General features: G+C 67.5%; 56 protein-coding genes and 1 tRNA gene (1 of these 57 running past the window's edge). 36 read left to right on the forward strand and 21 right to left on the reverse strand.

The window, feature by feature from the left end; genetic code table 11:
- The coding region (locus RU01_RS16760; RefSeq protein WP_042575722.1) for a GatB/YqeY domain-containing protein at positions 1-264 on the forward strand (264 nt) is incomplete at its 5' end.
- Between the two features lie 12 nt (positions 265-276).
- On the opposite strand, the gene RU01_RS16765 is transcribed toward RU01_RS16760, so the two are convergent.
- A complete protein-coding gene (locus RU01_RS16765) occupies positions 277-2,646 on the reverse strand; it encodes a penicillin-binding protein (RefSeq protein ID WP_197074799.1) in 2,370 nt (789 codons plus the stop codon).
- Between the two features lie 296 nt (positions 2,647-2,942).
- Between RU01_RS16765 and RU01_RS16770 the strand changes: the two genes are divergently transcribed.
- The 3 genes from RU01_RS16770 to RU01_RS16785 all read left to right on the forward strand — a co-directional run bounded on the left by RU01_RS16770 (position 2,943) and on the right by RU01_RS16785 (position 5,194).
- Positions 2,943-3,266, forward strand: coding sequence for a WhiB family transcriptional regulator (locus RU01_RS16770; RefSeq protein WP_042575723.1), 324 nt, complete (start codon positions 2,943-2,945; stop codon positions 3,264-3,266).
- Positions 3,267-3,852: 586 nt separating this feature from the next.
- Complete coding sequence (locus RU01_RS16780; RefSeq protein ID WP_042575725.1) at positions 3,853-4,521, forward strand: hypothetical protein; 669 nt, start codon at positions 3,853-3,855, stop codon at positions 4,519-4,521.
- A 7-nt stretch (positions 4,522-4,528) separates the two neighbouring features.
- On the forward strand, positions 4,529-5,194 hold the full coding sequence (locus RU01_RS16785) for a hypothetical protein (RefSeq protein ID WP_042575726.1): 666 nt from the start codon (positions 4,529-4,531) through the stop codon (positions 5,192-5,194).
- Between the two features lie 7 nt (positions 5,195-5,201).
- Here RU01_RS16785 and RU01_RS16790 read toward each other — a convergent pair whose 3' ends face one another.
- Positions 5,202-6,326, reverse strand: a complete 1,125-nt coding sequence (locus RU01_RS16790; protein ID WP_042575727.1) for an ArsA family ATPase — start codon at positions 6,324-6,326, stop codon at positions 5,202-5,204.
- Positions 6,323-7,345, reverse strand: a complete 1,023-nt coding sequence (locus tag RU01_RS16795) for an ArsA-related P-loop ATPase (RefSeq protein WP_042575728.1) — start codon at positions 7,343-7,345, stop codon at positions 6,323-6,325. Before RU01_RS16795 ends, RU01_RS16790 begins: the two co-directional genes overlap by 4 nt.
- 48 nt (positions 7,346-7,393) lie before the next feature.
- Here RU01_RS16795 and RU01_RS23230 point away from each other — a divergent pair, with 48 nt between their 5' ends.
- Together RU01_RS23230 and RU01_RS16800 are read left to right on the forward strand one after the other, a co-directional pair.
- Positions 7,394-7,558, forward strand: a complete 165-nt coding sequence (locus tag RU01_RS23230) for a hypothetical protein (RefSeq protein WP_197027831.1) — start codon at positions 7,394-7,396, stop codon at positions 7,556-7,558.
- 1 nt (position 7,559) lies between these two features.
- Positions 7,560-8,018, forward strand: a complete 459-nt coding sequence (locus RU01_RS16800) for a RidA family protein (protein WP_042575729.1) — start codon at positions 7,560-7,562, stop codon at positions 8,016-8,018.
- Here RU01_RS16800 and RU01_RS16805 read toward each other — a convergent pair.
- Positions 8,008-8,877 carry a Gfo/Idh/MocA family protein gene (locus RU01_RS16805; RefSeq protein ID WP_042575730.1) on the reverse strand — a complete coding sequence of 290 codons (870 nt, stop codon included), beginning with the start codon at positions 8,875-8,877 and terminating at the stop codon, positions 8,008-8,010. The genes RU01_RS16800 and RU01_RS16805 overlap by 11 nt on opposite strands.
- Before the next feature lie 59 nt (positions 8,878-8,936).
- Between RU01_RS16805 and RU01_RS16810 the strand changes: the two genes are divergently transcribed.
- Entirely contained in the window at positions 8,937-9,719 is a 783-nt protein-coding gene (locus RU01_RS16810) for an MBL fold metallo-hydrolase (protein ID WP_042575731.1), read from the forward strand.
- On the opposite strand, the gene RU01_RS16815 is transcribed toward RU01_RS16810, so the two are convergent.
- Both RU01_RS16815 and RU01_RS16820 read right to left on the reverse strand, forming a co-directional pair.
- Positions 9,716-10,390: a Crp/Fnr family transcriptional regulator gene (locus tag RU01_RS16815; RefSeq protein WP_042575732.1), complete on the reverse strand. Its 675-nt coding sequence runs from the start codon at positions 10,388-10,390 to the stop codon at positions 9,716-9,718. The two genes, RU01_RS16810 and RU01_RS16815, sit on opposite strands and share 4 nt — an antisense overlap.
- A gap of 124 nt (positions 10,391-10,514) precedes the next feature.
- The gene (locus tag RU01_RS16820) at positions 10,515-10,787 is read right to left on the reverse strand and encodes a hypothetical protein (RefSeq protein WP_042575733.1); all 273 of its coding nucleotides are present in this window, start codon (positions 10,785-10,787) and stop codon (positions 10,515-10,517) included.
- 184 nt (positions 10,788-10,971) lie between these two features.
- Between RU01_RS16820 and nth the strand changes: the two genes are divergently transcribed.
- The 6 genes from nth to RU01_RS16850 all read left to right on the forward strand — a co-directional run bounded on the left by nth (position 10,972) and on the right by RU01_RS16850 (position 16,604).
- Positions 10,972-11,658, forward strand: a complete 687-nt coding sequence (nth, locus tag RU01_RS16825; RefSeq protein WP_082043199.1) for an endonuclease III — start codon at positions 10,972-10,974, stop codon at positions 11,656-11,658.
- A complete protein-coding gene (locus tag RU01_RS16830) occupies positions 11,655-12,320 on the forward strand; it encodes a TlpA family protein disulfide reductase (protein WP_042575735.1) in 666 nt (221 codons plus the stop codon). Before nth ends, RU01_RS16830 begins: the two co-directional genes overlap by 4 nt.
- Entirely contained in the window at positions 12,317-13,000 is a 684-nt protein-coding gene (locus tag RU01_RS16835; protein WP_052493328.1) for an NUDIX hydrolase, read from the forward strand. Before RU01_RS16830 ends, RU01_RS16835 begins: the two co-directional genes overlap by 4 nt.
- Entirely contained in the window at positions 12,997-14,187 is a 1,191-nt protein-coding gene (locus tag RU01_RS16840; RefSeq protein ID WP_042575736.1) for a MarP family serine protease, read from the forward strand. The genes RU01_RS16835 and RU01_RS16840 overlap by 4 nt, the downstream gene beginning before the upstream one ends.
- 265 nt (positions 14,188-14,452) lie before the next feature.
- Entirely contained in the window at positions 14,453-15,565 is a 1,113-nt protein-coding gene (locus RU01_RS16845) for a GGDEF domain-containing protein (protein WP_042575737.1), read from the forward strand.
- Between the two features lie 22 nt (positions 15,566-15,587).
- Complete coding sequence (locus RU01_RS16850) at positions 15,588-16,604, forward strand: Rv1355c family protein (RefSeq protein ID WP_082043200.1); 1,017 nt, start codon at positions 15,588-15,590, stop codon at positions 16,602-16,604.
- Positions 16,605-16,606: 2 nt separating this feature from the next.
- Here RU01_RS16850 and RU01_RS16855 read toward each other — a convergent pair whose 3' ends face one another.
- Both RU01_RS16855 and RU01_RS16860 read right to left on the reverse strand, forming a co-directional pair.
- Positions 16,607-17,542, reverse strand: coding sequence for an alpha/beta fold hydrolase (locus tag RU01_RS16855; protein ID WP_042575738.1), 936 nt, complete (start codon positions 17,540-17,542; stop codon positions 16,607-16,609).
- Positions 17,543-17,553: 11 nt separating this feature from the next.
- The gene (locus RU01_RS16860; protein WP_042575739.1) at positions 17,554-18,078 is read right to left on the reverse strand and encodes a phage holin family protein; all 525 of its coding nucleotides are present in this window, start codon (positions 18,076-18,078) and stop codon (positions 17,554-17,556) included.
- A 287-nt stretch (positions 18,079-18,365) separates the two neighbouring features.
- Here RU01_RS16860 and RU01_RS16865 point away from each other — a divergent pair, with 287 nt between their 5' ends.
- Positions 18,366-19,745: an MFS transporter gene (locus RU01_RS16865; protein ID WP_042575740.1), complete on the forward strand. Its 1,380-nt coding sequence runs from the start codon at positions 18,366-18,368 to the stop codon at positions 19,743-19,745.
- Between the two features lie 71 nt (positions 19,746-19,816).
- On the opposite strand, the gene acs is transcribed toward RU01_RS16865, so the two are convergent.
- On the reverse strand, positions 19,817-21,757 hold the full coding sequence (gene acs, locus RU01_RS16870) for an acetate--CoA ligase (protein ID WP_042575741.1): 1,941 nt from the start codon (positions 21,755-21,757) through the stop codon (positions 19,817-19,819).
- A 443-nt stretch (positions 21,758-22,200) separates the two neighbouring features.
- On the opposite strand from acs, the gene RU01_RS16875 reads away from it, so the two are divergent.
- From RU01_RS16875 to RU01_RS16895, 5 genes are all read left to right on the forward strand, one after another.
- A complete protein-coding gene (locus RU01_RS16875) occupies positions 22,201-23,805 on the forward strand; it encodes an ABC transporter substrate-binding protein (protein WP_156148964.1) in 1,605 nt (534 codons plus the stop codon).
- Between the two features lie 83 nt (positions 23,806-23,888).
- Positions 23,889-24,815: an ABC transporter permease gene (locus RU01_RS16880; RefSeq protein ID WP_042575743.1), complete on the forward strand. Its 927-nt coding sequence runs from the start codon at positions 23,889-23,891 to the stop codon at positions 24,813-24,815.
- Positions 24,808-25,764 (forward strand): ABC transporter permease, encoded by a 957-nt coding sequence (locus tag RU01_RS16885; protein ID WP_042575744.1) that lies wholly within the window; start codon positions 24,808-24,810, stop codon positions 25,762-25,764. The genes RU01_RS16880 and RU01_RS16885 overlap by 8 nt, the downstream gene beginning before the upstream one ends.
- A complete protein-coding gene (locus RU01_RS16890) occupies positions 25,761-27,464 on the forward strand; it encodes a dipeptide ABC transporter ATP-binding protein (RefSeq protein ID WP_042575745.1) in 1,704 nt (567 codons plus the stop codon). The genes RU01_RS16885 and RU01_RS16890 overlap by 4 nt, the downstream gene beginning before the upstream one ends.
- 24 nt (positions 27,465-27,488) lie before the next feature.
- Positions 27,489-28,238: a hypothetical protein gene (locus RU01_RS16895; protein ID WP_042575746.1), complete on the forward strand. Its 750-nt coding sequence runs from the start codon at positions 27,489-27,491 to the stop codon at positions 28,236-28,238.
- A gap of 394 nt (positions 28,239-28,632) precedes the next feature.
- Here the strand turns inward: RU01_RS16895 and RU01_RS16900 are convergent, their stop codons facing one another.
- Positions 28,633-29,457, reverse strand: a complete 825-nt coding sequence (locus RU01_RS16900) for an HAD-IB family hydrolase (RefSeq protein WP_042575802.1) — start codon at positions 29,455-29,457, stop codon at positions 28,633-28,635.
- A gap of 308 nt (positions 29,458-29,765) precedes the next feature.
- Here RU01_RS16900 and ssd point away from each other — a divergent pair, with 308 nt between their 5' ends.
- The 7 genes from ssd (at position 29,766) to RU01_RS16935 (ending at position 34,268) form a co-directional block, all read left to right on the forward strand.
- Positions 29,766-30,836, forward strand: a complete 1,071-nt coding sequence (gene ssd / locus RU01_RS16905) for a septum site-determining protein Ssd (protein ID WP_197074801.1) — start codon at positions 29,766-29,768, stop codon at positions 30,834-30,836.
- Positions 30,833-32,014 carry a TadA family conjugal transfer-associated ATPase gene (locus RU01_RS16910; protein WP_042575748.1) on the forward strand — a complete coding sequence of 394 codons (1,182 nt, stop codon included), beginning with the start codon at positions 30,833-30,835 and terminating at the stop codon, positions 32,012-32,014. Before ssd ends, RU01_RS16910 begins: the two co-directional genes overlap by 4 nt.
- Positions 32,011-32,787 (forward strand): type II secretion system F family protein, encoded by a 777-nt coding sequence (locus tag RU01_RS16915; protein ID WP_042575749.1) that lies wholly within the window; start codon positions 32,011-32,013, stop codon positions 32,785-32,787. Before RU01_RS16910 ends, RU01_RS16915 begins: the two co-directional genes overlap by 4 nt.
- Positions 32,784-33,350 carry a type II secretion system F family protein gene (locus tag RU01_RS16920; RefSeq protein ID WP_052493330.1) on the forward strand — a complete coding sequence of 189 codons (567 nt, stop codon included), beginning with the start codon at positions 32,784-32,786 and terminating at the stop codon, positions 33,348-33,350. Before RU01_RS16915 ends, RU01_RS16920 begins: the two co-directional genes overlap by 4 nt.
- A 66-nt stretch (positions 33,351-33,416) precedes the next feature.
- Positions 33,417-33,608: a DUF4244 domain-containing protein gene (locus RU01_RS16925; protein WP_042575750.1), complete on the forward strand. Its 192-nt coding sequence runs from the start codon at positions 33,417-33,419 to the stop codon at positions 33,606-33,608.
- On the forward strand, positions 33,605-33,931 hold the full coding sequence (locus RU01_RS16930) for a TadE family type IV pilus minor pilin (RefSeq protein WP_042575751.1): 327 nt from the start codon (positions 33,605-33,607) through the stop codon (positions 33,929-33,931). The genes RU01_RS16925 and RU01_RS16930 overlap by 4 nt, the downstream gene beginning before the upstream one ends.
- On the forward strand, positions 33,924-34,268 hold the full coding sequence (locus RU01_RS16935) for an Rv3654c family TadE-like protein (RefSeq protein ID WP_042575752.1): 345 nt from the start codon (positions 33,924-33,926) through the stop codon (positions 34,266-34,268). The genes RU01_RS16930 and RU01_RS16935 overlap by 8 nt, the downstream gene beginning before the upstream one ends.
- A gap of 238 nt (positions 34,269-34,506) precedes the next feature.
- Here the strand turns inward: RU01_RS16935 and RU01_RS22235 are convergent, their stop codons facing one another.
- A complete protein-coding gene (locus tag RU01_RS22235) occupies positions 34,507-35,118 on the reverse strand; it encodes a DUF998 domain-containing protein (protein WP_082043191.1) in 612 nt (203 codons plus the stop codon).
- A gap of 108 nt (positions 35,119-35,226) precedes the next feature.
- On the opposite strand from RU01_RS22235, the gene RU01_RS16945 reads away from it, so the two are divergent.
- A complete protein-coding gene (locus RU01_RS16945; protein ID WP_042575753.1) occupies positions 35,227-36,564 on the forward strand; it encodes a cytochrome P450 in 1,338 nt (445 codons plus the stop codon).
- On the opposite strand, the gene RU01_RS16950 is transcribed toward RU01_RS16945, so the two are convergent.
- Positions 36,561-38,855: a DEAD/DEAH box helicase gene (locus RU01_RS16950; protein ID WP_042575754.1), complete on the reverse strand. Its 2,295-nt coding sequence runs from the start codon at positions 38,853-38,855 to the stop codon at positions 36,561-36,563. The genes RU01_RS16945 and RU01_RS16950 overlap by 4 nt on opposite strands.
- Positions 38,856-39,168: 313 nt before the next feature.
- On the opposite strand from RU01_RS16950, the gene RU01_RS16955 reads away from it, so the two are divergent.
- From RU01_RS16955 to RU01_RS16985, 7 genes are all read left to right on the forward strand, one after another.
- Positions 39,169-39,372, forward strand: a complete 204-nt coding sequence (locus tag RU01_RS16955) for a cold-shock protein (RefSeq protein WP_005248460.1) — start codon at positions 39,169-39,171, stop codon at positions 39,370-39,372.
- 129 nt (positions 39,373-39,501) lie between these two features.
- On the forward strand, positions 39,502-40,089 hold the full coding sequence (locus RU01_RS16960; protein WP_042575755.1) for a hypothetical protein: 588 nt from the start codon (positions 39,502-39,504) through the stop codon (positions 40,087-40,089).
- A 144-nt stretch (positions 40,090-40,233) separates the two neighbouring features.
- Positions 40,234-43,182 carry a type I DNA topoisomerase gene (gene topA / locus RU01_RS16965; RefSeq protein WP_042575756.1) on the forward strand — a complete coding sequence of 983 codons (2,949 nt, stop codon included), beginning with the start codon at positions 40,234-40,236 and terminating at the stop codon, positions 43,180-43,182.
- A 62-nt stretch (positions 43,183-43,244) separates the two neighbouring features.
- The gene (locus RU01_RS16970; RefSeq protein ID WP_042575757.1) at positions 43,245-43,796 is read left to right on the forward strand and encodes a mycothiol transferase; all 552 of its coding nucleotides are present in this window, start codon (positions 43,245-43,247) and stop codon (positions 43,794-43,796) included.
- Between the two features lie 189 nt (positions 43,797-43,985).
- Positions 43,986-44,939 carry a DUF808 domain-containing protein gene (locus RU01_RS16975; protein WP_042575758.1) on the forward strand — a complete coding sequence of 318 codons (954 nt, stop codon included), beginning with the start codon at positions 43,986-43,988 and terminating at the stop codon, positions 44,937-44,939.
- A gap of 10 nt (positions 44,940-44,949) precedes the next feature.
- Positions 44,950-46,137 carry a DNA polymerase III subunit delta' gene (locus RU01_RS16980; protein ID WP_042575759.1) on the forward strand — a complete coding sequence of 396 codons (1,188 nt, stop codon included), beginning with the start codon at positions 44,950-44,952 and terminating at the stop codon, positions 46,135-46,137.
- A gap of 62 nt (positions 46,138-46,199) precedes the next feature.
- Positions 46,200-46,272, forward strand: a tRNA-Thr gene (locus RU01_RS16985).
- 147 nt (positions 46,273-46,419) lie between these two features.
- Here the strand turns inward: RU01_RS16985 and RU01_RS16990 are convergent.
- From RU01_RS16990 to RU01_RS17000, 3 genes are read right to left on the reverse strand one after another with little or no spacing between them, the layout of a single operon-like run.
- On the reverse strand, positions 46,420-47,742 hold the full coding sequence (locus RU01_RS16990; protein WP_042575760.1) for an FAD-binding protein: 1,323 nt from the start codon (positions 47,740-47,742) through the stop codon (positions 46,420-46,422).
- 37 nt (positions 47,743-47,779) lie between these two features.
- On the reverse strand, positions 47,780-48,778 hold the full coding sequence (locus RU01_RS16995) for a phosphotransferase family protein (RefSeq protein ID WP_042575805.1): 999 nt from the start codon (positions 48,776-48,778) through the stop codon (positions 47,780-47,782).
- Positions 48,779-48,795: 17 nt separating this feature from the next.
- Positions 48,796-50,004, reverse strand: coding sequence for an acyl-CoA dehydrogenase family protein (locus RU01_RS17000; RefSeq protein ID WP_042575761.1), 1,209 nt, complete (start codon positions 50,002-50,004; stop codon positions 48,796-48,798).
- Positions 50,005-50,072: 68 nt separating this feature from the next.
- Between RU01_RS17000 and RU01_RS17005 the strand changes: the two genes are divergently transcribed.
- Positions 50,073-50,417 carry a helix-turn-helix domain-containing protein gene (locus RU01_RS17005; protein ID WP_082043192.1) on the forward strand — a complete coding sequence of 115 codons (345 nt, stop codon included), beginning with the start codon at positions 50,073-50,075 and terminating at the stop codon, positions 50,415-50,417.
- Positions 50,414-51,448 (forward strand): MDR family NADP-dependent oxidoreductase, encoded by a 1,035-nt coding sequence (locus tag RU01_RS17010; RefSeq protein ID WP_052493333.1) that lies wholly within the window; start codon positions 50,414-50,416, stop codon positions 51,446-51,448. Before RU01_RS17005 ends, RU01_RS17010 begins: the two co-directional genes overlap by 4 nt.
- A gap of 24 nt (positions 51,449-51,472) precedes the next feature.
- Here RU01_RS17010 and RU01_RS17015 read toward each other — a convergent pair whose 3' ends face one another.
- The 6 genes in view from RU01_RS17015 to RU01_RS17040 are tightly spaced (at most 58 nt apart) and all read right to left on the reverse strand, a layout consistent with a single transcriptional unit that may run on beyond the window.
- Complete coding sequence (locus tag RU01_RS17015; protein WP_042575762.1) at positions 51,473-52,186, reverse strand: alpha/beta fold hydrolase; 714 nt, start codon at positions 52,184-52,186, stop codon at positions 51,473-51,475.
- 58 nt (positions 52,187-52,244) lie between these two features.
- Entirely contained in the window at positions 52,245-54,176 is a 1,932-nt protein-coding gene (locus RU01_RS17020; RefSeq protein WP_042575763.1) for an oxidoreductase, read from the reverse strand.
- Positions 54,173-55,774, reverse strand: coding sequence for an MFS transporter (locus RU01_RS17025; protein ID WP_197074802.1), 1,602 nt, complete (start codon positions 55,772-55,774; stop codon positions 54,173-54,175). Before RU01_RS17025 ends, RU01_RS17020 begins: the two co-directional genes overlap by 4 nt.
- Before the next feature lie 49 nt (positions 55,775-55,823).
- The gene (locus RU01_RS17030; protein ID WP_042575765.1) at positions 55,824-56,861 is read right to left on the reverse strand and encodes an ABC transporter substrate-binding protein; all 1,038 of its coding nucleotides are present in this window, start codon (positions 56,859-56,861) and stop codon (positions 55,824-55,826) included.
- Positions 56,862-56,892: 31 nt separating this feature from the next.
- Positions 56,893-57,264 (reverse strand): hypothetical protein, encoded by a 372-nt coding sequence (locus tag RU01_RS17035; RefSeq protein WP_082043193.1) that lies wholly within the window; start codon positions 57,262-57,264, stop codon positions 56,893-56,895.
- Between the two features lie 2 nt (positions 57,265-57,266).
- Positions 57,267-57,347, reverse strand: the final stretch of a protein-coding gene (locus tag RU01_RS17040) for a nuclear transport factor 2 family protein (protein WP_042575767.1). The gene runs 312 nt beyond the window's last position; only the last 81 of its 393 coding nucleotides appear in the window; its start codon lies beyond the right edge, outside the window — the gene reads right to left on this strand; its stop codon occupies positions 57,267-57,269.

Genomic DNA, 57,347 nt, shown 5'->3' on the forward strand with positions numbered 1-57,347 from the left:
GAGATCTACACCCAGAACGGACGCGGCGAACTCGCGGCGACCGAGCACGCCGAGGCGCAGATCATCGACGAGTACCTGCCCACTCCGCTGACCGACGCGGAACTGGCCGATGTCGCCGACACGGCGATCGCCCAGGTGGCCGAGGAACTCGGTGAACGCCCGGCGATGCGTCAGATGGGCCAGGTCATGAAAGCCGCCACGGCGATCGCCGCGGGCAAGGCCGACGGCTCCCGTATCTCGGCAGCCGTCAAGGCCCGTCTCTGACCTGATCTACCTCTAGCGCGGCGGCGCTGTCAGCCCGGGGATCGCCGGAATGGTGACCCCGGGTGGCAGTGCCGGCAGCTGGATACCGGGTGCGGGCGCAGCCGGTGCGGCGCGCACCGATCCGTCGCTGATGTACAGCGTGACCGTCGAGCCGGGAACGGCCGAACCCGACGGAGACGTACTGACCACCGTCCCGCGGCCGGCGGACGACGCGCTCGTCGCGATCTGCACCCGGAAGCCTGCGGCCTGGAGCTGCGACGTGGCCGAATTCTGGGTGAGTCCGGTGACGTCGGGAACTTGGCCGTTGGCGGACCCGCGGACGTACTTCTGATCCACCGCGGGCAGCGCGATGTCACCGAAGTTGGTCGCCACCGGATCCATCGCGTCGTACCAGGTCCGGGCAGGTTCGTTACCGCCGAAGAGGTTTCCCGACCCGCAGGGGCGGAGCGGGAAGGAGCAGATCTCGCTCGGAGTGGGGGAGTCGCCGTACGTGTAGGCGGCCGCCGCGTACCGGTTGGTGTACCCGAGGAAGCCGGACGAGCGGTGCGACTCGGTCGTCCCCGTCTTGCCGGACATCGGCAGCGACCATCCGACCGACGACGCAGCCGACGCCGACGTGCCGCCGGGCTGATCGTCCTTGCTCATCGCGTTGGCGAGCGTGTTCGCCAGGCCCGGCTCGACGACCTGCTCGCATCCCTGCTCGGTGATGGGAATCTGCTTGCCGCTGCGATCGAAGACGCTGTCGATGGGCGTCGGCGGGCACCACTTTCCGCCCGAGGCGAGGGTCGCGGCCACGTTCGAGAGCTCGAGCGGGTTCACGTACGTCGGTCCCAGCGTGAAGGAACCGAGGTTCGCTTCCTTCTGGTAGTCCGCGAGGCTCTGGTCGGTTCCCTGGCCCGCGGTGCCCGGGAGTGTGTAGGACCGCAGTCCCAAGCGGACGGCCATGTCGACCGTGGGGGTGACGCCGACGGATTCGATGAGCTTGACGAAGGCAGTGTTGGGGGACTGGGCGAGTGCGTCGGTCACCGACAACGACTGCGGGTAGTTACCGGCGTTGGTGACGCAGTAGGTGGACGGAGGGCAGCCACGAGCGCCGCCGTCTCCGAGTCCCTTGACCTCGACGCGGCTGGGAACCTGCAGCACTGCCGAGGTCCCGAGGCCCTGTTCCATCGCCGCGGCGGTGGTGAAGATCTTGAAGATCGAGCCCGCGCCGCTGCCGACCAGCGAATACGGCTGGGGTTGGACGGTCTCGTTCGCGTCACCGTTCAGTCCGTACCGACGCGAGGAGCCCATCGCGAGGATGCGGTGCGAGTCCTGTCCCGGCGCGATCACGTTCATGACCGTGGCGACACCGTCGAGGTTCGGGCTGCTGTTGCTGGTGAGCGAGGAGTTGGTGGAGTTCTGGACGGCCGGGTCCAGCGTGGTCTTGATCAGGTAGCCGCCCTTGTCCACCTGCTCCTTGCTGATGCCGGCGTCGGCCAGGTACTGCAACGCGTAGTCGCAGAAGAACCCGCGGTCACCGGCGGAGATGCACCCGCGGGGCAGCTGGTTCGGTTCGGGGAGAACGCCGAGAGGCTCGGCCTTGGCCGCCTGGATCTCGGAGGCGCGCTCGGGGATGTTCTGGATCATCGTGTCCAGAACCGTGTTCCGACGCTCGGTCACGCCCTCGACGTTCGTGTACGGGTTGAGCGCCGAGCTGGACTGCACCATGCCGGCGAGCATCGCGGCCTGCGTGAGGTTCAACTGGCTGGCATCGATGCCGAAGTACGTCTGCGCGGCGTCCTGGATGCCGTAGGAGGAATTACCGAACGGCACCAGGTTCAGGTAGCGCGTGAGGATCTCGTCCTTGGTCAGACGCTTGTCCAGCGTCAGGGCCATGCGGATCTCGCGGATCTTGCGGGCGGGCGTGGTCTCGATGGCCGCCCGACGCTCGGCGTCCGTCTTGGCGACGACGAGCAACTGGTAGTTCTTCACGTACTGCTGGTCCAGTGTCGATGCGCCCTGCTGGACCTGACCGCTGGTGGTGTTGGTGAGGAACGCGCGCACCGTGCCCTGCCAGTCGACGCCCTCGTGCTCGGCGAAGCGCCGGTCCTCGATGGAGACGATGGCGAGCTTCATCTCGTTGGAGATGCGGTCGCTGGGTACTTCGAAGCGACGCTGCTCGTACAACCACGCGATGGGGTTGCCTGCCGAGTCCACCATCGTCGAGACGGCCGGGACCGTTCCCTCGACCAGTTCGGCGGACACGTTGTCGACGGTGTCGGCTGCGCGGTTCGACGCGAAACCGAAGCCGCCGGCGAGCGGGAACATGACTCCGGCGAGCAAGGCACCGGCCAGGGCGGAGCATCCCGCGAGTTTTGCGACTGTCTTGGCGATCGGCACGGTCTACAGAGTACGTGGCGAGGACCGACATGCCCGCTTCCTTTACACGGTGCTCGCCGATGTGACCCACTGACCAGGGAATATGTGATCGACCGCACGGGCGTACCAGAAAAGTGATCCCCCACCTTGCTTCGCTCGTGGGCTTTCCCCTACATTGATGGACATGATGTGATTCAGATAACAATCACATCGGTTAGTGGGGTGCTCCTCAGTTCGTTGTGCAGCGGGAGCTGTCACACACGGGGACGCCCGGAACGCCAGAAACACCGGTGTTCTCCGACGGTAAGGGGTCAACAATGCACACAGGAACGTCGAATGCCGCGCTCGACATCGGGGAAGCCGAAGCGCGCATCGCATGGGTATCGCAGGCTCGATGCCGAGGAGTAGACCCTGACCAACTGTTCGTGCGCGGTGCCGCGCAACGCAAGGCAGCGACGATCTGCCGTCACTGCCCGGTCTTGATGCAGTGCGGTGCGGATGCGCTGGACAACCGCGTCGAGTTCGGCGTCTGGGGCGGCATGACGGAGCGTCAGCGTCGAGCCCTCATCAAGCAGCATCCCGAGGTCGATTCCTGGTCGGAGTTCTTCGAGACCCAGAGGCATCACCAGTCGGCAGTCTGACCCGGCCGTCAGTTCTTCTTCGTGATCTCCCACCGTGATGTCCGATTCGCGGTGGGAGATTTGCGTAGGTCCGGTGTGAACACTCGGTGAACCCCTGGCGTCGCGTCGAGGTCCGGACCCTCACAGCGGCGTGACGCTCGCTGTCAGCACGGCGGTGATCGCACCCGCCGGTGTCGACAGATTTCAGCTCGCTGCGATGTTGTTGTGAGGCAACAGGATCGGACCCTCCGGACATTCCGTGACGGCCGGTATTCTGCCTCCACGCTCCGCCCGGTCCTCTGACCTGGCCGAATGCCGACAGTCGCCGCTCCGACGCGCACTCTCCGCGACGATTTCCACACGACGACCCGACCGGTGCACGCGCTGTGGCTGCGGGCGCCGATGCGCTCCGATTCCGCCGCCGCCCGACCCTCGCTGTCGGCCTCCCGTTCGCCCGGGCGTCGATTGACACCGGTCACGGCTCACCGTTGAATCCTGCTCGGCACATCGGCTTTCGATCCTCGTTCCTCGATCGGGTCGATACGCCATGCCGTGAATCCGACGATCGGCGCGGATTCGCTCCCCCTGCGAAAAGGACTCGACGGCCATGAAGATGAACAAGATTGCGGTTGTCGCCGCGATGACGATCGCGTCGTTGGGCGCAGCGTCCGCGACCGCATACGCAGACCCCGCACCGCAGCCTGCTCCCGAGGTGCACTGGAACGCTGTCGCTGCCGGCTCCAGCCTGCTCGTGACCACCGATTCCGGCACGCTGAGCAACGAGAACAACCACCTCGTGATCCGCGACGCGTCGGGTGTCATCGTCGACTCCGTGCCGCTCGCCCTGGCCGTCGACGGCCTGGCACACCCGGTGTCCGCTCAGGTCGAGGGCAACACCGCCACCCTCGCCGTCGATGCGGCAGCCCCGACCACGCCGGTCTACGACATTCCCGGCCTGACCCGGGTGGACCTTCCCGCTGCAGTCGCCGGCGTCAAGGACAACCTGAGCCTGACAGCGTCGATCGGCGGATTCCTCGGCGGTGCAACCGGTCTCGTGGGCGGATGCCTCCTCGGTGCCGCTGCCGCCGGCGTCGTGTCGGCACCCGTCGCCCTGCTGTTCGGTGCCGGACCGATCGCCGGATGCATCGGCGGCGCGCTGCTGCTCGGTGCCGGTGGATCGCTCGCCGGAACCGCCATCGGCGGACTCGGCTCGGCAGTGGCCAACGCGCAGCAGTTCGTCACGCTGCTCGAAGCTCCGCCCGCAGTGAAGAAGTAGTCACCCCATGAGGCGACTGCTCACGACCACTCTCGCGGTCTCCGCTGTCCTCGCCTCGCTCGCGCTCGGCGGTGGAGGCCATGCCTCCGCCGCCGAGCGCGTGGTGCTGGGGGGTGGCTCGGGAATCGTTCTGACGCAGGGTGATCAGCAGACCCTGTGCAGTCTGACCGTCATCGGCAACGACAGCGAGAACCGGCTCGTCGGACTCACGGCGGGACACTGCGGCGACGTGGGAGACGCGGTCGCGGCGGAAGGCGATTCCGAATCCGTCGGCCGTATCGCCACGGTTCTGCCCACCTACGACACGGCGGTCATCGAGTTCGACGCGGCGCGTGTCGCACCCGTCTCGATGGTCGGAAGCACCACGATCGCCGGTATCGGTGATCCCGCACGTCTCGCGGACACCGTCTGCAAGCAGGGACGTACGACCGGGTCGAGCTGCGGGTTCTCCTACGGTGATCTGCTCCACTCGCATCAGATCTTCGCGCAGATGTGTGTGAACTCGGGGGACTCCGGCGCCCCCGTCGTCCTCGGAACATCGTTGGTGGGCATGGTGAATGCCTACCTCGTAGCGCCGTGCGTCGGACCCGCGGTGATCACCGACATCGTGGCCGTTCTCGGTGAGATCGACCGTGCCGGTGGACCGGGCGCAGGGTTGCGTCCCGCGGCCTGACGAGCTGTCAGGCGGTGCCGGTGAGCTGATCGGCCACCGCGCGGAGGGCATCGAGGTCGGAGACCTCGAAAGGTAGCGACGGCACGCCGACCACCGGCACCTGCGGATGCGCGGCGGTGAATCGGCGGAGCAGTCCTATCTCGCGCTTCGCGGTCACCGCTCGATGTGCGTGTACGCGAAGCACTCCCGCAGCCAAGGCGGCATCATCCGTGCCCAGTTCGTCGAGTCGGTCGGCCGCCGTGCGCGCGTGGTCGGCCGACAACGAACTCAGGGTGGGGTGCGTGCGGTTGAGCACCAGCCCGGCGAGGGGCATCCCGTCCTCGGTGAGACGGTCGACGAAGAACGATGCCTCTCGCAGAGCATCGGGTTCTGCCGCCGCGACGACGACGAAGTGCGTCCCGTCCTGACGCAGCAACTCGTACGTGTGTCGCGCGCGTTCGCGGAACCCGCCGAACATCGAATCGAGGGACTGCACGAAAGCCGATGCGTCGGACAGCATCTGGCTTCCGACGATGGAGGAGACACCCCTCATCGCCAGACCGAACGCGCCCGTGAGCACTCGTCCGATTCCGCGACCCGGCGCCATCAGCAGCTTGATCATGCGTCCGTCGAGGAACGATCCCAGACGCTGCGGTGCATCGAGGAAGTCGAGGGCGTTGCGCGACGGCGGAGTGTCCACCACCACCAGGTCCCAGTCGCCGCTGGACGCCAGCTGGCCCAGCTTCTCCATCGCCATGTACTCCTGCGTGCCCGAGAACGACGACGCCACAGTCTGATAGAAGGAATTGTCCAGGATCTGACGAGCCTTCTCGGGCGTCGAATGCTCGATCACCATCTCGTCGAACGTGCGACGCATGTTCAGCATCATCGCGTGCAGTTCGCCGGTCGCACCGGGGCCCAGGGCCACCGGCTGCGGGGAGTTGTCCAGCTCGCCCACGCCCAGTGCCTGGGCGAGCCGTCGTGCCGGGTCGATGGTCAGGACCACGACACGCCGACCGCTCTCCGCGGCGCGCAGTGCCATCGACGCGGCGGTCGTCGTCTTGCCAACTCCACCGGATCCGCAGCAGACCACGATGCGAGACGCGGGATCGGTGAGGATCCGCGAGATGTCCAGCGTGGGAACGGTGCTCATCGCACTCCCTGTTCCGTGAGGTGTTGGGCGAGCTCGTACAGTCCGCCGAGATCCATGCCGTCGGCGAGTGCGGGAAGTGTGAGGCGGGGGACGTCCAGGTTCGCCAGCCGTCGCTCGCTCTCGCGCTGCGCGTTCAGAGTCGACGCGTGTTCGATCGACTCGGTGAGCAAGCCCGCGAAGTCGTCCGCGCTCAACGTGATTCCGACGTCGCCGAGGTTCTTCTCGATCGCCGCCGAATCCAGGTCGCCGGCCGCCGCGCCCGCCAGTGTGTCCGGCGGAAGGAACGAGGTATCGCCGCGATTGACGACGACGGTGCCCAGTCGCAGGTCCGCGGCAGCCAATTCCTTCGCGGCATCGGCAGTTTCCTGCACGGGCAGAGCTTCGAGCAGGGTGACCAGATGCACCAGTGTCTGCTCGGAGTGCAGCAACTTGACGACGCCTTCGCTCTGCGAGCGCACGGGGCCCGTCTTGGCCAGATCCCGCATCGCCGTCGTCACGTCGAGGAAGCTGCCGATGCGTCCCGTCGGAGGGGAATCGACCACGATCTCGTCGTAGAGCGGACGACCGTCCTTGCCGATGCTCACCGCACGCTCCTTCACCTTGCCGGTGAGCAGCACGTCCCGCAGGCCCGGCGCGATGGTGGTCGCGAATTCGATGGCGCCGACGCGTCGCATGGCCCGGCCGGCGAAACCCAGGTTGTAGAACATGTCGAGGTATTCGAGGAAGGCGGTCTCGATGTCGATGGCCAACGCGTAGACCTCGCCGCCGCCCTCGGCGGACGCCACCTTGGTGTCCACCGGTTCCAGCGGGGGCACGTCGAAGAGTTGGGCGATGCCCTGTCGCCCTTCGACCTCGACCAGCAGAACCTTGCGTCCGCCCGCTGCCAGAGCGAGTGCGAGAGCCGCCGCGACGGTGGACTTACCCGTCCCACCCTTTCCCGACACGAAGTGCAGACGTGCTCGATCCGCTTCGGGTGGCCATCCGGTGGGGTGCGACGTCGCACCTGCTGTCTCCGACACCCCTCGACACTACTGATACCGGACACCGGCGTTCTATAGGCTCAGCACATGAGCGCATCGACGACGTGGGAATACTTCACCGCACCCCTGCTGATCCACAACACCAAAGCCATCCTCGACAACTTCGGTGCCGACGGGTGGGAACTGGTCACGGTGATGCCCGGCCCCACCGGCGAGAACCTGGTCGCCTACTTCAAGCGCCCCAAGAGCTGACATGGGAGCCACGGACAAGCTCGCCGAGCTGGGGCTGACTCTTCCTCCCGTGGTGCCCCCGGTGGCGTCGTACGTCCCGGCCGTCCGGTCGGGCAACCACGTCTACACCTCGGGGCAGTTGCCGATGGCCGACGGCACGCTGACGGCCGTCGGCAAGGTCGGCGCCGACGTGACCGCCGAGGACGCCACCGCGGCGGCCCGTACCTGCGCACTGAACGCGCTGGCGGCGATCGATGCCCTCGTGGGGATCGAGAAGGTCGTGCGCATCGTCAAGGTCGTCGGTTTCGTCGCGTCAGCACCGGGCTTCACCGGTCAGCCCGGCGTCGTCAACGGCGCATCCAACCTGCTCGGCGACGTGTTCGGCGAGGCCGGCATCCATGCGCGGTCGGCGGTCGGAGTGGCGGAACTGCCCCTCGGCGCGGCCGTCGAGGTGGAGATGATCGTCGAGGTCAGCGACTGACGAGAGTTCGGCACTGTTCGATGACCCGCTGCAACTCCACGCCGCGGTGCACCGAACACTCGTGCGGCACTCCGGTGCGCACGGAATTCAGGAACTCGTCCAGCAACACCGCATAGCAGTGGTCGGGCGGAGTGGTCCGGTCGGACAACTCGACCAGTCCGCCCGATCCGCTCGCGCTCACCCTCAGGACCGACGGGCGGACCGGCGTCCGCATCGACATCGTGACCAGACTCGTACCCCGCTGTGCATGGGTCAGCGCCAACGACCACGTGTCGGACTCGTCGTCGCGTCGCGCGGAGTCGACGGACGTGACCGGCCCCAGCACCGCCATCGCGAGATCCAGGACGTGCGGTCCGACGTCCATCAACGCGCCGCCCTCCTGGCGCCACGTCGACCCGGCGTACTCCCCGCCGAGCAGCGCCCCGGACAACCACGTCGCGGTGACGGTGGCGACGTCCGTGCCTGCGACGGCTGTCAGAAAGTCGCGTGTCTCGGGAGCGAAACGACGGGTCAGCGTGACCATCGACGAGACACCGGCCACGTCGATCGCCGAGGCGAGCGTCTCCGCGTCCCGTGCCGACGCGGCAATCGGCTTGTCCAGCAACACGTGTCGGCCCGCGGCGACGGCGCGCATCGCCAGGTCGCATTGGATACCCGGGGGAACGGCGAACGCGACGGCATCGACGGCGTCGATCAGGGCGTCCACGTCGTCGAAGATCCGAGTGCCCGGCGCCGTCGCGGCGGCAGCGTCCGGTCTCCGGGCCCAGATGCCGGCGAGCTCGACGTCGGGATGAGCCCCGATGGCGGGTGCCGCTGCTTGTCGAGCCCAGGGACCGGCTCCGATCAGTCCGATTCTCATTCCGCGAGCCTAGGTGCTCGCATCTCGTCCGCGCGGGACGGTCGTGGCAAGGTGGTTCCATGGAATCGGAGAAGCATCCTGCGTACGAGCGGCTGCGTCGGGTCACGCCGACCGCCTCGGTCCTGCTGGCGGACAACCCCGGCAAGATGACCCTCGACGGGACCAACACCTGGATCCTCCGAGCGCCCGGTCGTGAGGACTGCATCGTGGTCGATCCCGGTCCTCGGAAGCGCTCGCACGTCGATCTGGTGGCTGCTCACGGGCCTGTCGCGCTGGTGTTGATCACCCATCGTCACCACGACCACACCGGCGGCATCGCCAGGCTGCACAAGCTCACGTCTGCTCCGGTACGCGCTGTCACGCCCGCACACTGCCGCGGCGACGCGGCGCCCCTGGTGGACGGCGAGGTGATCTCGGCGGCGGGTGTGGAACTGACGGTCGCGGCGACACCCGGTCACACGGCGGACTCGATCAGTCTGGTCATGGAGGACGCGGTCCTGACCGGCGACACCATTCTGGGCTCCGGGTCGAGCGTCCTCGACGGCAAGGACGGCAGTCTGGCCGACTACCTGTCCTCGCTCGACCGCCTGGAGCAGCTCGGGGAGGGCCGGGTCGCCCTTCCGGGCCACGGACCCGACCATCCGGACACGGCTGTGCTGGCGCGCACCTACCGAGCGCACCGCGAACAGCGGCTCGACCAGGTGCGCGAGGCACTGTCGGTGATCGGCGCGGACGCCACACCCTTGAAGGTGGTGCGCCACGTGTACGCCGACGTGGACAAGAAGCTGTGGCCGGCGGCTCGTATGTCCGTCAAGGCCCAGCTCGAGTATCTGAGAAGTTAGCGGGCGCGCCGGGCGAGTCGCTCGGAGTCGGAGATCAGCACGCTCTTGCCCTCGAGGCGCAGCCATCCGCGGTGAGCGAAGTCGGCGAGTGCCTTGTTGACCGTTTCGCGGGATGCGCCGACGAGCTGCGCGATCTCTTCCTGCGTGAGGTCGTGGACGACGCGGAGCGAACCCGCCTCCTGCGTGCCGAAACGCTGTGCCAGCTGCAGCAGAGCCTTGGCGACGCGGCCGGGAACGTCGGTGAAGATGAGGTCGGCGAGGCTGTTGTTGGTGCGACGCAGACGACGAGCGAGCACGCGCAGAAGCTGCTCGGCGATCTCGGGGCGTTGGTCGATCCACGCCTTGAGCGCTTCGCGGTCCATGCTCACGGCGCGGACCTCGGTGACCGTCGTGGCGGTCGAGGTGCGGGGGCCCGGGTCGAAGATCGAGAGTTCACCGAACATGTCGGACGGTCCCATGATGGTCAGCAGGTTCTCGCGACCGTCGGGTGAGCGGCGTCCGAGCTTCACCTTGCCGCTGACGATGATGTAGAGCCGGTCTCCGGGCTCACCCTCGTTGAAGACGACATGACCGCGAGGAAAGTCGACCGGCTGCAGCTGCTTGGTCAGAGCCGACACCGCGGACGGCTCGACTCCCTGGAAGATGCCGGCTCTTGCCAGTACCTCGTCCACGTGTACTCCTTGCGCTGAAAGATCGGCCGATCTACGAATATGAACTCGGTCGTACTCTACGTCGCGACAGCGTCCTAGGAGTGATCACAGCCACCATCGACGCGTCGCGGCTCCGCCGGAGGTGTCAGCTGGCGCGACGTTCACGATCGGCGAGGAGTGCGACATCGTCGTCGATCACGTCGCCACCGCGGCGACGTCGACTACGGAAACGTGCGAGTGCGTGCGGAAATCCTTCCGCGGCGAGCGTGGCGACCTCGGCCGAGCTGGCGGAATCCAGGAATTCCTGGACTTCCTGCTCGCGGACACCGATGCGGTTCAGGCGCGCCTCGAAGCGTTCCATGGCGAGAGCGAACAGCATCAGCAAGACCGGGAACAGAACCACAGCGAGTGCTTGCATACCGAGGAGTAAACACTGTCGACGTCTCGAAAAGAACACGGCGGGGTCACCGACGCGGACACGATCGCCGTGTGTTGTCAGGGGCATTCCGTAGAGTCGTGGCGTGCAGAAATCATCCGGCGACACCTCCCACGTGGGCAAACGCGACGAGTCCGCCCTCGCCCTCACACGGCGGGCGCGCCGGATGAATCGGAGCCTCGGAGTGGTGTTCCCGCACGTCTACTGCGAGCTCGATTTCACCACTCCGCTCGAACTCGCGGTCGCCACCATCCTGTCGGCGCAGTGCACCGACAAGCGGGTGAACGAGGTGACGCCGCCCCTGTTCGCGGCGTACCGGTCGGCCCGCGACTACGCAGAGGCGGACCGGACCGAACTCGAGGAGTACATCCGGTCCACGGGCTTCTACCGGAACAAGGCGAACTCGCTCATCGGCCTCGGCCGGGAGCTGCTCGAACGGTTCGACGGCGAGGTCCCCGCGTCACTGAAAGATCTGGTGACCCTGCCGGGCATCGGCCGCAAGACCGCCAACGTCGTGTTGGGCAATGCGTTCGACATCCCGGGCATCACCGTCGACACGCACTTCGGGCGGCTGGTACGTCGATGGGGATGGACGGACCTCGAGGACCCGGTCAAGGTCGAGCACGCCGTCGGTGAGCTGATACCCCGCAAGGAATGGACGATCCTGTCCCACCGGGTGATCTTCCACGGTCGACGCGTGTGTCACTCCCGGACGCCGGCGTGCGGCGTCTGCATCCTGGCCAAGGACTGCCCGTCCTACGGTCTGGGTCCCACCGACAAGGTGAAGGCCGCGGCCCTGGTCAAGGGTCCCGAGACCGACCACATCCTGGAACTGGCGGGCATCGAGTCGTGAGCAGATCGTCCGCAGCGAGGTGGAGCCTCGCCGCGCTGGTCGTCGTCGTCGCCCTGATCGTGGCCATCTGGCCGCGCGGCTCCGACGAGGACACCGGCCCCACCAGCTTCGCCGACTACCGCGACACCTTCGGCACCACCGCGACGGACGATGCGACGGCATCGGATCTGGCGCCCCTGCGCGAGCGCGCCGACCTCGCGGCGTGCCCCCAGCCGGCTCCGGACGCGGCGGCGTCGGGTCCTTTGGCGGGTGTCCGCACCACCTGCCTGGCCGACGGGTCGCCCGTCGACATCGGCGCGGCGATCGCCGGGCGTCCGACGGTGGTCAATCTGTGGGCGTACTGGTGCGGTCCGTGCGCCGAGGAGCTGCCGTTCATGGCGCAGTACGCGGAACGCGCAGCGGGTGCCGTTACCGTGTTGACGGTGCACGAGGATCCCCAGCAGGGCAACGCCCTGGCCCGCCTGTCCGACTACGGCGTCCGGTTGCCCGGAGTCCAGGACGCGTCCGCGTCGGTGGCCGCAGCGGTCGGTGCGCCCGCCGTGCTGCCCGTGACGGTCCTCGTCGCCGCGGACGGAACCGTCGCCAAGGTCCTGCCGCAGCCGTTCCGGTCCGTCGACGAGATCGCCGCCGCCGTGTCCGACTACCTCGGAGTCGCTGCGTGAGCACCCCTGCGTGGCTCACCCGCATCGCATCCGTCGAGTCCGTCGACGACGAGGCCGGCAATCCGGTGATCGCCCGGCACGCCCCCGACGGCACAGTGGTCCGTCCCGCGTCGGTACTCGTCCTGTTCGGCGGCCGTCCGGATTCGCTCGAGCTGCCCTCCGACGCGAGTGTCCTTCTGACGCAACGTGCCTCGTCGCTCCGGCAGCATCGCGGTCAGGTCGCGTTTCCCGGCGGCGCGGCGGACCCGGGCGACGACGGACCCGTCGGCACGGCCCTGCGCGAGGCGCAGGAGGAGACGGGCGTCGACCCGTCGGGTGTCGAGGTACTCACGGTTCTCGAGTCGATCTTCGTGCCGCCCTCCGGGTTCGAGGTCACGCCGGTGGTGGCGTACTGGCGTACCCCGAGTGCCGTGGCCGTCGTCGACACCGGTGAGACCGAACGCGTCGTGGCGGTGCCGTTGACCGACCTGCTCGATCCGAGCAACAGATTCGTGGTGCGCCACCCCATGGGATATCGGGGTCCGGCGTTCGCAGTGGAAGGAATGCTCGTGTGGGGTTTCACGGCCGGAGTGCTGTCGGGCGTTCTCGAGACGGCGGGGTGGAGTGCCCCGTGGGACAACGGCGACGTCCGTGACCTCGAGACGGCCCTCGCGGCCGTCGGAGAGGAACTGCACCCGTGACCGGCTCCACGTGGCTCGACATCGGTGTGCTCCTGGTGGCGCTGCTCGCGGCGTCGTCGGGGTGGCGGCAAGGCGCCGTGGCGTCGGCGTTCGCGTTCTTCGGTGTGGTCCTGGGCGCCGTCGCCGGCATCCTGCTCGCGCCACGGGTTCTCACCCATGTCGACGAAGGTCGCATGCGCGTCCTCGTCGGTATCGGTCTGATCGTCCTGATGGTGATCGTCGGTGAGATCGCCGGCATGGTGCTGGGTCGCGCTCTCCGCAGCGGTATCCACAGTCCCGCGGCGCGGTCGATCGACAGCCTGATCGGTGCCGGTCTGCAAGCCGTCGCCGTTCTCGTGGCGGCATGGTTGCTCGCGATTCCGCTGACAGCGGCGTCCCAGCCCCAGATCGCCGCGGCAGTCCGGGGATCCTCGATCCTCGGAGCGGTCGACGACATCGCCCCCGAGTGGGTGCGCGAGATCCCCAACGACTTCTCCGCCCTGCTCGACACCTCCGGACTGCCCGACGTCATCGGTCCCTTCGGGCGTACACCCGTCGCCGACGTGGGTCCGCCCGATCCCAGTGTTCTCGCATCGCCCGTCGCGGCCGACCTCCAGGACAGTGTGTTGCGGATCCGCGGCATCGCCGAGAGTTGCCAGAAGGCGCTCGAGGGATCCGGATTCGTCATCGGTCCCGGCCGCGTCATCACCAACGCGCACGTCGTCGCGGGCACGTCGTCGGTGGTGGTGGACACCGACGCGGGTGCGCTCGATGCCGAGGTCGTGCTGTTCGATCCGTCGGTCGACATCGCCGTCCTGAATGTCCCGGATCTGCAGGCCGAGGTCCTGCCGTTCGTGACCGAGAGCGCGGACCCGGGTACCGACGCCGTCGTGCTGGGGTATCCGGGAGGCGGGCCGTACACGGCGTCGCCGGCCAGGGTGCGCGAGACGCTGAACCTGACGGGACCGAACATCTACCGCACGGGAACGGTCGACCGGGAGGTCTACACCGTGCGGGGGTCCATCCGACAGGGCAATTCGGGCGGTCCTCTCGTCACCACGGACGGCCGAGTGCTCGGTGTGGTGTTCGGTGCGGCCGTGGACGATTCGGATACCGGATTCGTGCTCACCGCGTCGGAAGTCGCCGATGAGGTGGCACGGGGGCTGCAGAACGGGGTTCCTGCCGGTACCGGCTCCTGCGTCGCCTGAGACCCCCGCGCAGGACATGCCGTAGGGCGCACTTACCGCGTACGGTGACCTGAGGCGGTGCGTGGTCCGACAACCCACATCGCCCGGCTCGACGGGGGGAGCAGCCGATGCGCGATTGTCGACACCATGACTCTGCCGGTGTAGAAGGGGCTCCAGGTCGCCACTACGTGTGGTCGATTGGGAATCTGCGGCACGGGGAAGTAGACGACGAGATGCAGACGGGTCGTCACGGGTGACGGCCACGACAACAGGAGAGAAGGAAAGGATGAGCCGCGGCAGCGGTCGCCGGTCACGTATGACCGGTGACTCCTTCGACATGCGGTCGAAGGCTGTCATGGCCAGCGCATCGGGTGCGCTTCCTCTCCTGATCATCGCCATCGTCCAGCCCACGTTCATCCGTGCGGGCACGCTGCCGATCCTGGCCGTCATCGTCGCCTTCACGCTGGTCACCGTCGCCGTCACGTTGCGGTCCGGGCGACTGTCGGACAGACAGTTCACGATCCTCGGATCGGGCGGCATGGTGGGTGTCGCGATCTCCGCGTTCCTCATCGCCGACCCGTCCGGTTCGCGTGCCGTCACGGCGATGCTGGCCGTCGTACCCGCCATCGCGGCGTCCGGGTCGCCTCCCCGCGTCACCGTCTCGCTCACCAGCGCTGCCGTCGTCCTGGCGACCGCGCTGAGCATCAACGGTTCCGAGGGCGCGGTGCGGTTCGTCGCCGCCGGTGCTGCCGTGACGACGGTGGTCGTTCCGGCAATCCTCATCGCGACCATGCGCAGCTCGCTCGAGGCGGTCACCGCGCGTCTCGAGACGCTGGCCAACACGGATCCGCTGACCGGCCTGCTCAACCGCCGCGGGATGTTGCCGCGCGTGCAGACCATGCTCGACGAGGCGTCGGAGACCAGCAACTCGATCGTCGTCTCTCTCGTGGACGTCGACCACTTCAAGTCCGTCAACGACACCCGCGGGCATGCTGCCGGAGACGTCGTCCTGACGACGGTCGCCGAGGCCATCGCGGCCTGCGTGCCGGAAGACGCCGTGGTCGCTCGACTCGGCGGCGAGGAATTCCTCGTCCTGGGACTGAGCAAGTCCGTCGCGGGACTCGAGGACGACATTCTCGAGAGTGTCCGGTACGCGTGCGACGTGACGGTCAGTATCGGTGTGGCACAGGCGAGTGTGGTGTTCGACGAGAACGGTGCGAACGACGTCGAGGCCACCTTGGACCGGTTGACGTACGCGGCCGATCGCGCGCTCTACTCCGCGAAGACGGCCGGCCGCGATCGTGTCGCGTTCGCTCTGGAGGATGTAGTGCTGTGGGCGTCCGCGACGTCGCAGCGCCGCGACCGGACCGAACCGCTGCCTCGCCCGACGACCAGCTGACAGAGCGACAGGAGTGGTGTGTGTGAGCGAGCATGTGGTCCTCGATACCTCCGACGAGGACGACGCAGCCCGGATCGAGCGTCTGCTCGGTACGGAGGCGGTCCTGGACTCCACCGAAGGACAACTGGCGTCGCTCCGGGCCCTGACGCCCACCCCGCCGGACGATCTGCTGTCCGAACCGACGCGCTGGGTGCACTATCCGTGGCGGCGCTCGATAGTGCGCGTCCTCGGACCGCGCGGCTTTCGGCGGCTCCGTCTGGACAGGAACCGCAACAAGATCACTCTCGACGAGCAGAACGCCGCGGTCGGCATCCGGATCGGCGTCGTGGGCCTGAGCGTCGGTCATGCGGTGGCGCACACGCTGGCGCTCGAGGGTCTGTGCGGCGAGCTCAGGCTCGCCGACTTCGACGAACTCGATCTGTCGAACCTGAACCGGGTACCCGCGACCGTCTTCGACCTCGACGTCAACAAGTCCGTCCTGGCCGCTCGTCGTATCGCCGAGCTCGACCCGTACCTCGCGGTCGGCACGTTCGAGCGGGGTGTGGACGAGTCGACTCTCGACGCGTTCCTCGACGGCCTCGACATTGTCGTCGAGGAGTGCGACTCCATCGACGCGAAGATGCAGGTCCGTGAACACTGTCGGCGCCGCGGCATCCCGGTGATCATGGAGACCAGCGACGGCGGGGTCCTCGACATCGAACGATTCGACCTCGAACCGGACAGGCCGTTCTTCCACGGTCTCCTCGGTGACGTCGACGCCGCGTCGGTGGCAGGGATGTCACCACGGGAGAAGGCTCCGCTCGCGGGTCGCATCCTGGGGATGGACAGCATCACGGCGCGGATGGCCGCCTCACTGCCCGATATCGGGACGACGCTGTCCACGTGGCCGCAGCTCGGGAGCGACGTGGCGCTCGGCGGCGCATCCGTCGCAGCGGTGGTCCGGTTGTTCGGTCGAGGGACCCCGCCGCCCTCCGGGCGTGTGCGCGTCGGCCTGGAGACGATCATCGAGCGGGACCTTCTCGACCCACTCGCCGGCTGACGTCAGCGCAGGTGGTCGACCAGGATGTCGGCTACCTCGTCGGGGCGTTCCTGATGCACGTAGTGGCCGGACCCGGCGACCGTGTGCTCTCTCAGACGCGGCGCCCACCTCACGTCGCGCCGGGCAGTCGCTGCCAGCACGTACGGGTCGTCGGATCCGAGTATCTGCACGGCCGGAAGATCGAGTGTCTTGTCGACGGCGCCGCGGAATCGTCGGCCGTCGGAGCGGAACTGGCTCCGGAAGGCCCACCGCTGATATTCCAGAGTGCTGTGGGCGACGCCGGGAATGCGGATCGCCGAGCGCATCCGGGACATGACGTCGCCGAACTCCTCGCTCCGTTGCCACTGCTCCGACGAGCGGCTGCGCACCAGGCGCTCCACTTCCAGGCCGTTGTTGGCGGTGAGCGTGCGTTCGGGGACGCGGGGAATCTGATAGCGCAGGAACGACGGCATCAACGCGGACCGCTGCGCTGGATCGCGCGTCGCAGCGCGGCGAAGCGAGATCGGGTGCGGCGACGCGATGAGGGCGATCGAGCGCACCGCGCGGGGATGCAGTGCTGCGGTCGCCCAGCACACGAGTCCACCGTCGGCGTGTCCCACCAGTGCCGCGTCGTCGTGGCCCAGCGCTCGAACGAGTCCGGCGATGTCTCCGGCGAGTGTCCACCCGTCGTATCCACGGGGCGGCTTGTCGCTGTCGCCGTATCCGCGCAGGTCGACCGCGACGGCATGGAACCCGGCTGCGCCGAGTGCCCTGAGCTGGTGCCGCCACGACCACCAGAGATCGGCGAATCCGTGCACCAGGATCACCAGGGGAGCCGCCTCACGCGTCGCAGCTGCCGGCTCCACCTCGACGACGTGGAAACGGATGCCGTTGGCGCGGACGTCGCGATGCTGCCACGGACCGGGGTACCGGACGGTGGACGGATCGGGTGCTGCCACTGCGCGCTGACTCAGCGCGACAGCGGAGCGCGCACGTCCAGCGCGTCCAACTGCTTCGCCGAGGAGTCGCCCTGACCCGGGAGTACGGACGACGCGGCCTTGAGCGAATCGATCGTCTTGGCCGGCTTGCGCAATTTCTTCACTCGCAGGTAGCCGAGGAACGCGAGCAGCGCGGTGATGACGATCATGATCAGGAAGACGATCAGGAAGGCGAGCCAGCGCGTGACCCAGACGTTGAGCAGCTCCGCGAGGAAGAAGAAGAAGAAGAACGAACTGAAGATGAGGACTGCCAGCGCGAGGATGAACAGGACGCTGCCCTGCAGGCCCTTCTTGATCTCGCCGGTGACCTCGGCCTTGGCCAGCTCGACCTCGGCGCGGACCAGAGTCGAGACCTGCGCGGTCGCGTCCTTGACCAGCGTGCCGATGCTGGCGGTGGACGGATTGCTGCGGCTGTCGACGTCCGTCAGCGGGATCGAGGAGATGCTGGCCGGTGCAGTCGTGTGACCACCCTTGTCGGTGCCTCGGCTGCTGCTCACGTGCGAATCCCTTCGATGTGCTGACTTCTGGCGCGGTGGGTCCTGGTCTCGAACTGAACCGTTACGGACTGAACCCACCCTATGTCCTTACCCGGTCCGCGCTCACCCTATCGCCGTCGGGCGACAGTGCTCCGGCCGCGGGTTGGGACCGGTCACGAACCGAGTGGACGGTATCGGTCCTGAACTCACATGTCGTCCGGTAACTTCCTGCTGACGAACCCGCCTCCTCACCAGGAGGCTTTCCGCAAACAGGAGCCCAATCCGTGACCAGTACATCAGCGGACCGCATGCCGAACCCCGACGGTTCCCGCGTCTCCGGTCCGACGTCCGACGAAGTGGACGGCGTACCCCGCAGCCGCATCGTCATCGCCTCGATGGTCGGAACGTCCATCGAGTTCTTCGACTTCTACATCTATGCGACGGCCGCCGTCCTGGTCTTCCCGCGCCTGTTCTTCCCCGCGGGCAACGACACGACCGCGCTCCTCGCCTCGTTCGCGACCTTCGGGTTGGCGTTCGTCGCCCGCCCCATCGGTTCGGTTCTGTTCGGGCACTTCGGTGACCGCATCGGCCGGAAGGCGACCTTGGTCGGGTCCCTGCTCACCATGGGTATCGCGACCTTCCTCATCGGACTGCTTCCCACCTACGACAGCGTGGGCATCATCGCTCCGATGCTGTTGGCGCTCATGCGTTTCACGCAGGGTGTCGGCCTGGGCGGCGAGTGGTCGGGCGCCGCACTGCTGGCGACCGAGACCGCCAAGGAGGGCAAGCGGGCCTGGGCCGCGATGTGGCCGCAGCTCGGTGCGCCCATCGGCTTCCTGATGGCCAACGGCATCTTCCTGATCCTGACGTTGTCGCTGGACTACGACTCCAAGACCTCCGGTGCCGATCACGCGTTCCTCACCTGGGGTTGGCGCGTGCCGTTCCTGCTCAGCGCCATCATGGTGATCATCGGCCTGTACGTGCGTCTCAAGCTCGAGGAGACGCCGGTGTTCAAGCGCGCCGTGGCCAACGGCCAGCGCGTCAAAACGCCTGTGGCAGAGGTCTTCAAGACCAGCTGGCGTCCGCTGATCCTGGGCACGTTCGTCATGCTCGCGACGTACACGCTGTTCTACGTCATGACGACGTGGGTGGTCAGCTACGGCACCGGCAAGGTGGTCGATCACAGCGGTGTCGCCGTGACCATCGCCTACACCGACTTCCTCGGTCTGCAGCTCATCTCGGTGTTGTTCTTCGCCGCATTCGTCCCGGTCTCGGGATGGCTCGCCGATCGGTTCGGCCGCCGCATCACGCTGATCGTCATCACCACCGCGATCATCCTGTTCGGCCTGTCGTTCAAGTGGTTCGCCGCTCCCGAGTCCGCGACCGAGAGCCGGATGCTGCTGTTCATGTGCGTCGGGCTGGCGCTGATGGGTCTGACCTTCGGACCGATGAGTGCTGTTCTGCCCGAGCTGTTCCCGACCAACGTGCGCTACACCGGATCGGGAATCTCGTACAACACCGCCAGCATCCTGGGTGCTGCGGTGGCACCGTTCATCGCGACCTGGTTGGTGAACTCGTACGGCGTCGCCTGGGTGGGCGTGTACCTCGCCATCGCCGCGGCGCTGACCCTGTTCGCGCTCGTCGTCATGAAGGAGACGCGCGGACGAGACCTCGAGACGGTGTCCTGACCGTCGTCGGGTAAGACGGAAAGAAGGGCTCGTGCACACCGTGCACGAGCCCTTCTTCTCTTCGCGTGCTGCTACTTCTGGCTTGCCTTGGTGATTGCGTCGAAGACCGCCGGGTCGACGAGGGTGGAGGTGTCACCGAGGTCGCGGCCCTCGGCCACGTCGCGGAGCAGGCGGCGCATGATCTTGCCCGAGCGGGTCTTGGGCAGCTCCGGCACGACCGTGATCTGACGCGGCTTGGCGATCGGGGAGATCTCCTTGGACACCTGAGCCTTCAGTTCCGCGATGAGAGCGTCGCCGGTGTTCTCGACTCCGCCGCGCAGGATCACGAACGCGACGATGCCCTGACCGGTGGTGTCGTCCGCGGCACCCACGACGGCTGCTTCCGCGACACCGTGGTGGCTGACCAGTGCCGACTCGACCTCGGAGGTGGAGATGCGGTGACCGGAGACGTTCATGACGTCGTCGACCCGGCCGAGGACCCAGAGGTCACCGTCGTCGTCGAAGCGGGCGCCGTCGCCGGCGAAGTACCAGCCCTCGGTGGCGTAGCGCGACCAGTAGGTGTCCTTGTAGCGCTCCATGTCGCCCCAGATACCGCGCAGCATCGACGGCCACGGCTCGTCGAGCACGAGGTACCCGTTCCCGCCGGGGCCGAGCACCTTCGCGTCGTCGTCGACGATCGCCGCCGAGATGCCGGGGAGGGGAGTCTGAGCCGAGCCCGGCTTGGTCGCGGTGACACCGGGGAGCGGCGAGACCATGATCGCGCCGGTCTCGGTCTGCCACCAGGTGTCGACGATCGGGGCGCTTCCGGCTCCGATGACATCGCGGAACCATCGCCACGCTTCGGGGTTGATGGGTTCGCCGACGCTGCCGAGGAGTCGGATCGACGACAGGTCGTGGGCGTCGGGGATCTCGCGACCCCACTTCATGAACGTGCGCACCAGGGTGGGCGCCGTGTAGTAGATGGAGACGCCGTACTTCTCGATGATGTTCCAGTGCCGGTGCTCGTCGGGGGAGTTCGGAGTTCCCTCGTAGACCACCTGCGTCGCGCCGTTCGCCAGCGGGCCGTAGACGATGTAGCTGTGGCCGGTCACCCAGCCGATGTCGGCGGTGCACCAGTAGACGTCCTTGCCACGCTTGTGGTCGAAGACGTAGTGGTGGGTGTACGCGGTCTGCGTCAGGTACCCACCGCTGGTGTGGATGATGCCCTTCGGCTTACCGGTGGTGCCGGAGGTGTAGAGGATGAAGAGAGGGTGCTCGGAGTCGAACGGCTGGGCCTCGTGCTCGGGTGAGGCGTTGCCGACGCTCTCGTGCCACCAGAGGTCGCGTCCCTCGGTCCACTGGACGTCGATGTCGGTGCGCTTGACCACCAGGACGTGCTCGATCGACGCGGCGCCGTCCACCGCTTCGTCGACGGAATCCTTGAGGGGCGCGGCCTTGCCGCGTCGCCACTGGCCGTCGGTGGTGACGACGAGCTTGGCCTCGGCGTCGTCGATACGCGACCGCAGTGCCGAGGAGGAGAAGCCGGCGAACACGACGCTGTGGGTCAGGCCGAGGCGGGCGCAGGCGAGCATCGAGACGATCGCCTCGGGAACCATCGGCATGTAGATCGCCACGCGGTCGCCGGAGACCAGTCCGAGCTCGGTGAACGTGTTGGCGGCTCGGCTGACCTCGGCGAGGAGATCGGAGTAGGTGATCTCGCGGCTGTCGCCGGGCTCGCCCTCCCAGTGGATCGCCACCTGGTCGCCGCGGCCCTCCACGACGTGCCGGTCGACGCAGTTGTACGCGACGTTGAGCTCGCCGCCGACGAACCACTTCGCGACGGGTGCGTCGGACCAGTCGAGGACCTGCTCGAACGGGGTGTGCCAGTGCAGCCGGTTCGCCTGTTCCGCCCAGAACGCGAGTCGGTCGTCCTTCGCCGACGCGTACAGCTCGGCCCCGGCGTTGGCCTGCGCGACGAAGTCGTCGCTGGGTGGGTAGGACACCGGGTGCTCGTTCACTGCTGATTCCGTCATCCGAACGCGACCTCTTTCGCTTTTGCGGCTGGTTCTTGCGACTGTGAGGGTAGTCACCTCTGCGGCCCGTGGCACCGTTGCAGGGTGCTGCAACCCCGCTCCCTGCGCCGGGTGGTCGGGTACCCGCGATAGGCGGTTACGTCGGACGATGACGGGTTCGCTCTCGCCCCGACGGCGGGGTTTCAGGCTGTCGGACCGGTGATGTCCAGTCCTGTCAGGTTACGTCGACGTTTCGTGACCGATCACGGAGCGGATCGATTTGGGGGGAGTGGACGACAAACGGAAAACGTGTGTCTAAAGTCAAGCGAATATCAGATCGTTGCGACTGCGAACAACGCTCTCGTGTTCGGTCACCACTCATGATTCCCGCTGGTGCGGGAGCGGGTGCGGCCACAGCCGCGCCTTCCACACGATGGAGGAACATCTTGCGTGCAAGACGCATAATGACGGCCGCGGCTGCGGTCGTCGTCGCCGGAGCAATGCTCACCGCGTGCGGTGGGAGCTCGAGCGACGGTGGTAGCGGCGGTGGCGGCGGAATCGTGACCGCCAACGGATCCGAGCCCCAGAACCCCCTCGTGCCGACCAACACCAACGAGAACGGTGGCGGCCGCATCGTCGATCGCCTGTTCGCCGGACTGACGTCGTACGACGACAAGGGTGTTCCCTCGAACGAGGTCGCCGAGTCGATCGACACGTCCGACAACGTCAACTACGACATCAAGATCAAGCCCGACTGGACCTTCTCCGACGGCACCGCGGTTACCTCGAAGTCGTTCGTCGACGCCTGGAACTACGGCGCACTGGGCACCAACGCGCAGCTGCAGCAGTCGTTCTTCGAGCCCATCCTCGGATACGACGAGGTGTCCACCGAGACCCCGACCGCTCAGACCATGTCCGGCCTGAAGGTCGTCAGCGACACCGAGTTCACGGTTCAGCTCAAGCAGCCCACGATCGACTTCGAGCTCCGTCTCGGATTCACGCCGTTCTACCCGCTGCCCGAGGCCGCGTTCGCCGATATGAAGGCGTTCGGCGAGAACCCGATCGGCAACGGTCCGTACAAGTTCGCGAGCGAGGGTGCCTGGCAGCACAACGTGCGCCTGGACCTGGTGCCGAACGAGACCTACAACGGCAACCGCGTCCCGAAGAACTCGGGTCTCGGCATCGTCTTCTACAGCTCGTTCGACACGGCGTATGCCGATCTGCAGTCCGACAACCTCGACGTTCTGGACACGATTCCGCCGAGCGCGCTGCCGACGTACGAATCGGACCTCGGCGACCGCGCACTGAAGACGCCGACCGCGCAGAATCAGACCATCACGATTCCTGCACGCCTGCAGCACTTCTCCGGCGAAGAGGGCAACCTGCGTCGCCAGGCCATCTCGATGGCGATCAACCGCGACCAGATCACGCAGCAGATCTTCCAGGGCGTCCGTCAGCCGCTGAAGGACTTCACCGCCACGACGCTGCCCGGACACAGTGACTCCATCCCCGGCAGCGAGGTTCTGGACTACAACCCGGACCAGGCCAAGGCCCTGTGGGCGCAGGCAGACGCCATCTCTCCGTGGACCGGCTCGTTCCAGGTCGCGTACAACGCCGACGGCGGCCACCAGGAGTGGATCGACGCAGCGATGAACAGTGTCCGCAACACCCTGGGCATCGAGGCAGTCGGTGCTCCTCAGCCAACCTTCGCCCAGGTGCGTACCCAGATCACCGACCGCACCATCCAGACGGCGTTCCGCACCGGCTGGCAGGGCGACTACCCGTCGCTGCTCGAGTTCCTCGAGCCGATCTTCGTGACGGGTGCCGGCTCCAACGACGGTGACTACTCCAACCCGGCATTCGACGCCGCCCTGCGCGACGCCGAGGCAGCTCCGGACGCACAGACCTCCTACGACCTGACCAACAAGGCGCAGGAGATCCTGCTGAAGGAACTGCCCGCCATCCCGATGTGGGATTACATCAACGCGGCCGGCTACTCGACGCTGGTCGGCGATGTCGCGATCACGTGGAACGGCCTGCCGGACTACGAGAACGTCACCAAGGGCTGATACGGCCCCACACGGTAATTCATGCAGGGCGCCCGGCCGCGAGGGCCGGGCGCCCCGCGTGACCTAACACTGAAAGTGACTCGATGACCTGGTACATCGGGCGACGCGTCCTGCAGATGATCCCGGTCTTCATCGGCGCGACCCTCCTCATCTACGCAATGTTGTTCCTCCTTCCCGGAGACCCCATTGCGGCACTCGGTGGCGACAAGCCGCTGACACCGGCAGTGCAGGCAGCGCTTCGTGCCCGATACCACCTGGACGACCCGTTCTACCTGCAGTACCTGCAGTACATCAAGGGCATCTTCACCCTCGACTTCGGTACGTCCTTCTCCGGTCGTCCGGTGTCCGAGGTCATGGCCCAGGCCTTCCCGGTCACCATCAAGCTCGCCGTGATGGCGCTCATCATCGAAGCGGTCTTCGGCATCGGCTTCGGTGTCCTGACCGGCATCCGCAAGGGCGGAATCTTCGACGGCACAGTGCTCGTCATCAGCCTCATCGTCATTGCCGTCCCGATCTTCGTGCTCGGTTTCCTGGGGCAGTTCTTCCTCGGCATCAAGTGGGGGATCGCGCCGGTCACCGTGGGCGGCGACGCCACGGTCGGCAAATTGCTGCTCCCCGCCTTCGTGCTCGGACTGGTGTCCTTCGCCTACGTTCTGCGTCTGACACGGTCGTCGATCATCGAGAACCTGAACGCCGACCACGTGCGCACCGCGACCGCGAAAGGGTTGAGCCGCAAGCGCGTCGTCACCGTGCACATCCTGCGGAACTCTCTGATTCCCGTCGTCACGTTTCTGGGCGCCGACCTGGGTGCGCTCATGGCGGGCGCGATCGTCACCGAGGGCATCTTCAACATCCCCGGCGTCGGCGGCACGCTGTACCAAGCCATCGTCCGGCAGGAAGCGCCGACGGTCGTCTCGTTCGTGACCGTTCTGATCGTCATCTACATCGTCGCGAATCTCGTCGTCGATCTGCTCTACGCCGTACTCGATCCGAGGATCCGCTATGTCTGAGTCCGTCGAGCCGACAACCCGCGCCACGCAGCAGTACTTCGTGGCCGGACCGTCCGAGGTGGAGGTCGCGGTCACCGACTCGGTCGACGAGTCGGAGTCACCGTCGGGCTTCTGGAAGGACGCGTGGGGCAACCTCCGGAGAAGTCCGCTGTTCATCATCTCGGGTCTGCTCATCGTCTTCGTGATCGTCGTGGCGCTCTTCCCCGGCTTGTTCACCAGCCAGGACCCGCGCTACTGCAACGGTGACTTCTCCATGGCCGGCCGGATGCCCGGCCACCCGTTCGGATTCGACCTCCAGGGCTGTGACGTCTACGCGCGCACCGTGTACGGCGCCCGCGCGTCGGTGACGGTGGGTGTCCTCTCGACGCTTGCGGTGCTGCTGTTCGGTGGCATCCTCGGCGCCCTCGCCGGCTTCTACGGTGGATGGTTGGACTCGCTGCTGTCCCGCGTCACCGACATCTTCTTCGGTATCCCGCTCATCCTCGGTGCCATCGTCCTGCTCCAGGTCCTGCGTGACCGCAACACCTGGGTCGTGGTCGGCATCATCGCCGTGTTCGGCTGGCCGCAGATCGCCCGCATCACCCGCGGTGCGGTGCTGTCGGTCAAGAACGCCGACTTCATCACGGCGGCAACGTCCCTCGGTGTCAGTCGCTTCCGAACCCTGCTCCGCCACGTCATCCCGAACTCGCTCGGTCCGGTGATCGTCACCACCACGATCACGCTGGGTGTGTTCGTCACGCTGGAGGCGACGCTGTCGTATCTGGGTGTGGGGCTTCCGCCGTCCGTGGTGTCGTGGGGCGGTGACATCAGCACCGGTCAGTCGCGTCTGCGGTCCGGATCGCCGATCCTGTTCTATCCCGCGACAGCGCTGGCGATCACGGTGCTCGCGTTCATGATGATGGGCGACGCCCTCAGCGCCGCCCTCGATCCGAAGTCGAGGAAGCGATGAACTCGCCCGTGGACAAGCCCCTTCTCGAGATCAAGGACCTCGAGGTCTCCTTCGGATCCACGAAAGCCGTTCGCGGAGTGTCGCTGTCGGTGTATCCGGGACAGACCGTGGCGATCGTCGGTGAGTCGGGTTCCGGCAAGTCGACGACGGCGCATTCGATCATCGATCTGCTTCCGGGGTCCGGCACGGTCACCGGTGGAGAGATCCTCTTCGACGGTGTCGATGTCACCAAGGCCTCGAAGAAGGACATCGTCGCACTACGCGGCGAGAAGATCGGTCTGATCCCGCAGGACCCGATGTCGAATCTGAACCCCTTGTGGAAGATCGGCTTCCAGATCGAGGAGACCCTCGCGGCGAACAACGTCGCCAAGGGCAAGGCCGCCAAGAAGCGGGCGATCGAACTGCTCACCGAGTCGGGTATGTCCGACGCCGACAAGCGGGTCAACCAGTACCCGCACGAGTTCTCCGGCGGAATGCGGCAACGCGCGCTCATCGCCATCGGCCTGTCCTGCCGGCCGAAGCTGCTGATCGCGGACGAGCCCACATCCGCCCTGGACGTCACCGTGCAGCGCCAGATCCTCGACCACCTCGAGGGACTGACGGCCGAGCTCGGGACGGCCGTCCTGCTGATCACCCACGATCTGGGCTTGGCCGCCGAGCGCGCCGAGCACCTGGTCGTCATGTACCGCGGCCGCGTCGTGGAATCCGGACCGGCGCGGCAGATCCTGCAGGACCCGCAGCACGAGTACACCCGACGGCTGGTCGCGTCGGCTCCGTCGCTGGCATCTCGTCGGCTCGAGTCGATCAACAAGCGCGTCGAGGTTCGTGAGCAGGCGATCGAGAACGCGGTGGAGTTGGCGCAGGAGCAGGGCGCGATCGGCGGAGCCGCCCCGGTGGTGACCGACGACGTCCTGGTCGCGAACGGCCTGACCAAGTCCTTCAAGATCCGCGGCGGGGCACCGTGGAAGTCGACGGATTTCCTGGCCGTCGACGACGTGTCGTTCGCCGTTCCCCGCGGCACCACCACGGCCATCGTGGGGGAGTCGGGTTCCGGTAAGTCCACGGTGGCGCAGATGGTGCTGGGGTTGCTGCCCCCGACGTCCGGATCGGTGACATTCGACGGCCAGGACGTCTGGAGCCTGAGCCGTAAGGAGACGTTCGCCTTCCGTCGTCGAGTTCAGCCGATCTTCCAGAACCCGTACGGGTCCCTCGATCCGATGTACTCCATCTTCCGCACCATCGAGGAGCCCCTTCGTACGCACGGCATCGGTTCGAAGAAGGAGCGCGAGGCGCGGGTACGTGACCTGCTGGACAAGGTCTCGCTCCCGTCGTCGGTGATGCGCCGGTTCCCCAACGAGCTCTCGGGTGGACAGCGCCAGCGCATCGCGATCGCGCGTGCTTTGGCGCTCCAGCCGGAGGTCGTCGTGTGTGACGAGGCCGTGTCGGCTCTCGACGTGCTCGTGCAGGCCCAGATCCTGACGTTGCTCAACGACCTGCAGGCGGAGCTCGGCCTGTCGTACGTGTTCATCACGCACGACCTGGCCGTCGTGCGTCAGATCGCAGACCGGGTTCTGGTCATGCGGTCGGGCAAGGTCGTCGAGGCGTCGTCGACGGACGAGGTGTTCGCGAACCCCAAGGACGAGTACACGCAGAACCTGTTGAACGCGATCCCGGGAGCGTCCATCCCGCTCGGCGCCTAGTACTGCTGTCGGTAGTCTCGCTCCGTGAGTACTGATCCCCTCGGCCCGATCCTGCAACTCGAGGGCGTCCGTGATGCCGCCGAGCGCGCTCGCAACGCGCTCGGTGAGGTGCATCGGCACAAGGCCAACCGGCGTGGGTGGGCTGCCACTGCCTCGGAGGCCTCGGTGCGTGCCGCGCGGGCGTCGGCCGTGATCGAAGGCTCGTCGACCGCGCTTCCGGAGGACGGGCAGGACACTCCGCCGTTGCTGGCCGGAGCGCTGCGCGTGGCTCAGGCTCTCGACGGGGACAGCCTGCCGATCATGGTGGGGGTCTGGCAGCGTGCGCCTCTGCAGGCTCTGGCCCGTCTGCATCTGCTGGCCGCGGCGGACCTGGCGACCAGTCAGGACGAGCTGGGACGACCGCGGGCGGACCCGGCCGTGGCCGAAAGACTGACGTTCCTCGCCGACCTGGTGACCGGAGGAACTCGCGCTCCGGCGCCGGTACTCGCGGCGATCGTGCACGGCGAATTGCTGACGTTGAAGCCGTTCGGCACCGCGGACGGCATCGTCGCGCGCGCGGCCTCACGGTTGGTCGCGGTGTCGACCGGCTTCGATCCGCGCAACCTCGGCGTGCCCGAGGTGAGTTGGGCGACCCGACTCGCCGCGTACCGCACCGGTGCCGACGGTTTCGCGCAGGGAACGGAGCGGGGAGTCGGGAGCTGGGTGTTGTTGTGCTGCGGCACCTTCGAGGCCGGCGCAGCCGAGGCGACGACGATAGCCGACAACCAGATCTGACCGATCGGGTTGTCCCGCAACGACAACGGGCGACGTTGCCGAGTTCTCACCCCGGCATCGTCGCCCGTCAGCACGAACGTCTGTTACCAGGCGTGCAGAGTGGGTTGCGGCGGAGCGGACTCCGCGAGGCCTCGGCGAGAAATCGTGCGCCCGGGACTCGTGTCCGCAACCAGTGCGAAGTTCTCATCCCTGATGCTCGACTTTCGCAGGCCCACAACACTTGTGCCGTCAAAGCGGCTAGCTACGCGTGGGTACTGATCGGTCGTGCTGGGGAAAGCCCGGCTGGGAGAGCGATCCTTCTCTTCCGGCCCGCTCTTGGCCTTCCGTCTTCCCGTACGACCATTTGTACTCTGTGACCCGCAACACAGCAAGGGTTTCCGAGAACCCGATCGATTCAGCGTCGGCGTCGCAACAGGCTGTAGGTGGCAGCACCGGCGGCGAGAGCTCCGAACGACACCGCAGCCATCCCGGCGACAGTTCCCGACGACGGCGTCTGGAAACGAGCACGTAGCGAGACCGGGTTCGAGAATGTGAGGATGGGCCATCCGTTGGACGCCGCTTCCTTGCGGAGCCCTCGATCCGGGTTGACCGCCGTCGGGTGACCGACGGCCTCGAGCATCGGCAGATCGGTGATGGAGTCGGAGTAGGCGTACGAGCGGGAGAGGTCGTAACCCTCCTGCTCGGCCAGCTCCTCCATCGCGACGACCTTGCCCGGCCCGTAGCAGTAGAACGAGAGCTCACCGGTGTACTTGCCGTCGGCGACGGCCATACGCGTACCCATGTCGTGGTCCACGCCCAGTGCCTCCGCGATCGGAGCCACCACTTCCTCGCCCGACGCCGACACGATGACCACGTCGTGGCCGCGCAGCTTGTGGTCGGCGATCAGGTCCGCGGCTTCGGCGAAGACCAGCGGGTCGACGATGTCGTGCAACGTCTCCGCGACGATGGCTCGGACCTGCTCGACGTCCCAGCCGGTGCACATGTTGGCGATGTGGATCCGCATGCGCTCCATCTGGTCGTGGTCCGCTCCGGAGACCAGGAACAGGAACTGGGCGTAGCTGCTCTTGAGCACGCTCCGACGGTTGATCAACCCGCCGTCGAAGAAGGGCTTGCTGAAGGCGAGCGTCGACGATTTGGCGATGATGGTCTTGTCCAGATCGAAGAACGCGGCCACTCGGCCCGGCGTCCCGTGGTCGGCCGCAGCCAGGGGTGAGGTCACGTCCTCAGCGTAACGGCCGACCTGCAGTCGGAGCACAGATCGTGATCACGTCGCACATGCCGTCAGCCGTTGTCGGCGGTGTAGCATTTCGGGTGCCTGGTCTCGAATCGGGTGTGTTCAGCTCGACCCCCCGGAGCTGAACGCCGACGACCCCCGCCTCCTCCCCCCCTGGCGGGGGTCGTCCTCGGTTCGGCCCCCCCTATCACGTCTTTCGGTTCCTTGCTCTCGTCATCCCCGGGCGCGAGTTGTCCACAGGATGCGGACCGACACCCTGGTTCCGGGTGCCCGTCTCCCGCACCATCGACCACGTGACTCAACCTCCGCAGCGTGGGACAGTGCTCGTCGTCGCGTCCGACCCCGCCGTCTCCGATCACGTCCGTCGAGTGGCGGCCGCGGCCGGCCGGACGTCCGTTCACGTGCCAGGGCTCCCCGACAGGTCCGCCTGGCAGTCCGCGGACATCGTCGTCGTCGCTCGCGCGGAGGCCGATCTGGCTGCTGCGCAACAGTTCCCGATCCATCCGCGGCTCGCGGTCGTCACGGACCGCCCCGCCGACGTCCGGTCCTGGCAGGCTGCGGCGCTGCTGCGCACCACGCGCGTTCTCGAACTGCCGGCCGCGGAGACCGACCTCATGCAATTCCTCACGCTCCGGTCCCACGACAGTGGCGGCGACGGTGTCGTCATCGCGGTGACCGGGGGATGCGGGGGAGCCGGTGCATCCGTCTTCGCCACGGCACTCGCACTCGTCGCATCACGATCCGGCCGGGCACTGCTCGTCGACGGGGACGTCGGCGGCGGGGGCCTCGACCTCGTCGCGGGGCTCGACACGTCCCCCGGGTTGCGGTGGCCGGACCTGGTGATCGACGGCGGCAACGTCACGGCCGACGCGTTGCATCACGCACTTCCCGGTATCGACGACCTGGCCGTGCTCTCGACGCGTCGTGACGTGGTGAACGTGATCACGGAGAACGCCCTGCGTGCCGTGGTCGCAGCAGGACGGTCGGCCGGCGACGTGGTCGTCTGCGACACACCCAGGATCGACGGAGTCGTGCAGCGAGGCGCGTTGGACGCCGCGGACCTCGTCGTCCTGGTCGCGCCCGCCACGGTGCGATCGGCCGCCGCCGCTCGTGTCGTCGCGGACTCGGTGGGGTCCGTCTGCGCGAACGTCGGACTGGTGGTGCGGGGACCGGCACCGGGAGGCTTGACCGCCGCGGACGTCGCGGAGATCGTGCAGGTGCCGTTACTGGCGTCGGTACGGCCCGAGCGCCGCCTGGCGGCCATGCTCGACGGGCGCGGGCTGTCGTTGGGCAGGCGCTCGTCTCTGGCGGCCGCTGCATCCGCCGTGCTCGCAATCCTGTCCGACACCGGAGTGCCGTCGTGACGAACTGGGTGTCCACCGACCTGCTCGACCGGGTGCGGGGCCGACTGGCGGGTTCGGATCGGGACCCGACTCCCGCGGTCATCGCCGATGCTCTACGCACCGAAGCGGGCGGGGTACTCGGTGATGCCGATCTGTTGGCCGCGCTGCACGTCCTCGACACCGAGTTCCGCGGCGCCGGGGTTCTGGACTCCGTCCTGAGGGAACCGGGTGTCACCGACGTCCTCGTCACCGGACCCCGGGACGTCTGGGTCGACCGTGGTTCCGGATTGCGCCGCGCCGGTGTCAGCTTCACCGACGAAGCTGCGGTCCGTCGACTCGCGCAGCGACTGGCGCTGTCCGCCGGGCGGCGGCTCGACGACGCGCAGCCATGGGTGGACGGGCGTCTGCCGGGTGTCGATCGCGACTCCTTCGGAGTTCGACTGCATGCCGTACTCGCACCCGTCGCGCAGGGTGGGACGTGCCTGTCGCTGCGGGTGCTCCGTCCGGCGTCGCAGGGTCTTTCAGCGCTTGCGGAATCGGGTGCGTTCGCAACCGGGTCCGAGGAGTTGTTGCGGCGCATCGTGTCCGGACGGTTGGCGTTCCTCGTCGTCGGCGGTACCGGAACTGGCAAGACCACCTTGTTGGCGGCACTGCTGGGCGAGGTGGACCCCGCCGAGCGGATCATCTGCGTGGAGGACGCGGCCGAGTTGGCACCGTCCCACCCGCACGTCGTCCAACTCGTCGCTCGCCCCGCCAACGTCGAGGGCGTCGGTCAGGTCGATGTGCGGGACCTGGTGCGACAGGCGCTGCGGATGCGTCCGGATCGCATCGTCGTCGGGGAGGTACGCGGGGCCGAGGTCGTCGACCTGTTGACGGCGCTCAACACCGGCCACGACGGCGGCGCGGGCACCGTGCACGCCAACTCGCCCGACGAGGTGCCCGCGCGGCTCGAAGCACTTGCGGCACTGGGCGGTATGGACCGCGCGGCGTTGCACAGTCAGTTCGCCGCCGCTGTACAGGTGGTTCTGCACGTCGCGCGGGAGTCGTCCGGGCGCCGCGTGCTCGCCTCCATCGGTGTTCTCGAACGCGACGATCGTGGACTGTGCACCGTCGTCGACGCGTGGTCTCGGCGGGACGCGCACGGGCCGGGCTACGACACTCTCTTGGCCGTTCTCGGGCGACGTGAGGGGCCGGTGTGATCGCGGCGGCGCTGTGTCTTGCTCTGGCCGTGCTCGTCGTGCCGGTTCACGACGCGCGGCGTCGGTTGCGTCCGCGACGTGCTCGCACATTTCTCGTGGGGCAGGTGTCCGCCCGAATCTGGGTTCCTGCGCTGTCGCTGGTCGTCGGCGTGCTACTCGGCTGGACAGTGGGGTGCGCGCTGGCAGTGCTGGCCACCACGCTCGTCGTGCGGCACAGTCGTTCGGCGGGCCGCGTCGCCGAGCGGTCGGCGTCGACCACTCTGTGTTCCGCACTGGACACCGTGGTCGCAGAACTCCGTGTCGGTGCGCACCCGGCCGTGGCCTGTCGCGTTGCTGCGCAGGAACATCGGGGTGTGGTGGGATCGGTGTTCGCATCTGCCGCCGCGCGCGCCGAGTTGGGCGGAGCGATGTCCGACGCCGTCGGTGCCCTCGGATCCGGCGCGGACTTCGCGCGTGTGGCCGCCGTCTGGCGGGTCGCCGAGGTGCACGGCCTACGGCTCGCCTCCCTGCTCGACGCCGTCCGTACCGATCTGAAGGACCGAGCGCGATCGGCACGACGTATCGAGGCGTCGATGGCAGGTCCCCGCGCGACGGCGGCGGTGCTGGCCGCTCTACCCGCCGTGGGGACGCTGCTCGGTCAGGCGATGGGCGCATCGCCCGTCGCTGTGCTTGCCGGCGGCGGAGTCGGCGGAATCATGCTCGTCGTGGGCGTGACCCTCGCGTGTGCCGGCCTCCTGTGGACCGATGCGATCGTGGCGAAGGTGGCGTCGTGACAACCACTCTCGTCCTGCTGGCCTGTGCCCTCCTCGCGGTGCCGCCGGCCACCGGTGCGCGGGCTCGGCTGCGACCGCCGACTGTCGTCGAGTCGGAATCCTCACCGAGCGAGTACGACATCCATGCGACCGCGAGTGCCCTGGATCTGCTGTCGTCCTGTCTGCGGTCAGGCCTCGACATCGCCGCATCGGCGTCTGCCGTCGCCGGTGTCGCGCCGGAACCGATGGCGTCGGCACTTCGTCGCGCGTCTCACGTGCTCTCGCTCGGTGGGGAACCTGAATCCGCCTGGAGCGCTTTCGCGGCCGATGCGGACACGGAGGCCGTCGCGCGCGTGATCCTGCGATCGGCCAGATCGGGAACGTCCATGGCCGACGCCACCGCCGAGGCTGCGACGGAACTGCGCTCCCGAGCGGACGATGCCGCGGCTGCCGCGGGGGAGCGAGCGGGCGTCATGGTCAGCGGCCCGCTCGGCCTGTGCTTCCTGCCGGCGTTCGTCTGCCTCGGCATCGTGCCCGTGGTGATCGGTCTGGCCGGGTCGGTTCTGAACGGCGGTGTGCTGTGAGGCGCGCCCAGAAGCGCCGAGGCGGATGTCCCGCCTCGGATGATGAAGGGGGAGAACATGAGGGAAATGCTGAACCGTCTCGGAGCGCGCGCGGCGATCATGATGGCCGAGGACGACGGGATGTCCACGGCGGAGTACGCCATCGGCACCATCGCCGCGGCCGCGTTCGGGGCCGTGCTGTACACGGTGGTGACCGGCGACAGCATCGTGACCGCGTTGACGGGGATCATCGACAAGGCGCTGCAGACGCAGGTGTGACGGGGGACGCCGGCGCGGTGACGGTGGAAGCGGCGCTGGCGATCTCGTCGATCGTGGTCGTCCTGGTGCTGTGTCTGGGTGCGCTGGTGACGGTCACGTCCTACGTCCGGTGTATCGACGCGGCGCGCGAGGGAGCAAGGCTGACGGCGCTGGGGGATGTGGGTGCTCTGGATCTCGCGCGTCGGGTCGGCCCGACCGGGGCGCGGGTGACGGTGTCGCGGACCGAGGATGTCGTCACGGTGCGGGTGGAGGCGTCGTCGCCGTTGCCGGGCTTGACGGTTGCTGCCAGTGCGGTCGCGGCGGTGGAGCCGTCGGATGAATGATCGCGGGTCGGCGACGGTGGTCGGTGCGTTCGTGGCGATGGCCCTGGTGGTGGTGACCGCACTGGTCGTCTCGGTGGGGGCGGCGGTGGCGGCGCGGCATCAGGCGCAGTCGGCGGCGGACATGGCGGCGCTGGCGGGGGCTGCCGCACTTACTGGTGGGTCGGAGGCCGGATGTGCGGCGGCTACCGCGTCGGCGGAGCGGATGAACGCGGTGCTCGACGATTGCACGGTAGAGGAGTGGGACGTGCAGGTCCGGGTGCGGGTGCCGATCGCGCTGTTGCGCGTCGGTCAGCGGGATGCCTCGGCCTCGGCGCGGGCGGGACCGGCGGGCGAATAGTGGACTATCACCTCGGCCGATCGGTCAGCGCGATTCGGCGAGCCTGCGAACTTCCGGCGCGACCGGGCGGCCGGTCTTCGCACTGGCGGCCACGGCGGCTCGTGCCGCTGCGCGGCGAACGGAGACACTGCGAATCGGGGTTTGTGGCTTCTCGTCACGTGATGCTGTCGCCACCGTGAACATCCTCCCCGTCGCTGAGCGTGACCAGTGTAGAGCCGGTGGGGTTGAAGATAGTGGACTATCGACCCCGGATTCCGGGGCCTGGGTTCCACGATCGGGCGAGCAGCAGCACACCCATGCCGATGGTCCACACGTTCAAGGTGTCCAGGGCGAGGCGCTCGGTGACACCCGAGCCCAGTCCCCACTTTCCCGGGCTGAGGAACGCGATGCCGCCCACCACGGCGATCGCGCTGCAGGCGTAGGTGAACCGGGACGCGACCCGACCGACAGATCGTGCGACGCACAGCATTCCGGCGAGTTGGAGGCCGAAGTGCACCTGGGCCGCGACGGTGTGAGGAACCGGTGAGACGTCGAGCGGCAGGAACCCCACCGCACACGTCGCGAGCCCGGACAACGCCACCAGCACCCACCCGGTTCGGGCGACACCGACGGGCGGACGCACCAGAAGTGCTGCGCCCGCAGCCGTCGCGGCGCCCACGGCGACGAAGGTCGCGTTCATGACGACGTGATCGGGGGAGCAGTAGTCGGTACAGGTGGCTGCGCCGAGTGCGCTGATGACGTCGTCACGCCAGCTGTAGGGCGTTGCCCACGAGCGGGACACGACGACCTGCATCGGCCAGTAGAGGACTGTGGCGATCCACAATGCGGCCACGCTTCGACGCAGGGTCATGACACGACGGTAGACACCGCGAGCGGGAACGGAGCATCATGAGATCAGTCACACGTGTGACACGGGGTTACGCGCATCGTTGGATGCACTTGTATCGGGGGGTTGGGCATGTCGAGAGTGGACACCGTCAAGGACGAGGCACGGTCGAGGATGCGGTGGCTCGCTGTCCACGGAGTCGTACGGTTCTTCGCCAAGCGCGGAATCAAGATCGGCGACCCTCAAGCCAAGCTCATCGCCGACCCCGTCACGCGGGCCAACCCCGGTCCCCTCTACGACGAGATCCGCAAGACGGGGAAGCTCGTCGAGGGACGCGTCTCCTACCTCACCGTCGACCACGCCCTGATCTTCGATCTGCTGCGGTCGGACGACTACCGCACCGTGGTCGTCGGCGGGAATCTGCCGAAGCCGCTGCGAGCGATCGAGCGTCGTACCAGGACCGGCGCCCTGCACCCGCTGGCACCGCCGTCACTGCTGTCGGTCGAGCCGCCGTCCCACACGCGCTACCGCAAGCTGGTGTCGTCGGTGTTCACGGCACGCGCGGTGAACGGGATGCGCGACAACGTCCAGAAGGTCGCGGACGCTCTGCTCGACGAGTTGGTTGCCACCGGCGGCGGGACGGTCGACATCGTGTCGTCGTACTGCGCCAAGCTGCCGGTCGCCGTCATCGGTGACATTCTCGGCGTGCCGGAGAGCGACCGCGGCAGGGTGTTGGAGTTCGGTGAACTCGCGGCGCCCAGCTTGGACGTCGGACTCACGTGGTCACAGTTCCGCGAGGTCGAGCAGGGGCTGCAAGGATTCGACGAGTGGCTGGCCACTCACATCGCCGGGTTGCGGGAGAATCCCGGTGACGACTTGATGAGTCAGCTCATCGCCGCGTCCGAGGACGGCGTCCACCTGAACGACAGGGAGTTGCGGGCCACCGCCGGACTGGTGCTCGCCGCCGGATTCGAGACCACCGTCAACTTGCTGGGCAGCGGCATCAACCTGCTGATGAACAACCCGGATCAGCTCACCCGCTTGCAGGAGGACCCATCGCTGTGGGGCACGGCCGTCGACGAGATGCTGCGGCTCGAATCGCCCGTCCAGATGACCGCCCGGGTCGCCAAGGGGCCGATGTCCGTGGAGGGCATGGACCTCGAGGCGGGGGACCTGGTGGTCTGCGTCCTGGCCGCCGGCAACCGCGACCCGCAGGTGTTCGACGATCCCGACACCTTCGACGTGGGCCGCGCCAATGCGAACAAGCATCTGTCGTTCTCGGGCGGACGTCACTACTGCCTCGGAGCGGCGTTGGCCCGCGCCGAGAGCGAGGTCGGATTGCGCACATTGTTCGATCGTTTCCCGCACCTCGCATCCGCCGGTACCGGAGTCAAGCGCGATACCCGTGTGCTGCACGGCTTCCGGAGCCTGCCGGTCGCGCTGGGTGAACCGGCGACCGTGCCGGCCTAACCGTCCAGACACGCGAGGACGGCGTCGAGCACACGCACGGCGCCGTCCTTGTCCAGCGGGTCGTTCCCGTTGCCGCACTTGGGCGACTGCACGCACGACGGGCACCCCACGGCGCACTCGCATGACGCGATCGCCTCCCGTGTCGCCGACAGCCACGTCCCGATGACGGCGTGTCCGCGATCGGCGAAACCCGCACCGCCGTCGTACCCGTCGTAGACGAAGACCGTCGGTAAGCCGGTGTCGGCATGAAGCGCGGTGGACACCCCACCGATGTCCCATCGATCGCACGTCGCCACCAGGGGCAGTAGTCCGATGGCCGCGTGCTCGGCCGCGTGCAGCGAGCCGGGAACACGCTCCGCCGTGACTCCCGCGGCTTCCAGCAATTCCGGAGTGATCGTGTACATCACTGCGCGCGTGTGCAATTCCTGCATCGGCATGTCGAGTTCGACCGAGTCGAGTACCTCGCCCGACGGCAGTCGGCGGAGGTACCCCACCACCTGATGGCTGACCTGGACCTGCACCAGGGCGACGTCCACCTCGCCGTACCGCCGATGCTCGTGAGTGTCCTCGATGACGATGTCGGTGACCTCGCGCGCCGACGTCGTCCACTCCGGCTCCTCCGGATGCACGACCGCCAGGCCGTCCTCGAAGTCCAGGGTGTCGACGACGAACGATTCGCCCTGGTGAATGTGCACCGCGCCCGGGTGCGTGCTGGACGGCGCTCGTCCGGCGTCCACGGTGCCCAACATCCGACCGGTCGACCCGTCGACGATGGCGATCTGCGATCCGATACCGCCCCGAATGTCCACGGCGGCATGGGGTGCCGCGTCGGCCGTGATGTACCACCCGTGCGGCCGACGCCGGAGCAGGCCCCGCTCCGTCAGCGTCTGCGCCACTTCTGCAGCGCCGAGTTCGTCGACCTCGTCGTCCGTCAGCGGAAGTTCCATGGCCGCGCAGAGCAATTGGGGGCCCAGCACGTAGGGGTTGGTGGGATCGGTGACCGTCGCCTCGATGGGCTTGTCCAGCAGGGCCGCGGGATGGTGGACCAGGTAGGTGTCCAGGGGATCGTCGCGGCCGACGAGGATGACCAGCGAGCCCTGACCCCGGCGACCCGATCGGCCCGCCTGCTGCCAGAACGATGCGACCGTTCCGGGAAATCCCGCGACGACGACCGCGTCCAGGCCGGCGATGTCGACGCCGAGTTCCAGTGCGTTGGTCGTGGCGACACCCAGCAGGGTGCCGTCGGACAGTGACCGCTCGAGAACCCGGCGGTCCTCGGCGAGGTAGCCGGCGCGATACGCGGCGATGCGTTGCGGCAGAGACGGATCGACCTCCGCCAGGAGTCGCGAAGCTCCCAGTGCGGTCAGTTCGGCGCCGCGTCGCGACCGTACGAACGTCAGCGTGCGCGCCCCCTCGACCACCAGGTCCGCCATGATGCGCGCTGCTTCGGAACCTGCCGACCGACGGATCGGGGCGCCGTTCTCGCCGGTGATGTCGAGAAGCGGTGGCTCCCACAGCGCGACCGTGCGAGGCCCGTGCGGGGACCCGTCCTCCGTGATCTCCTCGCACGGCGCACCGACCAGCCTGCCGGCGGCAGCCCCGGGATTCGACGCGGTGGCGCTGGCGAGGACGAAGACGGGACGGGCGCCGTACCGCGCGGCGATCCGTCGGAGCCGGCGCAGGATCAGTGCCACGTTGGACCCGAACACACCGCGGTACGAATGACATTCGTCCACCACGACGTACGCCAGGTTGCGGAAGAAGTGCGCCCAGCGCTGATGTCCCTTCAGCAGGGAGATGTGCAACATGTCGGGGTTGGTGAAGATCCATCGGGAGTTCTGGCGCGCCCACTGACGTACTTCGAGCGGCGTGTCACCGTCGTAGTCGCTCGGTGAGATGTCGGGGAATCCTCGGGACGCGAGCGTGTCCGTCATATCCATCGCCGCTCGAAGCTGGTCTGCCCCCAGCGCCTTGGTGGGAGCGAGGTACAGCGCGGTGGCGCGCGGTTCGATGGACAGCGTGTTCAGGATCGGCATCCGGTACGCGAGGGATTTGCCCGACGCAGTGCCCGTCGACACGACGACGTTGCGGCCCGCGTGAGCGAGCGACGCCGCGTCCGCCTGGTGCGTCCACGGCTGCGGAATCCCGCAGTCCTGGAAGATCTCGACGACGGCAGGCTCGAGCCACTGTGGCCAAGGGGCGAAGCGAGACTCGCGCCCGGGCAGCTCTGCAGCATGGGTCAGCGGGGACTCTCCGGACGGGGTCCCCGCCAGTGCGCGTCCGAGCAGCATGCCCCCGAAGGAAGCGGCAGGTGCATCGGTCGTCGTACTCACAGTTCTCATCCTCGTTTCGTGCCCGAAACACATGGTAGGACGGGTGTCCGACAGGCATCCCGCGATCTTTACGAAGTTGTTGTCCTGCGGACTGTCGTGATGCCGTCGGACGTGGTTGACTTGCTCTCGGTCGCAGCTTCTGTGTTCGTTTTCACGCTCGCAGGATCTAATTGTTGCGAGCGTGGTGTGAGAACACTGCGGTCGGAACCGGCCCGATGGACTGTAAGTGCTGTTCATCGAATCCGGTGTTCAAGAAGAAGGATAGACAAGCATGGCACAGGGCACTGTGAAGTGGTTCAACGCCGAAAAGGGCTTCGGCTTCATCGCACCCGAGGACGGCTCCGCTGACGTCTTCGTTCACTACTCCGAGATCCAGGGCAGCGGCTTCCGCACCCTCGAGGAGAACCAGCGCGTGGAGTTCGAGGTCGGCCAGGGCACCAAGGGCCCCCAGGCCACGGGCGTCCGCGCAGTCTGATCCTCGATCGGACTTCTCTCTACTGATTCGTCCCCTGTCACCTCCGCGGTGGCAGGGGACGTCTCGTTTCCGTGACGCTCCGACGCAGACACCGCGCTCGCGGCCCTTCCGTGACCTAGTGTCGCGACTGTGAGCCAGTTGTCCTTCTTCTCCGCGGAGTCGACGCCCCCCGAGGCGTCCGACTTGGCCGGACTTCTGGCCGCGCAGGGGCAGGCCGTGATCTCGGCGGCCGGCGCACGCATCTCGGTGGTCGTGGACGCTCAGTGGCGCGCCCATGCCGTCGCCGACGTCATCGAGGCCTCCGGATTCGACGCCGAGATCACGCGGACGGACGAGGGCCGTCCGCTGGTACGCACCGAACCTGTGCCGGACTTGAAGTCGGTCGCCTCGGACTGGGTCCGCGGCGCCGTCAAGGCAGTGCCGTCGGGCTGGGTTCCCGCGCCTCGGGCGCTGCGCGCGTGGGTCGTGGCCTCCGGACGTCAGGAAGCCGACGGCACTCGCTTCATCCTCGGGCTGGACCCGCACGCCCCGGACACGCATCCGGTGCTCGCCCAATCACTGATGCGGGCCGGCATCGCCCCGACGATCGTGGGGGCACACAGTTCTTCCCCCGCGCTCAGAATCACCGGTCGGCGTCGGCTCGGGAGGCTGATCGAGAACATCGGAGAGGCCCCCGCAGGTGCACTCGCGGCAGCCGGATGGCCCGTCCTCGTGTGACCGTTTCGCCGGGTCTTCGCGCTCGGCGTCGCGTGTGAGTTGCACGTGTGTGTCACTCTGTAGTGTGTCGATCTCGAACGGCTCGGGGTATCGACGCAGGTGAACGGGTCTGGATAGAACCAGGCCAGGAAGGTTCGGCACCAGGTGGCAGCAGGAGACAACACGACGGCCTCGTCGTCCGGCGCGTCCGGAATTCGTCGTCTCGTGATCGTCGAGTCACCCACCAAGGCCAAGAAGATTGCGCCTTACCTGGGTAAGAACTACGTGGTCGAGGCCTCGGTCGGGCACATCCGGGACCTCCCGCGCGGTGCCGCCGACGTGCCCGCCAAGTACAAGGGTGAGCCCTGGGCTCGCCTCGGCGTGGACGTCGATCACGACTTCGAGGCCCTCTATGTCGTCAGCCCCGAGAAGAAGGGCAAGGTCGCCGAGCTCAAGAGTCTGCTGAAGGACGCCGACGAGCTGTACCTCGCGACCGACCCCGACCGCGAGGGTGAAGCCATCGCCTGGCACCTCCTCGAGACGCTCAAGCCCAAGATCCCTGTTCGACGGATGGTCTTCCACGAGATCACCGAACCCGCCATCCTCGCCGCAGCCGCCGACACGCGCGAACTGGACACCGACCTGGTCGATGCCCAGGAGACGCGCCGCATCCTCGACCGCCTGTACGGCTACGAGGTCTCGCCCGTGCTGTGGAAGAAGGTCATGCCGAAGCTGTCGGCGGGCCGCGTGCAGTCGGTGGCGACCCGCGTCATCGTGCAGCGCGAACGCGAGCGCATGGCGTTCCGCTCCGCCGAGTACTGGGACATCTCCGCGCAGCTCGACGCCGGCGCGGACGCATCGCCCCGTGCCTTCGGTGCCCGGCTGGTCAACGTCGACGGTGCCCGGGTGGCGTCGGGACGTGATTTCGGTGCCGACGGGAAGCTGAAGTCCGAGGGCGTCACCGTCCTCGACGAGCCGCGCGCGCGTCGCCTGTCGGAGGCGCTGGACGGGGTGGATCTCACCGTCGCGTCGGCCGAATCCAAGCCGTACACGCGTCGCCCCTACCCGCCGTTCATGACCTCGACGCTGCAGCAGGAGGCCGGGCGCAAGCTCCGTATGTCCTCCGAGCGCACCATGCGCATCGCGCAGCGGCTGTACGAGAACGGCTACATCACCTACATGCGTACCGACTCGACGAACCTGTCGGCGTCGGCAATCGATGCGGCCCGTCGTCAGGCCACCGAGCTGTACGGGCCGGAGTACGTGCACGACACCCCGCGGCAGTACACCCGCAAGGTCAAGAACGCCCAGGAGGCGCACGAGGCCATCCGCCCCGCGGGTGATTCCTTCGCGACGCCGGGCCAGCTGCACAGCTCGCTCGACACCGACGAGTTCCGGCTGTACGAGCTGATCTGGCAGCGCACCGTCGCCTCCCAGATGGCCGATGCCCGCGGAACGACTCTGTCGCTTCGCATTTCGGGGACCGCAGGTACCGGCGAGGAATGCACCTTCGCCGCGTCCGGCCGCACCATCACCTTCGCCGGTTTCCTCAAGGCCTACGTCGAGAGTGTCGACGACCAGGCCGGCGGCCAGTCCGACGACGCGGAATCGCGTCTACCTGTGCTCGAGAAGGGCCAGGCCGTCACGGCCACCGGCCTCGACCCGGACGGTCACTCGACCAACCCGCCCGCACGGTTCACCGAAGCGTCGTTGATCAAGACGCTCGAGGAGCTGGGAATCGGCCGCCCGTCGACGTACTCGTCGATCATCAAGACCATTCTCGACCGCGGGTACGTCTACAAGCGCGGCAGTGCTCTGGTGCCGTCGTGGGTGGCGTTCTCGGTCATCGCGCTGCTCGAGGCGCACTTCGGTCGACTCGTCGACTTCGACTTCACCGCAGGCATGGAGGACGACCTCGACGCCATCGCCGGTGGACGCGAACGACGCGGAGACTGGTTGTCGGCCTTCTACTTCGGCGGTGAGAACGGCACCGAGGGATCGGTCGCACGGTCCGGCGGACTGAAGAAGATGGTCGGCCAGAACCTCGAGGACATCGACGCGCGCGTCATCAACTCGATCCACCTGTTCGACGACTCCGAAGGTCGCGACGTGCACGTCCGCGTCGGTCGTTACGGTCCGTACCTCGAACGCATGGTGCAGAACCCGGACGATCCCGACGGCGATCCGATCTCGCAGCGCGCGAACCTGCCCGACGACCTCCCGCCGGACGAGCTCACGCTCGAATTCGCCGAGAAGCTGTTCGCGACACCGCAGGAGGGTCGCAAGCTGGGCGAGGATCCGTTGACGGGTCACGACATCGTCGCCAAGGAAGGGCGATTCGGTCCGTACGTCACCGAGATCATTCCCGAGGAGCCCGAGCCCACCCCGGACATCGTTCCGGTGGAACAGCATTCGTCGGACGGTGGCGGTGGCACCGCCGTCGCCACGAAGGCGGCGAAGAAGGCCCCCGCGAAGAAGGCTGCGAAGAAGTCGACGGCACCCAAGCCGCGGACGGGTTCGCTCCTGAAGTCGATGGACCTCGCGACGGTCACCCTCGAAGACGCGCTGAAGCTGTTGTCCCTTCCCCGCGTCGTCGGCGAAGATCCGGAGAGCAAGGAAGAGATCACCGCGCAGAACGGCCGCTACGGCCCGTACCTGAAGAAGGGCACGGACTCCCGCTCGCTGGCGACGGAGGACCAGATCTTCACGGTCACTCTCGAGGAAGCGCTGAAGATCTACTCCGAGCCCAAGCGTCGCGGACGTCAGGGTGCGGCGACGCCGCCACTGCGTGAGCTCGGCGTGGACACGGTCAGTGGTCAGCCGATGGTGATCAAGGACGGCCGTTTCGGACCGTACGTCACCGACGGTGAAGCCAACGCCAGCCTGCGCAAGGGCGACGAGGTGGGCACGATCACCGACGAGCGCGCCATGGAGCTGCTCGCCGACCGTCGTGCACGTGGTCCGGTGAAGAAGAAGGCCACCAAGAAGGCGCCGGCCAAGAAGGCACCCGCGAAGAAGGCTGCGGCGAAGAAGACGGCCGCCAAGAAGGCCCCGGCTAAGAAGGCGGCCGCCAAGAAGACCGCTGCGAAGAAAGCGCCGCCCGCCGAGTCCTGAGGACAGTAGTTGTCCGCGTGTGCGCCTAGCGTTCTCCTCACACACGAGGAGAGGGGCACATCATGGCGGGGACGTACACATCTTCCGGGCCGTCGGTCGACGTCGCGGGGGAGAAGCTCGATCTGGTCACCATCCTGGCTGACCAGCGCGGGATGCTCGCGATCACGGCACGCGGAATCACCGACGAGCAGGCGCGGCAGAGGACGACGGTCAGCGAGTTCACACTCGGCGCGATCATCAAGCACGTGGCCACGGTGATCCGCGACAACGTCGCGATGCTCGAGGCGCGCGACGAGAACTCGACGATGGACATGTCGCGGCTCGGTGAGGCTCTGGCCTTCGGTCCGGACGACTCCGTCGAGCACTGGCTGAGCGAACTCGACTCCGCCGGCGTCGCGCTGGAGCAGTACATCGCCTCGATCGGCAGCCTCGACGAGCTGATCCCGCAGCCCACCGCACCGTGGGCACCCGAGCGGATCTGGTGGCCCGCACGACGGATCTTGCTGCACCTGCTCCGGGAGATCGCGCACCACAGCGGGCACGCCGACATCATCCGCGAGGCACTCGACGGGCAGACCACGATGGGCGTGATCAGTGAGGGCATGAGCTTCTGAGGTTCCTGTAGCGCGAGGAGTGCGGGCTGCGAGGGGTGTTCACACAGGTTGCTGCAACCGGACACGGCTTGCTGCAGGTTGCAGGGGGTGTGCAGCTAGCGGAGCGTGTGTGCGCACGGATGCGCGGTTGGGGAGTGCCCGGCGGCGGTACTCTCACAGTCACCACTGACCTACGTTTCAGGAGTTCTCATGGCCGGCGGACTTGTTGCCCTGCTCGACGACGTCGCGGCGCTCGCTCGACTCGCCGCCGCGTCCATCGACGACGTCGGCGCTGCCACCGGCAAGGCGACAGCGAAGGCTGCGGGAGTGGTCATCGACGACACTGCCGTCACTCCGCAGTACGTGCGGGGTCTGGCGGCGGAGCGCGAACTGCCCATCGTTCGGCGCATCGCCATCGGTTCTCTCCGCAACAAGCTCATCATCATCTTGCCTATCGCGCTTCTGCTGAGCCAGTTCCTGCCGTGGTTGTTGACGCCGATCCTCATGGTCGGCGGCGCATACCTGAGTTACGAAGCGGTGCACAAGATCTGGGGCGCGGTCTCCGGGCACGGCGCTCATGACCACGACGAGGACGGACCTCGCGACGAGGACACCGTCGTCGCCGGTGCCGTCCGGACAGACCTGATCCTGTCGGCGGAGATCATGGTCATCGCGCTGGACACCATCGCCGCGGAGGGTTTCTGGAGCCGCCTGATCATCCTGGCTGTCGTTGCCGTGGTGATCACTGTGCTCGTCTACGGCGTGGTCGGGCTGATCGTGAAGATGGACGACATCGGTCTCCGCTTGGCCGACACGTCGTCGGGCGTCGCGCAGACGATCGGGCGCGGTCTGGTGAAGGGCATGCCGAAGGTCATGTCCGTGCTGTCCGTGGTGGGCACCGCCGCGATGCTGTGGGTCGGCGGGCACATTCTGCTGAACGGTATCGACGAGTTGGGATTCCACCCGATCTACGAGTTCGTCCACCATATGGAGGACGCGGTCCACGACGTCGCCGGCATCGGTGGAGTGCTCGCCTGGATCGTCAACACGTTGGCGTCCGCGGTGATCGGGTTCGTGGTCGGATCGATCGTCGTCGCGGTGATGACGGGTGTGTCCAAGGTGCTGGCCTCTCGCCGAGGCAAGGCTGTCGCACAGGACCACTAGGCTCGCTTCCATGGCGGGCGTGTTCGAACGGTTGGTGGGGCAGCACGAGGTCGTGGCGGAACTCTCCGACGCCGCAGCTGCTGCTCGCGAGGGGGACATCGGCTCCCGCATGACTCACTCGTGGCTGTTCACCGGGCCTCCCGGATCAGGCCGCTCCATCGCAGCCGTGTGTTTCGCCGCCGCTCTGCAGTGCACCGACCCGGACGTCATCGGATGCGGCCACTGCCACGCGTGCACCACCACGATGCACGGCACGCACGGAGACGTGCGGCGCATCGTCCCGCAAGGCCTGAGCATCTCGGTCAAGGAGATGCGTGAGGTCGTGCAGATGGCGGCACGTCGTCCCACGACCGGTAAGTGGCAGATCGTCGTCATCGAGGACGCCGACCGTCTGGGTGAGCGCGCCTACAACGCGTTGTTGAAAGCGGTCGAGGAACCACCTGCACGCACCATCTTCCTGCTGTGCGCGCCGTCGGTGGATCCCGAGGACATCGCCGTGACCATCCGGTCGCGGTGTCGGCACGTGGCGTTGGTGACACCCAAGCCCGCGGACATCGCCCGTGTGCTGCAGGAGAACGACGGACTCGACGAGAAGACCGCTCTGTGGGCGGCGTCCGTCGGCGGTGGACATGTCGGCCGGGCACGACGTTTGGCGACGGATCCGGATGCCCGTGATCGCCGCCAACGCGCCCTGGGGATCGCCAAGGCCGCCTTGCGTCCCGCAACGCAGTATGCGGTGGTCGAAGAATTGGTGAAGGCCGCGGAGGCCGACTCGTTGCAGATCAACGCCGAGAGGGACGAGCGGGAGACGGACGAGCTCCGGACCTCGCTCGGCGCCGGCGGCACCGGAAAGGGTGCGGCAGGCGCACTCCGTGGATCCGCCGGAGTATTGAAGGAGCTCGAGCAGCGCCAGAAGTCCCGTCGCACCCGCACGGGACGCGACTCGCTCGATCGTGCGCTGATCGACCTCGCCGGTCTCTACCGCGATGCGCTTGCACAGTCCTACGGCGCTGTATCGACGATGACCCACCCCGACATGGAGGACCAGGCCCGCGGCCTCGCCTCCGTCGCATCACCGGAGTCCTTGCTGCAGTGCATCGAGGCGATCCTGGTGTGCCGGGAGGCGCTGTCGATGAACGTGAAGCCGAAGTTCGCGGTCGACGCGATGGTCGCCACCCTCGGCGCGGCCGCCCGCTGACCCCCGTTTTGGGATCGAGCGGGGGGACCGGTTAAACTTGTGAAGGTTCCTTCGGGAGCCGCGCCGCCTTAGCTCAGTCGGTAGAGCATTTCACTCGTAATGAAAAGGTCAAGAGTTCGATTCTCTTAGGCGGCTCCGAGAAGTATCTGATCAGCGGTTATGCGATTCGCATGGCCGCTTTTTCGGTTCTTACGTGCTGGCAGCGTGCAGTGCGGTTCGTAGCGAGTAGCCCAATTCCGTCGGGTCGAGGGCCCCGAGGGGGTGAGCGAACGAGGCAGAGACTCAGCCGGCAGTCTCCGCGGCGACGAGTCCGAGCACCAGAGCGGCCGCCAGACCGCCTGCGTACGCCCGGTTCCACAGGCCGCCCGTGTCGGAACCAGCTGCCAGCAGGCCCGGAATCGGCTCGCCTTCCGGTGTCAGAACACGGGCGTCGCCGTCGACTCTGATGCCGTGAAACGGGAAGGTGACGGCCGGGACGGCTTCGATGACGTAGTACGGGGGTTCGCTCAGCGCGCCCGCATCCAGCGCTCGTCCCGGTGTCGGTCCCTCCGCCGACGTGGTGGACTCGTTGAACTCGGCGATCGCGGCCGCGATGGCGGCTCCGTCGTATCCCCAGTCCTCCGGCAGGTATTCGAGTTCCTCCAGCGTGTCCGCTCGTCCGACCCGACCGCCGCGCTTGCTCGCCAGTGCGAACTTGTCGACGGCCACGGCGCCCTCGACGTACGACGCCAGGACCCAGTCCCGGTGGACGCGAGCGTCCGCCACGAGGAGGCCGCGTGCCTCTCGCCGGTCGAGCAGAGCCATCGTCGTGAGGTGATCACCGAGTGTCTCGTCGACGAAGCGCGTCCCGTCGAGATCGAACAGGAGCGCGTGTTCGCTGTAGTACAGCGACATGTCGACGAAATCGGACGGGTCCGTCAGGGTCACCCCGCTGGGAATCAGGTGCCCGTAGAAGCCGGCGTTCGTCGTGCCGGCGGCAGCGCCGACACTCTCGGCGAGTGTCAGGCCCACGCCCGCGCTGTGGGGGTTCGAGCGCAGTTGCATGCGCCCTGCGTTCGGATGAACGTGCTTCTCGAGCAGCGCTGCGGACCCTTGGAAACCGCCGGTGGCTAGTACGGTGTGCGCCGCCCGCACTTTCCGTAGCTCCGCTGCGCCGGTGCGGATCATCGCACCGGTGACGACGCCGTTCTCGAACGACAGGTTCTCGGTGCACGTGTTCAGCAGGACCGATCCGCCGGACTCGAGGACGATCCGCCTGCACAGATCGACGTACTGGTTGGTGTCGAACTTGTGTCCTCGCCCGAAGGACAGGATTCGCTGCGCATCGCCCACCTCCACGCCGGTGTCACGCAACCACTGCACGCCGTCCTGGAACCGGTCCACCAGCAGTCGTCTCAGGGCGGGGTCGCCGTGCGGGTTCTGTGCGTTCATGACGGTGTGATCCGGTGCCGTCCACACGTATCCGGCATAGCGCGCGGATCCGCCGACATCATCGCCGACCTCCACCACGACGACGGATCTGCCTGCGGACGCGGCGCGGGCTCCGGCGGTCAGACCGGCCATCCCACCGCCGATCACCAGTACGTCGCACTCGATGTCGTTCATTGCTGTCGGCCTCTCGATCAGAAGTGGTGTGTGCGGGTCACCGTGAGAACGCACTCAGCCCGGCTGCGGCGAATTCGGCCGTGGCGTGGGCGGCTGCCGCGGCGGTGCCGTCCGTGTCGTCGGAGGTGGCGGCGCGGTGTGCGATGCCTTCGGCGATGACGGCGATCTTGAAGTCGGCGAGGGCGCGGTAGAAGCTCCAGTGGGCGAGGTCGCGTCCGGATGCGACGGCGTAGTGCTGGGCGAGGTCGTCGGCGTCGGGATAGCGAGGGGAGGTCCAGGCGGCGTCGACGCCGAGGACGGTGTCGAACATGGGTTGGCGGTAGGCGCACATGAGGGCGATGTCGGTGAGGGGGTCACCGAGGGTGGACATCTCCCAGTCGACGAGTGCGGCAACGGTTCCGGGTTCGCCGTGGGTGAGGATGGTGTTGTCGACGCGGTAGTCGCCGTGCACGATGGCGGCGGCGCAGTGGGCGGGGACGGCGTCGGTGAGGGCCTGGTGCAGTCGGTCGATGTCGTTCAGGTCGCGGGTCTTGACGCGGTGCCATTGCCGTCCCCAGGTGGCGACCTGGCGGGCGGTGAATCCGTCGGGCCGACCGAAGTCCGCGAGTCCGACCTCGTGGTGGTCGACGGCGTGCAGCGCGGCGAGGACACGGACGAGTTCGCTGGTGTTCGCGGCGATGTCGTCGTCGGTGAGGGCGTCGAGGTCGGTGCGGGTGCGCACGACCTGTCCGGGGACGAACTCGACGACGGTCATCGGCGCTCCGAGGGTGGCGCCGTCGGCGTCGAAGGCGACGGCCGTGGCGACGGGGACGTCGGTGCCGGCCAGGGCGCGGGTGACGGTCCACTCGCGGGCCATGTCGTGGGCGGAGGGGGTCAGTCCGCTGACCGGGGGGCGCCGCACGATCCAGGATGTGGTGTCGTCGTGGGCGCGGTAGGTGAGGTTGGACCGGCCTCCTGCGATGCGATCGACGCACAGTTTTCCGGTGATGTCGATGCCGGTGTCGCGCAGGAACGTCTCGAGTGCGGCGACGTTCATGCCGGGGAGGGTGGTGGTCACGGCTGCGCCTTCGCGGCGCGGCGGGCGGCGCCGACGGCGCGTTTGGCGATGGCCCACCGGTGCACTTCGGAGGGGCCGTCGTAGACGCGGAAGGGGCGGACCTCGCGGGAGAGTCGGGCGAGGGGCAGGTCGTCGGAGACACCGAGTCCGCCGCACATCTGCACGCCGCGGTCGACGATGCGGAAGATGGCTTCGGCGGCGAAGGTCTTGGCGATGGAGGTCTCGTTGCTCGCGGGGTCGCCGAGGTCGAGTGCGTGGCAGGCGGCGACGAGCAGGGCTCGGGTGGCGGCGATGTCGATCTCGTTGTCGGCGATCATCTTCTGCACCATGCCGAGGTCGCCGAGGCGGCTGCCGAAGCCCTCGCGGTGGGCGACGTGGGTGACGGCGACGTCGTGTCCGCGTCGGGCGGCGCCGAGCCATCGCATGACGTGGGTCATGCGGGCGGGTCCGAGGCGGACCTGGGCGTAGGTGAATCCTTCGTCGACGGCGCCGAGGACGTTGTCCTCGGGCACGACGACGCGGTCGAAGGTGACTTCGCAGTGCCCGCCGATCATGGCGCGGTCGAGGGTGCTGATGTGGCGGCCGACGGTGATGCCGGCGGTGTCGGCGGGGACGAGGAACATCGTGGCGCCGCCGCGGTCGCCGGGGGTGCCGGAGGTGCGGGCCATGACGATGAAGAATCCGGCGCCGTCCGCGCCGGTGATGAACCATTTGTGGCCGTCGATGCGCCAGCCGCCGTCGGTGCGGGTGGCGGTGGTGGTGAGGGCGGAGGGGTCCGAGCCGGCGCCGGGGGCGGGTTCGGTCATCGCGAATGCGGACCGCACGTCGCCGCGGGCGAGGGGGGCGAGGAACTGTTCCTTCTGGGCGGGGGAGGCGACGTGGGCGAGCAGGTGGACGTTGCCTTCGTCGGGGGCGCCGATGTTCGTCGCGATCGGTCCGAAGAGGGAGTAGCCGGCTTCTTCGAACACGGGGGCGCGGTCGCTCATGGACAGTCCGCCGCCGCCGTACTCGCGGGGCGCGTGGGGAGCGAAGACTGCTGCGTCCTTGGCTGCGGCCTGTAGTTCCCGGCGTAGGTCGTCGCCGCCCGCGGCGGTCACGTCACCGAGGAACTTGTCCTCGATGGGCAGGACGTGCTCGCGGGTGAACGTGCGGGTGCGCTCGATCCACTCGCGGACGACGGGGTCGTAGGTCAGATCGATCGCCATGGTGGTTCCCTTCGGGTCGACGATCAGGTTAACATGAACTGACTTCAGTTAGAGGAAAAGGGGTTTCGATGGTGTGTGGTGACCGAACGGCCGTCCACGACGCGCGGCCGGTATCTCGACGGGTGCTCGACGAGTTCGCATCCTGTGGCCGCGGACCCCTGCCGAGCACCACCGCGGTGGCCCGCGCTCTCCACATCAGCGAGCCGCACCTACGGCGCCTGCTCGCCGGTGAGTCGACCACTCTGGGTGCTCTGCGTGCTCGACACGACGCCGCCCGCGCGGTGGAGGCGCTTCGGCGCGGCGAGGCCCTGGACATCGTGTCGGCCCGATTGGGCTACTCGGAGCCACGGGCGTTCCGGCGTGCCTTCCGGCGGTGGACCGGGGTGACCCCGAGCGCGGTCGGTGCGGCATGACCGGGGTGACCTCGACCCGTCACGTCGTGTTGCGTTCGTGGCCGAACGGCGCACTGACGAGTGGTGACCTCGAGGTGGTGGAGGCGCCGTTGCCCGAGCTCCGTTCCGGCGACGTGCTCGTCCGCAACACGTGGCTCTCGATCGATCCGTCGATCCGCATCCGGCTGTCGAGGCAGACGCCGGGAGGCTATCTACCGCCCTTCGCGCCGGGGCAGGCACTGGAAGGTCTCGCTCTCGGCGTCGTCGAACGATCGGAAAGCTCCGCTTTCGCTGTCGGTGACATCGTCACTCACACACTGGGTTTCCGCGAGCACGCCCTCATCTCGGCCGACACCGCGACGATCGGCGGCTACGGGTCGCCCACCGTCGTCCGTCCGGGCGGTCTGCCCGAACAGTGGTTCCTCGGGCCCCTGGGCAGTTCCGGTCTCACCGCGTACGCGGGGATGATCGGCATCCTCGATGTGGGGCCCGCGGACACGGTGTGGGTGTCGTCCGCTGCCGGTGCGGTCGGTGGGCTCGCGGCGGGACTCGCGGTGGCACGAGGGGCCACCGTCATCGGATCGGCAGGCTCCGCGGCCAAGGTGGCCCATCTGCGAGCGTCCGGCCTGGCGGACGCCTTCGATCATCACGAATCTCTGCCCGCGGCGGTGGCCGCCGCGGCGCCGGACGGCATCGACGCGTACTTCGACTGTGTCGGCGGTGATCACCTGACTGCAGCGATCGACGCACTCCGACCGAACGGACGTATCGCGATGTGCGGCCAGATGTCCCAGTACGACGCGGCCGACCCGCCGAGTCTTCCCGGCAACCTGTTCCAGTTCGTGTCGAAGAATCTGTCGATGCGGGGGTACCGGGCCGGATCGTTCCTGCACCTCGAAGCCGACATGCGCGCGGAGATCACCTCCCTCATCGACGCGGGCCGTCTCGGGTACGACGAATGGGTATTCGACGGGCTCGATTCGGCCCCGGCCGCACTGGTCTCGATGCTGGCAGGGGAGAACATCGGTAAGACGCTCGTCCGACTGGGATGACCTCGCGGGCGTCACCGTCGGAACTCAGTCGGCGGAGAGGGATTCGAGCAGCGTTGCGAGGCGGTCGGGGGCGCTGATCATCGGCATGTGTCCGGAGTCCATGTGCACGACGTGCCCCGACCCGGCTCCGGCGCGGACCAGTGCGGACGAGGCTTCCTGCAGTTCCGGCGGGTAGCACGTGTCCCTCGCCGTCCGGATGTAGGTGCGGGGGACGTCGACCTGGAGGCCGGAGAGATCGACGGTCTCGGTGAGCAGCGCGCCGGAGTCGTCGACGAGCTGCTCGAGAGTCCACGCGGTCTGCTCGTCGTCCATGTCGTTGCACAACATGGCCTGTGCCCCCTCGGGGCCCTGGACGTATCTGCCGTCCACGATGGACGCCTTCACGATGTCGCGAACCGCAGGATCGATCCCGTCGATCACCGCCGTTCCGTCCGGCGGGACTACCGCGGCCAGGAAGACCACGTGCCGGACACGGTCCTGCAGCCTGTCGAGAACGCGCGGGACCGACACTCCGGCGAACGAGTGGGCCACCAGCACGATGTCGGTGACATCCTCACGCTCCACGTCCGCGACGATTGCGTCGGCGCAGTCCTCCAGGGTGACGGTGCGCAGGTCGATGTCTGCGCGTTTACCGCGGCCGGGAAGGTCGACCGCGACCACGCGACCGGTCAACCGCGGTACGAGGCGGTCCCAACACGACGCGCCCATTCCGGCACCGTGCACGAGTACGAACGACATGATGTGTCTCCATTTCTTTCGTGATGTGCCGCTGGTGTGGTTCAGCGGCATCGGAGTTCTAGATTTCTGCGCCTGTTCGATATCCCTCTGCGATCGCGTGACCGATGCGCCGTGGTGTGACGCAATCTCCGATGACGCTGACGGTGGAGCTCGAGTCGAGTCCGAACGACGACAGTGCCACTCGCGGCTGGTGCCACACGATGGCGGCGTCCTCGTAGGGCAGGTCGCCCGTCCCGAAGACCGGGCGCAGGGTCACCGGATCTGCCGAGTCGTCGGGGACGTGAAGGGCGTGCGCGATTTTGAAGTCGACCCCTGCGTCACCCAGTCGATCGAGCAGCGGTCCTGCACTCTCGGTGGGGATTCGGGACGCGAGAGCCGTGAGCGTCGTGGCCACGGTGACCTCCCATCCACGCTGCACGAGTGCTTCGGCTGCGCTGTACGCCGGCCAGAAGCCGTCACCGTCGTCGAACACCACCACCCTGCCCGCATCGCTCGATACGCGGCCGAGCAGAACGTCGTCGACGCTGTAGGCGGTCCGCGTCCGGAGGGACGGGGTCACGTCCGCGGGACGCGATCCTGTCGCCACCACGATGTGGTCCGACGCGGAGCGAATCTCGTCCAGGTCGTCCTCGCCGATTCCGGCCGACAGGTGAACCTCGACCTTCAGCCGACGCATCTCACGTGCCAGATAGTCGACGATGTCGATGAGCGTCGCGCGATGGGGCGCCGAGGCAGCCACGCGTACGGATCCTCCGAGGGCACTGCTCTTCTCGAACACGGTGACGCGGTGGCCCCTCCCTGCGGCCACGCGAGCGGCTTCCAGGCCGGCGGGGCCGCCGCCGATCACGATGACGTCCTTCGTCGCGTGGGCTCGTCGACCGACGTCGACGTGGCGACCACGCCCGATCTCGGCATTGACCGCGCAGTGCAGATGCGGGTCGAAGGCCCTGCAGTCCTGGTTGACGCCGAGGCAGCCGCGTATCTCGTCGAGGCGACCGGTTCGGGACTTGTTCGGCAGTTCGGGGTCCGCTATCAGCGCCCGCGCCATGCCGACCATGTCCACCTGTCCGGTCTTGATGGCGTGGTCCGCAACGCCCGCATCGCGAATACGCTGTCCGACGAGAGTCGGTGTCCCGGTCGCCGATCGGACCCTCGCAGCCGACGGGATCGCGACCGCGTCCGCGCCGGTGGAATCCTTGACGTACTTCCCGCGGGTGCCGTGGGTGATGCTGAAGTAGTCGACGCCGACCGCGGCCACGTTCTCGGCGATACGAACGCAGTCGTCGATCGTCATTCCGCCGGGGATCTCCTCCTCCCCGCTCAACCTCACTCCGAGCGCGAGCCCTGCGGGCATCTCCGACCGCATCGCCTCGATCACCAAGCGGGTGAAGCGCATTCGGCCGTCGAACGAGCCGCCGAAATCGTCCGTCCGTCGGTTCGTGAGCGGGGACATGAACTGAGCGGGGAGATACCCGTGCGCAGCGTGGAGCTCCACCCCGTCGACACCTGCTCGCACCAGGTTTCGCGTCGACGTGCGCCAACCCTCGACGATATCCTCGATCTCCGCGACCGACAGTTCGTGGGGTGGGTAGGCGTCGCGCGCGGTCTTGATCGCCGAGGGCGCGGAGGGTGGCGCATCCGATTCGCCGCCGATGAACTCACGTCCGAGATGGCAGAGTTGGCCGATGAATCGTGCGTCGTGGCGATGCGCGGCAGACACTTTGGCCGCTGTGCTCGGAATGACGTCGACCCGGTAGGCCTCGATCAGCTTGCGCGATCGCAGAGTCGTCGTCGGGTGCACGACCGTGGCACCCCCGATGATCAAGCCCACCCCACCCGCGGCCAGACGCTCGACGTGCTCGGTGTCCCCGTGGGTGGGCACACCGTCGACCGCCATCGACGTGCCCGCCGGGAGTGCGACCAGTCTGTTCTTCAGCGTGAGTCCGCCGATCCGGATCGGTGAGAACAGGTGGGGAAAGTGATCGTTCATGTGGACTCGGTTCTGTCGGCGGGTGTTCTGGGGCGGACGAGAACTCGAACACGCGGTTCCTCCGCCAGGTCGAGCGCGAGGTCCGTTCGAACGAGCCGTTCCGGGACAGTGAGACGGACGGTCTCCTGGGCGGAATACTCGGACCAGTTCCGAAAGGTGCAGAATTCGACGTACGTGGAGGCGGAGTCGCTCACCCTGGTCAGCGCCCACCGCGATGCGCCGAGGCGCAGGCGCGACGACCTCAGACGAGTCATGGCGTGGACGAAGTGGTCCGCACGTTGCGGGAGGACCGCGTACGTCGTCTCGACGACGATCGTCGCTCCACGATGATGCGGTTCGAGTTCGGGAGGGCCGGCGGCACCGGACGGATCGGGCGCGATCGAATCGCTGGGCAGAATGCCTCGGCGCAGCAGTCCGATCGACGACACCGACATCGCGATGGCGGAGACTACGACCGCGGAGACGAGCCCCATCGTGTCGGCGAGAAATCCCCACAGAAGGGCACCGACTGCTTGGCTGCCCTGGAACGTCAGCATCACGACGGCGATCACTCGAGCTTTGATCCAGGGTGGCACGACCGCGTGCGTCGCGATCATCCACGTACTCTGCACGCCCACCCAGGCCGCGCCGACGATCACCAGCAGAGCGACCACGACGGGCATCCACGCCACGACGGCGATACCCAGCAGAACCAGTGCGTACGCGGCAGAGCCCAGGGCCGCGAACACGTTCCAGCTCAGGCGGCTTCGCAGAGGCATCGAGGCGATGGTGCCCGCCACCGCGCCGACACCGATCGCTCCGGACAACACTCCGAACTCGATCGTCGTCACGTGAAGCATCTCGTACGCCACGACCGGCAGCAGAGCCCACAGGCAACTCGCCGGCAGGCCGAACATCACGACACGGAACAACAACCTCCGCGTCCAACGCGAGTGACGGATGAACCGCAGACTCGTCGCCACCGATTCGAGAACCGACTCGGTCTTGGGGACTCGCCCGGACCGGGGCGGGATCTGACTGGCGGCCAGGACAACGCAGATCGCGAACACGACCGTGACGAGGCCGAAGGTCGAGGTAGCGCCCCATGCGGCCAGGAGCGCTCCGCCGAGTACCGGACCGATGGCGCGCGCACCGTTGAAGATGGCACCGTCGATCGCGGGCACGACGGTCATCATCTCGCGGGTTGCCAGCGTCGGCAGCAGCGATTGCCAGACGATCGCCACCGACGCCAGACCGCACCCCGACAGGAACACGGCCGCCATCAGAACCGGCGTCGTCGCGAGGTCGAGGGCCTGGAGCGCCGTGAGCACTGCCGACGTGATCAGTAGACCGATCGCCGTGCCGGTCAACAGAGTTCGATGGCCGGCGTGCTCCGCGACGGCGCCGAGGGGGAGAGAGAGCAGAAAGAACGGCAGGCTGGCGGCGAACTGTACGGCCGACACTGCGAACGCAGATTCTCCCGCTTGCGTCATGGTCCACTGCACCGCGAGAACCAGGATCCAGATCCCGATCGCAGCGCCGAGTTCGAAACCCAACATCATGCGTAATCGGTGCACACGCAACGGCGTCAGGAGTGTGACGGTCGGTGGTCGTGTCATGGCCCGTGCCCCTTCGCCGTCCGCCGGCATCACCGGATCAAGCCCGACGTCACCGGATGAAACGCTGTTCCCACTCCGCTTGGTACTCGGTGACCGCTGCAGGGTCGAGGTCCGCGGGGTCGGTCAGTGCGATGTCCTGTGCGCGCCCGACCGCCTCCGGGATGTTCGGCAGCACACTCGCGTACCCCTTGGACAACGCCTGCTGGCCCTCGGGGGAGATGAGGAAGTCGGCGAGAAGTTGCGCTGCATTCGGATGCGGTGCGGACGCGAGAACATGCGAGTAGTACGGGGCGCCCCACGCCGGGTCCGGCCTGAACCACCCGACGGGTGCGCCGGCCTCCTGCTCGCGCACGAGGGGTTGGACCATCGGCGTGGCGATGATCTCTCCGGACCCGAGGCCCTGCGCGACGGCCAGAACGCCGGGATAGACACGTGGCTCGTTCTGCGCGAGTTCGTCGGTGTAGTCGGGTGACCAGTTCCGGTCGAAGAACCGGAACTGATCGGTCACGGCGGCGAAGCCCGCCGGATTCACGACGCCGATACGGCCGCGCAGGTCCGGTGACAACAGATCCTGCGGACTGTCGAGACCGTCCGGCAACGCGGTGGTGTTCCAGCCGAGCCCCAGAACGGCGGCGCTGGTGAGGAAAAGCTTGTCGTTCACGACGCTGGTGTCTCGACCGTAGTCGGGGTTGTCGAACGAGGGTCCGATGATGTTCACCGAGTACTCGCCCGAGTCTGCGGCCGCGCGGATCCACGCGGGGTCGGTGGTCATGTGGACGTCACCGATCCCGCGTCCGGACTTGTGCTCCGCGTCCACGCGGGGGTTCAGCTCGACGTCGGAACCCCGCGTGAACTCCAGCATGATGCCGGGATACTTCGCTTCGAATCCGGCTTTCACCGAGGCGAGGTTCTCGGGATGTTGCGACGAGTACAGGTAGACGGATCCCTCGTCCTTCGCTGCGGCGATCACCTCGTCCCAGGTGCCCGACACCGGTCCGGACGCTGACGCCCCACCGCTGCAGGCCGCCGACAACCCGACTGCAGCTGCCGATGTCAGTGCCGCGAGCGTACGAAAACACCTTCTCATGCGGGTCTCCTGTCAGTTCTGGTCGACGGCTTCAGTCGAACGCGAGTTCCGGTGTGCGGCAGATGAGCAACCGGCGTATCGAGCCGGCCGCGTCGACCGATGCGCTCGCGTTGAAGGACGCCTCGAAGTCGCCGTCTCGCGTGGTCCGCCCCAGTACGAGTTCCACGTCGCCCACCCGGGATCCGACGTCGATGTGATGGACGAGGGTGCTCTTCTCCCGCTGGGCGAGGTAGAGAACGAGTCCTGCTCTGTCGCCGATGAATTCGGCAGACGCTCCCTCGCCACGGGAGAACTGCACGGACATCCGGAAGTCGTCCGTGATCATGGTCAGCACCCGGTCCGGATCCTCGGAGTCCATGTACGAGAACCAGGTTCGCAGGACTCCTGTCGCATCGGTCGTCATCGTCATGCTCCTGTCGGGTCGGTGGAGGTCGCGTCGGAACCGGTCCACGGCACCAGTGCGTGGTCAGGATCGAACGAGACCTG

This window comes from Rhodococcus sp. MEB064 (genome assembly GCF_000834565.1).
GTDB lineage: Bacteria > Actinomycetota > Actinomycetes > Mycobacteriales > Mycobacteriaceae > Rhodococcoides.

Coding starts and splice junctions, on each gene's coding strand:
- RU01_RS16770 (WP_042575723.1), top strand. CDS start 2,943: ATGCACACAGGAACGTCGAATGCCGCGCTCGACATCGGGGAAGCCGAA.
- RU01_RS16780 (WP_042575725.1), top strand. CDS start 3,853: ATGAAGATGAACAAGATTGCGGTTGTCGCCGCGATGACGATCGCGTCG.
- RU01_RS16785 (WP_042575726.1), top strand. CDS start 4,529: ATGAGGCGACTGCTCACGACCACTCTCGCGGTCTCCGCTGTCCTCGCC.
- RU01_RS16790 (WP_042575727.1), bottom strand. CDS start 6,326: ATGAGCACCGTTCCCACGCTGGACATCTCGCGGATCCTCACCGATCCC.
- RU01_RS23230 (WP_197027831.1), top strand. CDS start 7,394: ATGAGCGCATCGACGACGTGGGAATACTTCACCGCACCCCTGCTGATC.
- RU01_RS16800 (WP_042575729.1), top strand. CDS start 7,560: ATGGGAGCCACGGACAAGCTCGCCGAGCTGGGGCTGACTCTTCCTCCC.
- RU01_RS16805 (WP_042575730.1), bottom strand. CDS start 8,877: ATGAGAATCGGACTGATCGGAGCCGGTCCCTGGGCTCGACAAGCAGCG.
- RU01_RS16810 (WP_042575731.1), top strand. CDS start 8,937: ATGGAATCGGAGAAGCATCCTGCGTACGAGCGGCTGCGTCGGGTCACG.
- RU01_RS16820 (WP_042575733.1), bottom strand. CDS start 10,787: ATGCAAGCACTCGCTGTGGTTCTGTTCCCGGTCTTGCTGATGCTGTTC.
- nth (WP_082043199.1), top strand. CDS start 10,972: ATGAATCGGAGCCTCGGAGTGGTGTTCCCGCACGTCTACTGCGAGCTC.
- RU01_RS16845 (WP_042575737.1), top strand. CDS start 14,453: ATGAGCCGCGGCAGCGGTCGCCGGTCACGTATGACCGGTGACTCCTTC.
- RU01_RS16865 (WP_042575740.1), top strand. CDS start 18,366: ATGCCGAACCCCGACGGTTCCCGCGTCTCCGGTCCGACGTCCGACGAA.
- acs (WP_042575741.1), bottom strand. CDS start 21,757: ATGACGGAATCAGCAGTGAACGAGCACCCGGTGTCCTACCCACCCAGC.
- RU01_RS16875 (WP_156148964.1), top strand. CDS start 22,201: ATGACGGCCGCGGCTGCGGTCGTCGTCGCCGGAGCAATGCTCACCGCG.
- RU01_RS16880 (WP_042575743.1), top strand. CDS start 23,889: ATGACCTGGTACATCGGGCGACGCGTCCTGCAGATGATCCCGGTCTTC.
- RU01_RS16885 (WP_042575744.1), top strand. CDS start 24,808: ATGTCTGAGTCCGTCGAGCCGACAACCCGCGCCACGCAGCAGTACTTC.
- RU01_RS16890 (WP_042575745.1), top strand. CDS start 25,761: ATGAACTCGCCCGTGGACAAGCCCCTTCTCGAGATCAAGGACCTCGAG.
- RU01_RS16925 (WP_042575750.1), top strand. CDS start 33,417: ATGCTGAACCGTCTCGGAGCGCGCGCGGCGATCATGATGGCCGAGGAC.
- RU01_RS16935 (WP_042575752.1), top strand. CDS start 33,924: ATGAATGATCGCGGGTCGGCGACGGTGGTCGGTGCGTTCGTGGCGATG.
- RU01_RS22235 (WP_082043191.1), bottom strand. CDS start 35,118: ATGACCCTGCGTCGAAGCGTGGCCGCATTGTGGATCGCCACAGTCCTC.
- RU01_RS16945 (WP_042575753.1), top strand. CDS start 35,227: ATGTCGAGAGTGGACACCGTCAAGGACGAGGCACGGTCGAGGATGCGG.
- RU01_RS16950 (WP_042575754.1), bottom strand. CDS start 38,855: ATGCTGCTCGGACGCGCACTGGCGGGGACCCCGTCCGGAGAGTCCCCG.
- RU01_RS16955 (WP_005248460.1), top strand. CDS start 39,169: ATGGCACAGGGCACTGTGAAGTGGTTCAACGCCGAAAAGGGCTTCGGC.
- RU01_RS16970 (WP_042575757.1), top strand. CDS start 43,245: ATGGCGGGGACGTACACATCTTCCGGGCCGTCGGTCGACGTCGCGGGG.
- RU01_RS16975 (WP_042575758.1), top strand. CDS start 43,986: ATGGCCGGCGGACTTGTTGCCCTGCTCGACGACGTCGCGGCGCTCGCT.
- RU01_RS16980 (WP_042575759.1), top strand. CDS start 44,950: ATGGCGGGCGTGTTCGAACGGTTGGTGGGGCAGCACGAGGTCGTGGCG.
- RU01_RS16990 (WP_042575760.1), bottom strand. CDS start 47,742: ATGAACGACATCGAGTGCGACGTACTGGTGATCGGCGGTGGGATGGCC.
- RU01_RS16995 (WP_042575805.1), bottom strand. CDS start 48,778: ATGAACGTCGCCGCACTCGAGACGTTCCTGCGCGACACCGGCATCGAC.
- RU01_RS17000 (WP_042575761.1), bottom strand. CDS start 50,004: ATGGCGATCGATCTGACCTACGACCCCGTCGTCCGCGAGTGGATCGAG.
- RU01_RS17005 (WP_082043192.1), top strand. CDS start 50,073: ATGGTGTGTGGTGACCGAACGGCCGTCCACGACGCGCGGCCGGTATCT.
- RU01_RS17010 (WP_052493333.1), top strand. CDS start 50,414: ATGACCGGGGTGACCTCGACCCGTCACGTCGTGTTGCGTTCGTGGCCG.
- RU01_RS17015 (WP_042575762.1), bottom strand. CDS start 52,186: ATGTCGTTCGTACTCGTGCACGGTGCCGGAATGGGCGCGTCGTGTTGG.
- RU01_RS17020 (WP_042575763.1), bottom strand. CDS start 54,176: ATGAACGATCACTTTCCCCACCTGTTCTCACCGATCCGGATCGGCGGA.
- RU01_RS17025 (WP_197074802.1), bottom strand. CDS start 55,774: ATGACACGACCACCGACCGTCACACTCCTGACGCCGTTGCGTGTGCAC.
- RU01_RS17030 (WP_042575765.1), bottom strand. CDS start 56,861: ATGAGAAGGTGTTTTCGTACGCTCGCGGCACTGACATCGGCAGCTGCA.
- RU01_RS17035 (WP_082043193.1), bottom strand. CDS start 57,264: ATGACGACCGATGCGACAGGAGTCCTGCGAACCTGGTTCTCGTACATG.